This is a genomic window from Methylobacterium sp. Leaf469 (assembly GCF_001424745.1).
Lineage (GTDB): Bacteria > Pseudomonadota > Alphaproteobacteria > Rhizobiales > Beijerinckiaceae > Methylobacterium.
Genome location: NZ_LMRE01000012.1, coordinates 333,329 through 390,317, shown reverse-complemented (window position 1 = coordinate 390,317; position 56,989 = coordinate 333,329). Strand labels below are relative to the sequence as shown.

The 56,989-nt window shown below is 70.2% G+C and carries 49 protein-coding genes and 2 pseudogenes (2 of these 51 cut by a window edge); 25 read left to right on the top strand and 26 right to left on the bottom strand.

Annotated elements, in window-relative coordinates; genetic code table 11:
* Together ASG60_RS23435 and ASG60_RS09630 are read right to left on the bottom strand one after the other, a co-directional pair.
* Positions 1-557 carry the beginning of a WecB/TagA/CpsF family glycosyltransferase gene (locus ASG60_RS23435; protein WP_056385217.1) on the bottom strand. It extends 1,456 nt beyond the left edge of the window, so 557 of the gene's 2,013 nt are visible here — the first part of the coding sequence; the start codon lies at positions 555-557; its stop codon lies off the left edge, out of view.
* 753 nt (positions 558-1,310) lie between these two features.
* Positions 1,311-2,627: a GGDEF domain-containing protein gene (locus ASG60_RS09630; protein WP_056385215.1), complete on the bottom strand. Its 1,317-nt coding sequence runs from the start codon at positions 2,625-2,627 to the stop codon at positions 1,311-1,313.
* 353 nt (positions 2,628-2,980) lie between these two features.
* Here ASG60_RS09630 and ASG60_RS09625 point away from each other — a divergent pair, with 353 nt between their 5' ends.
* From ASG60_RS09625 to ASG60_RS09610, 4 genes are all read left to right on the top strand, one after another.
* Positions 2,981-3,706, top strand: coding sequence for an OmpW family outer membrane protein (locus ASG60_RS09625; RefSeq protein WP_056170492.1), 726 nt, complete (start codon positions 2,981-2,983; stop codon positions 3,704-3,706).
* 96 nt (positions 3,707-3,802) lie between these two features.
* Positions 3,803-5,134, top strand: coding sequence for an aspartate aminotransferase family protein (locus ASG60_RS09620; protein ID WP_056260817.1), 1,332 nt, complete (start codon positions 3,803-3,805; stop codon positions 5,132-5,134).
* A 155-nt stretch (positions 5,135-5,289) separates the two neighbouring features.
* Complete coding sequence (locus ASG60_RS09615) at positions 5,290-5,613, top strand: hypothetical protein (protein WP_156398846.1); 324 nt, start codon at positions 5,290-5,292, stop codon at positions 5,611-5,613.
* 139 nt (positions 5,614-5,752) lie between these two features.
* On the top strand, positions 5,753-6,127 hold the full coding sequence (locus tag ASG60_RS09610) for a YciI family protein (protein ID WP_056170483.1): 375 nt from the start codon (positions 5,753-5,755) through the stop codon (positions 6,125-6,127).
* 42 nt (positions 6,128-6,169) lie between these two features.
* On the opposite strand, the gene ASG60_RS09605 is transcribed toward ASG60_RS09610, so the two are convergent.
* From ASG60_RS09605 to ASG60_RS23430, 3 genes are all read right to left on the bottom strand, one after another.
* Positions 6,170-6,520 carry a 4-fold beta flower protein gene (locus ASG60_RS09605; protein ID WP_056170479.1) on the bottom strand — a complete coding sequence of 117 codons (351 nt, stop codon included), beginning with the start codon at positions 6,518-6,520 and terminating at the stop codon, positions 6,170-6,172.
* A gap of 117 nt (positions 6,521-6,637) precedes the next feature.
* Complete coding sequence (locus tag ASG60_RS09600) at positions 6,638-7,165, bottom strand: prepilin peptidase (RefSeq protein ID WP_056359655.1); 528 nt, start codon at positions 7,163-7,165, stop codon at positions 6,638-6,640.
* Positions 7,166-7,171: 6 nt separating this feature from the next.
* The gene (locus ASG60_RS23430) at positions 7,172-8,173 is read right to left on the bottom strand and encodes a hypothetical protein (protein WP_244476623.1); all 1,002 of its coding nucleotides are present in this window, start codon (positions 8,171-8,173) and stop codon (positions 7,172-7,174) included.
* A gap of 176 nt (positions 8,174-8,349) precedes the next feature.
* On the opposite strand from ASG60_RS23430, the gene gspG reads away from it, so the two are divergent.
* Positions 8,350-8,784: a type II secretion system major pseudopilin GspG gene (gspG, locus tag ASG60_RS09590; RefSeq protein ID WP_156368931.1), complete on the top strand. Its 435-nt coding sequence runs from the start codon at positions 8,350-8,352 to the stop codon at positions 8,782-8,784.
* Positions 8,785-8,861: 77 nt separating this feature from the next.
* Here the strand turns inward: gspG and ASG60_RS09585 are convergent, their stop codons facing one another.
* Complete coding sequence (locus ASG60_RS09585; protein ID WP_056260809.1) at positions 8,862-9,149, bottom strand: hypothetical protein; 288 nt, start codon at positions 9,147-9,149, stop codon at positions 8,862-8,864.
* A 130-nt stretch (positions 9,150-9,279) separates the two neighbouring features.
* Here ASG60_RS09585 and ASG60_RS09580 point away from each other — a divergent pair, with 130 nt between their 5' ends.
* On the top strand, positions 9,280-9,582 hold the full coding sequence (locus ASG60_RS09580) for a hypothetical protein (RefSeq protein ID WP_056385214.1): 303 nt from the start codon (positions 9,280-9,282) through the stop codon (positions 9,580-9,582).
* 101 nt (positions 9,583-9,683) lie between these two features.
* Here ASG60_RS09580 and ASG60_RS09575 read toward each other — a convergent pair whose 3' ends face one another.
* From ASG60_RS09575 to ASG60_RS09560, 4 genes are all read right to left on the bottom strand, one after another.
* Entirely contained in the window at positions 9,684-10,757 is a 1,074-nt protein-coding gene (locus ASG60_RS09575) for a tartrate dehydrogenase (protein WP_056385211.1), read from the bottom strand.
* 76 nt (positions 10,758-10,833) lie between these two features.
* A complete protein-coding gene (locus ASG60_RS09570; protein WP_056385209.1) occupies positions 10,834-11,232 on the bottom strand; it encodes a VOC family protein in 399 nt (132 codons plus the stop codon).
* Between the two features lie 388 nt (positions 11,233-11,620).
* Positions 11,621-12,601: a hypothetical protein gene (locus ASG60_RS09565; protein ID WP_210168489.1), complete on the bottom strand. Its 981-nt coding sequence runs from the start codon at positions 12,599-12,601 to the stop codon at positions 11,621-11,623.
* A gap of 194 nt (positions 12,602-12,795) precedes the next feature.
* On the bottom strand, positions 12,796-14,955 hold the full coding sequence (locus ASG60_RS09560) for a S9 family peptidase (RefSeq protein ID WP_056385204.1): 2,160 nt from the start codon (positions 14,953-14,955) through the stop codon (positions 12,796-12,798).
* A 562-nt stretch (positions 14,956-15,517) separates the two neighbouring features.
* Here ASG60_RS09560 and ASG60_RS09555 point away from each other — a divergent pair.
* Entirely contained in the window at positions 15,518-15,952 is a 435-nt protein-coding gene (locus ASG60_RS09555) for a MucR family transcriptional regulator (RefSeq protein WP_056170448.1), read from the top strand.
* 195 nt (positions 15,953-16,147) lie between these two features.
* On the top strand, positions 16,148-17,038 hold the full coding sequence (locus tag ASG60_RS09550) for a DUF6456 domain-containing protein (RefSeq protein WP_244476622.1): 891 nt from the start codon (positions 16,148-16,150) through the stop codon (positions 17,036-17,038).
* Positions 17,039-17,078: 40 nt separating this feature from the next.
* Here the strand turns inward: ASG60_RS09550 and ASG60_RS09545 are convergent, their stop codons facing one another.
* The 5 genes from ASG60_RS09545 to ASG60_RS09525 all read right to left on the bottom strand — a co-directional run bounded on the left by ASG60_RS09545 (position 17,079) and on the right by ASG60_RS09525 (position 20,313).
* Positions 17,079-17,504 carry a SufE family protein gene (locus ASG60_RS09545; RefSeq protein ID WP_056260797.1) on the bottom strand — a complete coding sequence of 142 codons (426 nt, stop codon included), beginning with the start codon at positions 17,502-17,504 and terminating at the stop codon, positions 17,079-17,081.
* Between the two features lie 114 nt (positions 17,505-17,618).
* On the bottom strand, positions 17,619-17,972 hold the full coding sequence (locus ASG60_RS09540) for a hypothetical protein (RefSeq protein ID WP_056385200.1): 354 nt from the start codon (positions 17,970-17,972) through the stop codon (positions 17,619-17,621).
* Positions 17,973-18,140: 168 nt separating this feature from the next.
* On the bottom strand, positions 18,141-19,274 hold the full coding sequence (gene modC / locus ASG60_RS09535) for a molybdenum ABC transporter ATP-binding protein (protein ID WP_056385198.1): 1,134 nt from the start codon (positions 19,272-19,274) through the stop codon (positions 18,141-18,143).
* Positions 19,271-19,981, bottom strand: a complete 711-nt coding sequence (gene modB, locus ASG60_RS09530; RefSeq protein WP_244473745.1) for a molybdate ABC transporter permease subunit — start codon at positions 19,979-19,981, stop codon at positions 19,271-19,273. Before modB ends, modC begins: the two co-directional genes overlap by 4 nt.
* Before the next feature lie 167 nt (positions 19,982-20,148).
* Entirely contained in the window at positions 20,149-20,313 is a 165-nt protein-coding gene (locus ASG60_RS09525) for a hypothetical protein (protein ID WP_244476621.1), read from the bottom strand.
* A 169-nt stretch (positions 20,314-20,482) separates the two neighbouring features.
* Here ASG60_RS09525 and ASG60_RS09520 point away from each other — a divergent pair, with 169 nt between their 5' ends.
* The 4 genes from ASG60_RS09520 (at position 20,483) to ASG60_RS09505 (ending at position 26,199) form a co-directional block, all read left to right on the top strand.
* On the top strand, positions 20,483-21,418 hold the full coding sequence (locus tag ASG60_RS09520; RefSeq protein ID WP_056304538.1) for a 50S ribosomal protein L11 methyltransferase: 936 nt from the start codon (positions 20,483-20,485) through the stop codon (positions 21,416-21,418).
* A 24-nt stretch (positions 21,419-21,442) separates the two neighbouring features.
* Positions 21,443-23,254: an aminopeptidase P family protein gene (locus ASG60_RS09515; protein ID WP_056385196.1), complete on the top strand. Its 1,812-nt coding sequence runs from the start codon at positions 21,443-21,445 to the stop codon at positions 23,252-23,254.
* 108 nt (positions 23,255-23,362) lie between these two features.
* The gene (locus ASG60_RS09510; RefSeq protein WP_200947663.1) at positions 23,363-24,316 is read left to right on the top strand and encodes an acetyl-CoA carboxylase carboxyltransferase subunit alpha; all 954 of its coding nucleotides are present in this window, start codon (positions 23,363-23,365) and stop codon (positions 24,314-24,316) included.
* A 353-nt stretch (positions 24,317-24,669) separates the two neighbouring features.
* On the top strand, positions 24,670-26,199 hold the full coding sequence (locus tag ASG60_RS09505) for a murein L,D-transpeptidase family protein (RefSeq protein WP_056385192.1): 1,530 nt from the start codon (positions 24,670-24,672) through the stop codon (positions 26,197-26,199).
* A gap of 234 nt (positions 26,200-26,433) precedes the next feature.
* Here the strand turns inward: ASG60_RS09505 and ASG60_RS09500 are convergent, their stop codons facing one another.
* The 3 genes from ASG60_RS09500 to ASG60_RS09490 form a co-directional block, all read right to left on the bottom strand.
* Entirely contained in the window at positions 26,434-26,682 is a 249-nt protein-coding gene (locus tag ASG60_RS09500) for a hypothetical protein (RefSeq protein WP_056170416.1), read from the bottom strand.
* A gap of 133 nt (positions 26,683-26,815) precedes the next feature.
* Positions 26,816-27,532 (bottom strand): PhoH family protein, encoded by a 717-nt coding sequence (locus tag ASG60_RS09495; RefSeq protein ID WP_056170413.1) that lies wholly within the window; start codon positions 27,530-27,532, stop codon positions 26,816-26,818.
* Positions 27,533-28,136: 604 nt separating this feature from the next.
* A complete protein-coding gene (locus ASG60_RS09490) occupies positions 28,137-30,509 on the bottom strand; it encodes a UvrD-helicase domain-containing protein (protein WP_056385190.1) in 2,373 nt (790 codons plus the stop codon).
* Between the two features lie 126 nt (positions 30,510-30,635).
* Between ASG60_RS09490 and ASG60_RS09485 the strand changes: the two genes are divergently transcribed.
* The 5 genes and pseudogenes from ASG60_RS09485 (at position 30,636) to ASG60_RS09465 (ending at position 33,574) form a co-directional block, all read left to right on the top strand.
* A complete protein-coding gene (locus tag ASG60_RS09485) occupies positions 30,636-30,905 on the top strand; it encodes a hypothetical protein (protein WP_056170408.1) in 270 nt (89 codons plus the stop codon).
* A 59-nt stretch (positions 30,906-30,964) separates the two neighbouring features.
* A complete protein-coding gene (locus ASG60_RS09480; protein WP_056385188.1) occupies positions 30,965-31,378 on the top strand; it encodes an HIT domain-containing protein in 414 nt (137 codons plus the stop codon).
* A gap of 2 nt (positions 31,379-31,380) precedes the next feature.
* Complete coding sequence (gene nudC, locus ASG60_RS09475; RefSeq protein WP_056385186.1) at positions 31,381-32,277, top strand: NAD(+) diphosphatase; 897 nt, start codon at positions 31,381-31,383, stop codon at positions 32,275-32,277.
* Between the two features lie 100 nt (positions 32,278-32,377).
* A complete protein-coding gene (locus ASG60_RS09470; protein WP_056170398.1) occupies positions 32,378-32,776 on the top strand; it encodes a DUF3775 domain-containing protein in 399 nt (132 codons plus the stop codon).
* 208 nt (positions 32,777-32,984) lie between these two features.
* Positions 32,985-33,574 (top strand): annotated as a pseudogene (locus tag ASG60_RS09465) (transglutaminase-like cysteine peptidase).
* Positions 33,575-33,590: 16 nt separating this feature from the next.
* On the opposite strand, the gene ASG60_RS09460 reads toward ASG60_RS09465, so the two are convergent.
* Positions 33,591-33,911, bottom strand: a complete 321-nt coding sequence (locus tag ASG60_RS09460; RefSeq protein WP_056170392.1) for a multidrug efflux SMR transporter — start codon at positions 33,909-33,911, stop codon at positions 33,591-33,593.
* Positions 33,912-34,072: 161 nt separating this feature from the next.
* On the opposite strand from ASG60_RS09460, the gene ASG60_RS09455 reads away from it, so the two are divergent.
* Positions 34,073-34,399: a hypothetical protein gene (locus ASG60_RS09455; protein ID WP_056260781.1), complete on the top strand. Its 327-nt coding sequence runs from the start codon at positions 34,073-34,075 to the stop codon at positions 34,397-34,399.
* 45 nt (positions 34,400-34,444) lie between these two features.
* On the opposite strand, the gene ASG60_RS09450 is transcribed toward ASG60_RS09455, so the two are convergent.
* From ASG60_RS09450 to ASG60_RS09435, 4 genes are all read right to left on the bottom strand, one after another.
* The gene (locus ASG60_RS09450; protein ID WP_082531681.1) at positions 34,445-36,526 is read right to left on the bottom strand and encodes an EAL domain-containing protein; all 2,082 of its coding nucleotides are present in this window, start codon (positions 36,524-36,526) and stop codon (positions 34,445-34,447) included.
* A gap of 241 nt (positions 36,527-36,767) precedes the next feature.
* Positions 36,768-37,898, bottom strand: a complete 1,131-nt coding sequence (locus ASG60_RS09445) for an ABC transporter permease (protein WP_056385184.1) — start codon at positions 37,896-37,898, stop codon at positions 36,768-36,770.
* Positions 37,899-37,923: 25 nt separating this feature from the next.
* Positions 37,924-38,397, bottom strand: coding sequence for a DUF4112 domain-containing protein (locus ASG60_RS09440; protein WP_056170740.1), 474 nt, complete (start codon positions 38,395-38,397; stop codon positions 37,924-37,926).
* Positions 38,398-38,445: 48 nt separating this feature from the next.
* Positions 38,446-39,600 (bottom strand): aminotransferase, encoded by a 1,155-nt coding sequence (locus ASG60_RS09435; RefSeq protein WP_056170384.1) that lies wholly within the window; start codon positions 39,598-39,600, stop codon positions 38,446-38,448.
* A 459-nt stretch (positions 39,601-40,059) separates the two neighbouring features.
* Here ASG60_RS09435 and ASG60_RS23130 point away from each other — a divergent pair, with 459 nt between their 5' ends.
* The 5 genes and pseudogenes from ASG60_RS23130 to ASG60_RS09415 form a co-directional block, all read left to right on the top strand.
* The gene (locus tag ASG60_RS23130; RefSeq protein ID WP_200918734.1) at positions 40,060-40,200 is read left to right on the top strand and encodes a hypothetical protein; all 141 of its coding nucleotides are present in this window, start codon (positions 40,060-40,062) and stop codon (positions 40,198-40,200) included.
* A 238-nt stretch (positions 40,201-40,438) separates the two neighbouring features.
* Positions 40,439-41,824 carry an MdtA/MuxA family multidrug efflux RND transporter periplasmic adaptor subunit gene (locus tag ASG60_RS09430; protein ID WP_056385182.1) on the top strand — a complete coding sequence of 462 codons (1,386 nt, stop codon included), beginning with the start codon at positions 40,439-40,441 and terminating at the stop codon, positions 41,822-41,824.
* 211 nt (positions 41,825-42,035) lie between these two features.
* Positions 42,036-45,161, top strand: a complete 3,126-nt coding sequence (locus ASG60_RS09425) for an MdtB/MuxB family multidrug efflux RND transporter permease subunit (RefSeq protein WP_056260774.1) — start codon at positions 42,036-42,038, stop codon at positions 45,159-45,161.
* On the top strand, positions 45,158-48,484 hold the full coding sequence (locus tag ASG60_RS09420; RefSeq protein WP_056385180.1) for an efflux RND transporter permease subunit: 3,327 nt from the start codon (positions 45,158-45,160) through the stop codon (positions 48,482-48,484). The genes ASG60_RS09425 and ASG60_RS09420 overlap by 4 nt, the downstream gene beginning before the upstream one ends.
* Before the next feature lie 224 nt (positions 48,485-48,708).
* Positions 48,709-50,157: pseudogene (locus ASG60_RS09415) on the top strand (efflux transporter outer membrane subunit); the annotation flags it as partial.
* A gap of 107 nt (positions 50,158-50,264) precedes the next feature.
* Here ASG60_RS09415 and ASG60_RS09410 read toward each other — a convergent pair.
* Positions 50,265-51,512, bottom strand: a complete 1,248-nt coding sequence (locus tag ASG60_RS09410) for a nucleotide disphospho-sugar-binding domain-containing protein (protein WP_056385175.1) — start codon at positions 51,510-51,512, stop codon at positions 50,265-50,267.
* 574 nt (positions 51,513-52,086) lie between these two features.
* On the opposite strand from ASG60_RS09410, the gene dnaE reads away from it, so the two are divergent.
* Positions 52,087-55,596, top strand: a complete 3,510-nt coding sequence (gene dnaE / locus ASG60_RS09405; protein ID WP_056385172.1) for a DNA polymerase III subunit alpha — start codon at positions 52,087-52,089, stop codon at positions 55,594-55,596.
* Here the strand turns inward: dnaE and ASG60_RS09400 are convergent.
* Both ASG60_RS09400 and ASG60_RS09395 read right to left on the bottom strand, forming a co-directional pair.
* A complete protein-coding gene (locus ASG60_RS09400) occupies positions 55,578-56,330 on the bottom strand; it encodes a gamma-glutamylcyclotransferase (protein WP_082531679.1) in 753 nt (250 codons plus the stop codon). The genes dnaE and ASG60_RS09400 overlap by 19 nt on opposite strands.
* 55 nt (positions 56,331-56,385) lie before the next feature.
* A complete protein-coding gene (locus ASG60_RS09395; protein WP_244476620.1) occupies positions 56,386-56,775 on the bottom strand; it encodes a hypothetical protein in 390 nt (129 codons plus the stop codon).
* Positions 56,776-56,904: 129 nt separating this feature from the next.
* Between ASG60_RS09395 and recO the strand changes: the two genes are divergently transcribed.
* Positions 56,905-56,989, top strand: the start of a protein-coding gene (recO, locus tag ASG60_RS09390) for a DNA repair protein RecO (protein ID WP_056385317.1). 656 nt of this gene lie beyond the right edge of the window; only the first 85 of its 741 coding nucleotides appear in the window; it begins with the start codon at positions 56,905-56,907; the stop codon falls past the right edge of the window.

Here is a 56,989-nt window from a genome sequence, read left to right as displayed (position 1 = left end):
CGCATCGCGGCGCGCGCCGCGAACAGCTCCTGCTTCGGCGCACCGAGGGCCACGAAGACGAGGCGCGCGCCCGACGCCGCGATCCGGTCGGCATCCGCGTCGGCCGCCGGCGACAGGGGATCGAAGCCGAAGGGCGGGGCGTGCCAGCCGCGGATGTCGAGGTTCGGGCTCGCCATTCGCAGGACGGCGGCGGCCTCGACCAGGCTCTCCTCGGTGGCGCCGAACAGGTACACGGGCACGCCGTCGGCGGCCGCCGTGGCGCACAGGGGGACGACGAGGTCGGCGCCGGTGGTCACCCGCACGGGGGGCGGGTCCCGGCGGGACGCGCCGCGCCCGGCCAGGAGGGCCACGGGCCAGCCGTCCGCGCTGACGAACGTGGCGGCGCGGTAGGCGTCACGGAAGCCCGCATGGTCGCGCAGCTTGACGAGGTGATCGAGGTTGAGGGTGAAGAACGTGAAGCCGTGCCCCGTGGCGGCGCGCGCCCGCACGGTGGCCACGGCCCCGGCGAGGCTCGCGACGTTGATGAACTGACCGTCCACGGACAGGGGGGCGCTCACACCTCCCGGAGGGGCACTTGCCCCCCCCAGGGGGGCGCCTGTCCCCCCCGGAGGGGAACCTGGTGGTGGCGCGATCGGGGGCATCGTCAGGCTTTCATCGCGGCGGGCGGCCTCGACAGGTTGCGTGGGCGTGGCCTCCGGTTCTGCGTCGAAACCCCGCGAAACGCCAACGATGGGCGTGAAACGATCCATCGGCCCGCCGCCGCGCGCCCGACCGGCGCCGCGGACGATCCCGTTTCGGATCACCGCTCCGGGGCCGCGTACCGCCATGACCCCGCGGGAGGCGCCGGCCTCCGCTGCGCCACGGGGCGCCCCTGCCCCCGGCGAAGCCTCGCCTAGGGCATTGGCGCCGGCGCTGCGGCCGTCCGGTGAGGGAGAAGGGGCACCAGTCGCCCGGATGGTCCGGGGCACCGGTCTGTCGAGGCTCACGTCTCGTGCTCCGTGCGGGGGGCACCCCGTCCCGCTCCGGGGCAAGGGGCGGGTGGGGGCGAGCGGGAACTGCAAGTGCCGCGCCGGCTACCCATGTCCTCCCGACGCCACATGCGGCGTCGGCAACCCATGCCCTCCCGACGCCACATGCAGCGCCGGCCGCGACGGGCGGGCCCCGCCCGGTGTCGTGTGGGCGGTCTGCGGTCTTGCGTTTCGGAACCCGCTTCACGTCGAGGACCTCGGCGAGGGGAAGCGCCGGCCGGCCGACGCGGACCCGCTCTGCGCCCGCAACGGTTTCCGAACCCCTTCCCGGCGGGGAAAGGCTCACGCCGGGTGGGGTTCGGCGAGGACGCTATCCGCGCGCCGCCTGAGGGCGCCCGGCGGGGGTGCGTCCTGGGCGGCGGCCCCGTGCTGCGTGGTGTCCGGTGTTGTGGCGTCTCGGGATATGGCGTCTCGGGATAGGGCGTCCTGGGACGAGGCATCCGGCGGGGACGAGCCGGCGCAGATCCGGTTGCGGCCCTGGGTCTTGGCCTCGTACAGGGCGGCGTCGGCCGTCTTTGTGGCGCGCTCGAAGCTGTCGTCGCCGAGATTCAGGGTGGCGGTGCCGATGCTCACCGTGACCGGGAGGGGGCCGCTGCGGAGGGGGAACGGCTGATCGGCGATGCTCGCCCGCAGGCGCTCGGCGATGGCGGCGAGTTCCTGTGGGGTGACCCCGGGCAGCACGGCCAGGAATTCCTCGCCGCCCCAGCGGGTCACGATGTCGGTCGCCCGCAAGGTGCTTCGCACCCGCTTCGCGAAGGCGGTGAGGACGAGGTCGCCGCTCTCGTGGCCGTAACGATCGTTGATGGCCTTGAAGTGGTCGATGTCGGCGATGAGGAGGCCGGCCGGCGACCGCCCGTCGAGGGACGCGACGCGGCGCTGCAGGGCCTGCTGCAGGCCGCGACGATTGTAGAGGCCCGTGAGCGGGTCGGTCTCGGCGAGGCGGAGGAGATTGCGGTTGGCCCGCTCCGCCGCCATGGCGACGAAGCCGAAATAGACGAAGACCCCGGTGATCTGATCGAGGATGAGGGAGCCGCGGGCGCTCTCCGCCGAGGCCATCGGCATGTCGGTGCCGAGCAGCATCGCGATGGAGAGCAGGAAGGCCAGGGTGTAGCAGGCGAAGGCCAGAGTCTCGATGTACTGCGACCACAGCCGGGCCATTCCGGCCGTCCGGCGCACGGTTTCGTGGAGCGACAGGAGCGCCACGACGAGGCAGGAGGCGAAGACGCCGGTCAGCGCCAGCCGGCCGGAGAGGCCGGCGGCGAGGATGGTCGGATAGACCAGGCCCGGCAGGGCGCAGAGGAGGACGCCGAGGCCGATGTTCACCGGCCGGCCGAAGAAGCTGCGAAACCCCGTCCAGGCGAGGACGAGGCTTCCGCCGTAGAGCCAGTACACCACCATCGTGACGGGAACCGACGGCAGGGTCTCGGGTGGAACGCCCATCATGACGAACGACCCGGCCATCGACGCGCCCATGGCCCCCATCCACTGCCACAGATAGGTCTGCCCACGTTGGCTGAGCGCCATGACGAGGAAGACGATCACGTAGGCGCATCGACTTGCGGCGCTGGCGAAATGCAGTGTGGCAAGGTCGAGCAACATGACGCACGGTTCTCTTGAGCGACCTGCTCCGACGGATACCTGGTGAACCCGGCGCCCGTCGCCTTGCCCCCAAGAAAGATCTCGAACTCGATCGGCCGCTACGCTGGAGAAAGCGAAAACTGGATTTCTCTCTGTTCGACTGAGTTTGCACGCGAAACTCTAATGAATTCCTAGTCGGACGACTCAGAGATCAACTCTGAATCTAGTCATGCAAGTCAGGGTTTCGAAAGTTTCCCGTCATAGGACTTTTGCTGGGCGCGCATCGCGAGACTGCGCCCCCGGAACGGCCGGGTCCCGCCCGTTCCGGTGACCGCCGGACTCCCCCTGCGGAATGGACCCCCGAAAGCACGCCCATGTCGACGTTCGAGACCTCGTCCATCGCTCCCCTCGTCGGAGGCGGTCTCGTCGAGCGCGGTCTCTCGCGGGCCCGCGTCCTGTCCCTCGCGGCCGCCCTGTGCCTCGCAGGCACGGCGGCGCACGGCGCCGAGCCGGCGGTGGAGCCCCTCCCGGCGGCGGTCGGCCTGCGGGCGGGGGACTGGCTCGTGCACGGCCGGATCATCGGCATGGTGCCGACCGAGCGGACTTCGCGCATCGAGGCCATCGGCGGCCGGATCGACACGCCCGCCGCCCTCCTGCCCGATGTCGACCTGTCCTATTTCCTGACCGATCACATCGCCGTCTCGGGGCAGGCCGGGGCGATCCGGACCAGGCCGATGATTCGGGATTCGCTCGTCGGCGACATCGCGATCGGATCGATCTGGAATGCGGCCGTCTCCGGCGTGGTGCGGTACCATTTCCTGCCGGGCGCGCGCTTCAATCCGTATCTCGGCGTCGGCGTCAGCGCGACGACGCCCGTCGCCGTCCGTCCGGCGGCGGGGATCCCGGCTTTCACGGTGCCGTCGCAGACGAGCCCGCTGCTCCAGGCCGGATTCGACCATCACCTCACCGGCAACTGGTTCGCGAACGTCATGGTCAAGTACGTCTTCGTGCCGCCCGTCGCGTACGAGATCGCCGGGGTCAAGGTGAAGACCGACCTGAACATGCTCGTCCTCGGTGCCGGGCTCGGCTACCGTTTCTGACGGGTGCCACGGCGCCGTCCTGGGGGAGGGCGGTGCAAAAGATCTTGTTCGCGGATGCGAACCCGGGTCATCTCTCTCCGACACGAGAGGACCAGCATGCCCGCCAGCGCGAACGCCCCCGGACTCGACGCCTACTGGATGCCGTTCACGGCCAACCGGCAGTTCAAGGCTGCGCCCCGCATGCTCGCGGCGGCGCAAGGCATGCACTACACGGCGACGGACGGACGCAGCGTCCTCGACGGGACGGCGGGCCTGTGGTGCGTCAACGCCGGTCACGGACGGCGCGAGATCGCCTCGGCCGTGGAGCGCCAGCTCACCACCCTCGACTTCGCGCCCTCGTTCCAGATGGGCCATCCCATCGCGTTCGACTTCGCGGAACGCCTCGCCGCCATCGCGCCGGGCGGGCCCGATGCGGGTCTCGACCGGGTGTTCTTCACGGGCTCGGGGTCGGAATCCGTCGACACCGCCCTGAAGATCGCCCTCGCCTACCAGCGCGCCATCGGCCAGGGCACCCGCACCCGGCTCATTGGACGCGAGCGCGGCTACCACGGCGTCGGCTTCGGCGGCATCTCGGTGGGCGGCCTCGTCAACAACCGCCGCGTCTTCCCCCTGCTGCCGGCCGTCGACCATCTGCGCCACACCCACGACCTCGACCGCAACGCCTTCACCCGGGGCCAGCCCGCGCACGGGGCGGAGCTCGCCGACGACCTCGAGCGCCTCGTGGCGCTGCACGGGGCCGAGACCATCGCGGCCTGCATCGTCGAGCCCCTGGCCGGCTCCACCGGCGTGCTGGTCCCGCCGCAGGGCTACCTCGAACGTCTGCGCGCGATCTGCACCCGCCACGGCATCCTGCTGATCTTCGACGAGGTCATCACCGGCTTCGGCCGCCTCGGCACGCCCTTCGCCACGGACTATTTCGGCGTGGTGCCGGACCTCGTCACCACCGCCAAGGGCCTCACGAACGGGGCGCTGCCCATGGGGGCGGTGTTCGCGGCGCGCGCCGTCCACGACGCCCTGATGCACGGGCCGGAGGGCGCCATCGAGCTCTTCCACGGCTACACCTATTCGGGCCATCCGGCGGCGTGCGCGGCCGGAATCGCCACCCTCGACATCTACGCCCGCGAGGGTCTCCTCACCCGCGCCGCCAGCTTGAGCGAGACCTGGGCGGAGGCGGTGCACGGCTTGGCCAACGCGCGCCACGTCATCGACGTCCGCACCCTCGGCCTCGTCGCCGGCATCGAACTCGCGCCCCGCGACGGCGCGCCAGGGGCCAGGGCCTACGACGTCTTCGTCGATTGCTTCGCGCGCGGCCTGCTGGTGCGGGTCACCGGCGACATCGTCGCCCTGTCGCCGCCCCTCATCGTCGAGCCAGGGCAGATCGACACCATGGTGTCGATCCTCGGCGACGCCATCGCGCGGGTGGCGTGAGGGTCCAGCCGGTCTCCGAGGGCCCCCGGGCCTCCCCCGTCTGGGGGCCCCCGAAAGCGGTAGGCCGCGCGTTTACCCTTCGGTAACCCCGTGGCGGGTGAATGGTGGCCGGGACCTGCCGCCTCGGGCAGTCTTCCCGACTGCCGGAGGCGCCGATGTTCCCCTTGATGTTCGTAGCCATCGCGGCGGGGCTCGGCACGGCCGCCGCCGTGGCGCCCACCAGCATAGCGCTCGCCGTGGTGTCCGCCCCCTTCGGCGGCAGCTTCGCCGCCCTCGCGGCCGCCCTCTATCTCGCCCGCCGCAACGCTGCCGCGGCGGCGCGCGCGGCCGCGCCGCCGGATCTCCACGACCGCACCGACGCCATGGTGGCGGCCCTGCGCAGCCTGGAGGTGCACGACCGCGCCCGGGAGGCCGCCGGCCGGTCCGCTTCGGGAACGCCCCGCGTCGGCAGGCCCGCCGCCGGCCGCAACGTCGCCTGAGCCCGCGGGCGCGATTCGCCGGGCCCGCCGACGCACCTCGGCCCGGCCGCCCCGTCTCCGCCCAAAGGCGGCTTTCGCTTTTCGCACCCGCGGCCTAACCTCGCGGGAGACGGACCGGCCCGTCTACGGGGAGCGATCGATGCGCGTGATGATCCTGGTCAAGGCGACGGCCGACAGCGAGGCGGGCACCATGCCGTCCCTGGAGCTGCTCGAAGCCATGGGCCGGTTCAACGTGGAGCTCATGCAGGCCGGCATCCTGCTCTCGGGCGAGGGCCTGCACCCGTCCGCGCGCGGGCGGCGGGTGGTTTTCGACGGGCCCGACCGTACGGTCACCGAGGGGCCGTTCGCCGACACCGAGAGTCTCGTCGCCGGGTTCTGGATCTGGAACGTCGCCAGCCTCGACGAGGCCGTGGCCTGGGTCCGGCGCTGCCCCAATCCGATGCCCGGCCCGAGCACCATCGAGATCCGGCCGCTGTTCGAGGAGGCGGATTTCGCCGCCGCCGCAACGGCGTGATGGTTTAGACCCCGTGACGGTTCGGGGCGTGGGCCGGGCGGGTCAGATCAGGTCGGCGAAGGCGTGGCGGGACCACGCCGCCGAGGGGGCCGGCCGCGTCGGCATCCGCACGGGGATGCCGCGCGCCGGGTTCGCGCGGCGCGGTCCGGCGGCCGTCTTGGTCCGGCGCTTGGGTTTGGCCGGGCCACCCACGGCGTCGAACTCGAACAGCAGCCGCTCGCCGTGTTCGTCCCAGATCCATCCGTCTCGGGCCAGACCGATGGAGCGGCCGGAATAGGCGAACACCTCGTCCGCATCGATGAACGCCGCCGGCGTGCCGTTCCAGAGATAGATCGACTGACCGTCGCGACAGAACGCGGTCTCGCGACCCTCACGGTCGAACAACTCGATCATTCGGCAATCCTCATCCTGGCTCCGTCATGCGCCTCCGGGCGCCGGGACTGGATGACCGTGCGTGTCAGCCTGACGGCTCGGGCGGCCTTTGACAACCGGCGCCCCGGCCGGTCCCCGTCAGGGCAGGGCCTCGAACGCCTGCATCAGCAGGGCCGCATGGAGGCCGACGGCGAGGAACGGGCCGAAGGGCAACCGGGTCGCCCCGTCGATGGACCGGCCGCGCAGGGCCGCGACGGCCAGGACGGCGAGGGCCAGGACGCTCGCCGCGAGGATCATCGCGGGCAGGCCGGCAAGGCCGGTCCAGGCAGCGCCCGCGGCGATGAACTTCACGTCGCCGAGGCCGAGGCCGACGCGGCCGCGGAGACGCGCATGCGCGGCGCGCACGGCCCACAGGACGGCGAAGGCGAGGCCCGCCGTCGCGAGGCCCTGCGCCAGGGCCGAGACGACCGCCGAGGAAACCGCCCAGGAAACCGCCGACGAGTTGCCATCCAGCGCCCGCCCCGCCGTCACGGCGAGGCCGAGGCCCAGCAGGGCGAGGTTGAGACGGTTCGGGATGATGCGCCGGCGCCCGTCGATCACCGCCACCGCCACGGTGATCGGCAGCGGCAGCAGGGCCACGATCAGCGGCGTGTCGAAGGGGACCACGCGGCGTCAGGCCGCCGTGGCCGGGGACCGGCCGACGGTGACGAACTGGCCGGGGGGAATGCGCGGTGCCGCCGCCCGCTCGGGAATTCGACGCTTGGGAGCGCCGCCTTGTGAAAGGGACGGGCCTTGCGAAAGAGACGGGCCTTGCGAAAGGGACGGGCCTTGCGAAAGAGACGGGCCTTGCGAGACGGATGGGGCTTGCGAGAAGCGCGAGGCTTGCGGAGGAACGGCGTCCTGCACCGTGGCGAGGGGATCGGCCTCGGGTTCGAGGATCTCCAGGAAGGCGGCGCGGCGGCCCGGCCGGCACAGCTTCTTCCACAGGAGGCCCGCGCCGAGGGAGGCGGCGACGGCGGCGGCGAGCCAGAGCGCGATGAGGAGGCCGAAGGCGACCCCGCCGTTCAGTTCCCGCATGAGGCCGAGGACGAAGGCGGTGTACCACGACACCCCCGAGACCGCCCCCGAGACCAGGAACACGGCGGTGCGGCCCCGGGAGACGCCGTGCAGCATCGGCCGGCGCACGTCGCGCAGGACGCCCGGCAGCACGAGGGCGTGGATCATCAGGCCGTTGACGGTCAGCACGCTCACCACCACCACCTTGGCCCAGAGCTTGGGGTTCTCGAGCTTCTCCGGCGCCTCCAGGGCGTAGAGGGCGAGGAAGCCGAGCCCCGACAGCCACAGCAGGCCGATCCCGACCGCCACCACCTTGCTGATGAAGTGGAAGGTGCGCTCGATCTCGGCCGGCATTCCACCCCAGCGCATCCAGCGCAGGATCCAGAAATCCAGCATGGTCGCGCCGCCGAGGCCGAAGCAGAGCCCCATGAGGTGCAGGCCGACGAGGAGGGTGAGGAGCCGCACGTGCGGAAGCGGCTCGGGCAGGGGAATCCTGAGCGGTAGCGGGATGACGAGGGCGTCCGCCAGGGCCGGCCCGCAGACCGTGAGGCAGACCGCTCCGGTGCAGGCCCCCACGAGGGCACGGATCGCCACGGGGCGCCCCTGATCCGTCCGCATCCGCACTGGAAGTCCTCCCGGCCCGCCGGAGACGACTCGTCCGCCGCCCATCTCTCATCGGGGACGATAACGGGAAAACTTAAGCAATCGGTATCCGTGTCGATCAGCAGAGTCTTCATGAAGTTCCGGCAGATTGAGCCTATAGCTTCAAGGGTGCTGGGACGATGGAAGTACAGATGCAATCGATCCGCGACGACGGGGAGCCCAACCCCGGGGAAGCCGGCTTCTCCCTCGTCGAGCTCCTGGTCGTCCTGGCGATCATCGGAATGATCGCCACGATGGTGACCCCACAGGTGTTGGGCTACCTCGGCCGCGCCAAGGGTGAAACCGCGCGGATCCAGATCAAGAACATCGGCCAGGCCCTGGAACTCTACTTCCTCGACCTCGGCACCTATCCGACGACGAACGAAGGCCTGTCCGCCCTCGTGGCGCCACCCGCCGGCAGCGTCGCCTGGCGCGGGCCCTACGTGCGGGACGCCAAGGGCCTGACCGACCCGTGGGGCCAGCCCTACCTCTACCGCTCCCCCGGCCTCGGCAACGCCCCCTTCGAGGTCACGGCGCGCAGCCTCGCCGGCCTGTCGGGCGAAGCCAACGCCGTCGCGGCCCGCTGAGCGGGGCTTCGCGGTGCGCCGGGCGGGGCGCCGCGGCCCATTGGGCGGCGCGTCGCGGCCCGCTGGGCGGGGCCCCCCTACCGGCGGGGCTTCTGCATCTTCACCACGGTGTTCTTCGGCTTGCCGAACGGCTTCAGGGGCGCCTTGGCCTCCAAGGCGGCCCGGGCCAGGGCCTGGGGCTGGGGCGCACCGGCGGCGATGCGCCGGAGCGCGTCGGCCATCTCCTCGAGGGTCTGGGCCGCCTCGCCCTCCAGGGTCTCCTCGGGCCGGATGCCGTTGAGCTCGGGGGCGATCTCCTCGGCCGCCTCGCGCAGCTCCTCGATGAGTTCGGCGGCGGAATAGCGCGGGGGTGGGGACGTGGCCATGGCGCGACCATGCCAGCCCCGCGCCGGCCCGACAACCGCGATGCGGCGCTAGAGGGGGGACGTCGGCGCCGTGAACTCTCGACGATCTCGACTGTTGCGTGACCACCCGCCACCGAACGAACGGCCTTCCATGACCCGCATCGCCCTCACCGCCGCCCTCGCGGCGTTTCTCGCGGCCGGCCCCGCCTTGGCCCAGTCCGTCGCGCCCACGGGGGGCGCCGGCAACACCGGCGTGATGACCCCGGCCCTGGAGCCCGACGAGGGGCTGCAAGCCAAGGACCGCCCCCTGCGCCCCGCCCCGAACGTCGTCGGCAATCCGAGCCCGGCCTCGGTTCCGGGCAGCACCCCCGGCGTCAACGTCGGCGGCACCCCGACGAGCGGCCCGCCCGGCACCGGCGGCGCGTCCGGCGGCCCCTCCCTCGGCAACCGCTAGGACCTCGCCTCGGATCGCGCATCCGGGACGGCGGTTCAGGGGCCCGCCGATGCCTCGCCTTCGACCGAGGCCCGGCATCCCCCGTTCGGGGCCTCGGCGCCTCAGCCGAGGGCGTCGGCGACGGCCTTGCCGCAGGCCTCCGTGGTCGCCCGGCCGCCGAGGTCGCGCGTCCTGAGCGCCGGTTCGACGAGGACCCGCTCGATGGCCGAGACGATCTCGGCCGCGGCCGCCGTCTCGCCGAGGTGCTCGAGCATCATCGCGCCCGACCAGATCTGCCCGATGGGGTTGGCGACGCCCTGGCCGAAGATGTCGGGCGCCGAACCATGCACCGGCTCGAACAGGGACGGCTGGCTCCGGTCGGGGTTGATGTTACCCGACGGCGCGATGCCGATGGTGCCGGTGCAGGCGGGCCCGAGGTCCGACAGGATGTCGCCGAACAGGTTCGAGGCCACCACCACGTCGAAGCGGTCCGGGTTCAGCACGAAATGCGCCGCCAGGATGTCGATGTGGTACTGGTCCCAGCGCACGTCCGGATAGTGTCCGGCCATGGCCCGGACGCGCTCGTCCCAGTACGGCATGGTGATGGAGATGCCGTTCGACTTCGTCGCCGAGGTGAGATGCTTCTTCGGCCGCGTCTGGGCGAGATCGAAGGCGTAGCGCAGGATGCGGTCGACCCCGTGGCGGGTCATGATCGTTTCCTGGATGGCGAATTCCCGGTCGGTGTCGGCGAACATGCGCCCGCCTGCATTGGAATACTCGCCCTCGGTGTTCTCGCGCACGACGTAGAAGTCGATGTCGCCGGGCTTGCGGCCGACGAGGGGGCACGGCACCCCCGGCATCAGGCGGGCCGGGCGCAGGCTGACATACTGGTCGAAGGTCCGCCGGAACTGGATCAGCGAGCCCCAGAGCGAGATGTGGTCGGGCACCCGCGCGGGCATTCCGACGGCGCCGAAGAAGATCGCCCGGTGACCGGAGATCCGGTCCTTCCAATCCTCGGGCATCATCCGCCCGTGCTTATCGTAGTAATCGCACGAGGCGAAATCGAACCAGTCGAGGTCGAGGGTGAAGCCGTGGCGCCGGGCCGCCGCCTCGAGGACGCGCACGCCCTCGGGAACGACCTCGTTGCCGATGCCGTCCCCGGGCACGACGGCGATGCGATAGCGGCGGTTGGTCATGGGTGCGGGTCTCCCTGGCAGGCGGGCCGCACGATAGGACGGTGGGGCGGTGCCTTGCCAGGGCGCGGCGGCCCGGTCAGTTCGGGTCCGAACGCTGCAGGAACTCGATGCGGACCGCGTCCGGCCCTTCGATGAAAACGACCCGCAGGCCCGGGCGCACGTCGGTGATGCCGGACACGATGGTGACGCCCCGGCGGCGGAGCTCGGCGTAGGTCGCGTCGATGTCGAGGACGCCGAGGCCGATGTGCTCGATGCCGAGATGCGGCGCCGGCGCGGCGGGGGGCAGTCCCTCCGGCGCCTGTTCGATGAACAGGGTCAGGCCGCCGAGGTCGAGGATCACCCGGCTCACCGGGCTACCCTCGCGCCCGACTTCGCGGGCTCCGAGCTTGTCGACGTAGAATGCGCCGGCCGCGAGGGCATCGCGGCTGCGCAGGTGGAGGTGGTCGCAGTGGAGGCGGGTCGTCAGGGCCGTCATTCTCATCTCCGGGGATCGGGCGTCACCGCGATGGGCGGGGGCCGCGGGCGTCAAATCCAGGCGCTAAGTCAGAGCCTGGGGATGGGGCGGCACCGCTCCTAAACGCAACCGGCGCGACGCCCCAAAGACCAACGGCAAGACCGAGCGCGTCGTCCAGACGTTCCTGCGCGAAACCGGCCTATGCCCATGCCCACGACACGTCCGATTAACGCGGAGACGAACGCTCGGCCTTCTACTTCAGGTACAACTGGCCGCGGCCTCACGGGGGCATCGACCGCCAAGCCCCCATCGGCCGACTCGGATTATCCGAGGGCGACCTGCCGATGCTCCATACCAAGCCGCGCCGCGCGCGGCCGAAGCCCAATCGGGAGGCGTAGCCTCAGGCCGCTCAGGCCGCCTTCGGCCGTTCGCCTGCGGGCGCGTCCTTGAAGGCGACTCCGATGAACTCGTTGTCGATAGTCAGGCGACGCCCGACCCGGCCGCCTGGTGTACGGATTTTGTGATCGTGAATGTGGACGCCGAAGATGTGATCGATCCACTTGGCGTTCTTGCAGAGGCGGCGTGCGCGCAGCATCGTCCAGGGCGCGATTTTGCGCAGCTCGTTCTCCGTGTTGAATTCGTTGACCGCGAGGGCCTCCCCCACCCAGGGGTTGACCGTGATGTCGCCGACGTCGTCGAGGTAGATCGGCAAAAGGGGGAGGTATTTATCGGGTGAGCCGCGGAAGATTTCCAGGGCTTGCTTGGCAGAAGAATAGTAATCCACGTCGATGGACGCGAACCCGATCGGCGCATCCGCCGTCACGGTCTGGAGGAAGCGGGGCAGGGTCTCGGCGATGTCGCCGATGATCAGCTCGCAATTGACCGGGAGGTTGTTCCGCAGGCGCTCGACGTCCATGGGGAAGTCGCCGGCCTGATAGATCTCCGGCAGGTCGCGGTAGTCGATAGGCGGCGGCATTCCGGTGCCGGTGTCGAAGCCGACGACGCGGAACGTGATGCCGGTGGCCTTCGTCACGTTCTCGGCGATCCGGCAGATGTTGAGAAGCCCCGCCCCGGATGCCACGCCGAATTCGAGGATGGTCAGGCGTGTATAGCCCCATTCGCGCGCGAGGTCGGCGGCGCGCAGGATCGGGAAGGCGTATTGCGGCCGGATCACCAGATCGAAGTCGACCTTCCGACGAAAGCTTCCAAACAACGCCACGAACGCCGCAGCGATGTTTACGTGAAGGGGTTCGGTGAGCCGTTCCGCAAGGACGCGCTCGAACTTTCCGGGACTGAAGATACGCCGGACCAACGGATTCAACATGTGAAACCCTACGCCAAAAGATCTTTTCCAGCATCGGACATAAGTGACCTCTCCATGTTCCCGCAAGATTAACGCTGTGCGAAAGCTTGATTATCAACAAAAACAAAGCTGCTTGACTGTTTACCAATGTTTTCATGGTAAAGAGCGTCGAAGAGGCCGTGGAATTGAGATTCCGCGGCTGTATCTGTCGCGCGGGGGCTCCTGTCCGACGTACCGAGGACACGCCGCCGGGACAGGCGCCCGCCACGGCGGAGCGTGTCCTACGCCTGCGCCCGGCCCACCGCCATCAGGGCGAAGGCGTAGATCAGGCCGACCTCCTCCAGGCGGTCGAAGCGGCCGGCCGCACCGCCGTGGCCCGCCTCCATGTTGATGCGCAGGAGCACCGGGCCGCCGCCCGTCATGGTGGCCCGCAGGCGCGCGACCCATTTGGCCGGCTCCCAATAGGTCACGCGCGGGTCGGTGAGGCCGCCGAGCGCCAGGATCGCCGGATAGGCTTTCGCCGCCACGTTGTCGTAGGGCGAGTAGGAGAGGATGGTCTCGAAGGCGGCGAGGCTGTCGGCCGGGTTGCCCCATTCGGGCCATTCCGGCGGGGTCAGGGGCAGGTCGCCGTCCAGCATGGTGTTGAGCACGTCGACGAAGGGCACGTCGGCGACGATCCCGGCGAACAGCTCCGGCGCCAGGTTGGCCACCGCCCCCATGAGCATGCCGCCGGCCGATCCGCCATGGGCGACGATGTTGCCGGAGCGGGTGTAGCCCGCCTCGATCAGGGCCCGTCCGCACGCGACGAAGTCCGAGAAGGTGTTGGGCTTCTTGTCGCGCTTGCCGTCGAGGTACCAGTTCCAGCCCTTCTCGGTGCCGCCGCGCACGTGCGCGATGGCGTAGACGAAGCCGCGATTGACGAGGGACAGCAGGTTGGTGCGGAACGCCGCCGGCATCAGGGTGCCGTAGGAGCCGTAGCCGTAGAGCAGCAGGGGCGCCGATCCGTCGAGGACGAGGTCGCGCCGGTGCAGGAGCGAGACAGGCACGGTCTCGCCGTCCGGCGCCGTGGCGAACAGCCGGCGGGTGACGTAGTCCTCGGGCTTGTGGCCGCTCGGGATCGTCTGGCGCTTGCGCAGCTGCCGCGAGCGGGTGACGCAATCGTAGTCGTAGGTCTCGGCCGGCGTGGTCATCGACGAGTAGGTGAAGCGGATCACCGCCGTCTCGAACTCGTGACCGGGCTGCAGCCCGAGGGAATAGGCCTCCTCGGCGAAGGCCACCACGTGCTCGGAGCCCGCCATGTCGCGCACGACGATGCGGGGCCGGGCGTTCTCGATCTCCAACCGCACGATGTGCTCGGCGATGATGTGCTGGTGGCGGATCATCACGCCGGTCCGGTGCGGCACCACGTCGGTCCAGTTCTCGCGGCCGGGCGCCTCGATCCGGGCGGTGGCGATCTTGAAGTCCACCGCCCCGTCGGCGTTGGTGAGAATGAAGAGGTGAGGGCCCCAGTTCTCGACGGAATAGATGAGCAGGGGCGTGCGCGGCTGCACCAGCACGGGCGCCGCATCGGGGGCGCCCCGGTCGAGGAGGCGGACCTCCGAGGTCTCGTGGTCGCTCGCCGTGATGGCGAGGTGGTCGCCCGACTGGGTCTCCTCGATGTGGACGAAGAAGCCCGAATCCGGCTCCTCGTAGAGCAGCACGTCCTCGGCCTGCGGGGTGCCGAGGCGGTGGCGCAGGACCCGGGCCGGGCGGTGGTTGCTGTCGAGGGCGACGTAATGGAACGCGCTGCCGTCCTTGGTCCACACCACTTCGCCCGTGGTCGCCTCGATGCGGTCGGGGCCGTCGAGGCCGGTGTCGAGGTCGCGCACCCGGATGGTGTGCAACTCCGAGCCGTTGGTGTCGGCGCTCCAGGCCAGCCGCGCGTGGTCGTCGGAATGGACAGCCGCCGCGATCTCGAAGAAGGCCAGACCCGCCCCCTCCCGGTCGCCGTCGAGGAGAATGACCTCGCCCTCCTCGGGGCCGCCCTCGGCGGCGGTCTCGGCGCCTTGCCCCGGGATCACCACCACGGTGCGGGGCCGCCGGCACACCAGGGGATGCTGGCCGCCGTCGCGGTGCCGGGTGTAGTAGGCGAACGGCCCGTCGGGCTCGGGCACGCCGCTGTCGTCCTCGCGGATGCGCCCGCGCATCTCGGCCACCAGGGTCTTTCGCAGGGCGGCGACGGGTTCCAGGGCGGCGTCCGCGTAGGCGTTCTCGGCTTTCAGGTAGGCGCCGATCTCGTCCGGCAGGGCAGCCGGGTCCTTGAGGACGGCGCGCCAGTTCTCCGCCTTGAGCCAGGCGTAATCGTCGGTAATCGTGCGGCCGTGGACCGTGAAGGCATGGGGCCGCGCTTCGGCCACCGGTGCCGCTGACGGAACTGTGATGGGAATACGGTCGGTTACCATGGCCAAAATCCTCGGATCGGGCTGGCGCGGCGCGGGGCGGGCATGCTTCGCATGATCGAACCGGCGTGCCCGCCACTCGTCACAGCCATGTGCAGCGCCGGGAGGGGGCCGGCAAGGGGCCTCCGACCGGGACGGAGCCCTGGACCGGGGACGATCGGAGCGGACGCGGGCTGGCGGGGACAAGACGATTCATCGTTACGGCAAGCCGTTTCGTCGCCGCGATGAGCCCTCGCGGCTCCCGAGAATGAGCTGAAAAGTACATGATTGTACAGCTCAGGACATTGCGCGCCGTGTGCAGATGTGTCCGTGCAATTGTGTTCGATGAATTATTATTCAGTGCAACGGCGCGACGCAAGATGGTTTCGACTGCCTTGTCCTGCGCTGGAGGAATGATTAATTGCTTCCCGTCCCATGGCAGGGTGCGTCGCTATAGATTACACTCCTTCGGGAGAGCGGACGTTGATGCTGCAAACCATCATCAACCCATCGAGGCATTGGGCGCCAGACCGATCGGGCTTTTTCGTCCCGGGGGGATCTGTGCATTTAAGGAAACGCTAAGACTATGACTGAATTTGAAAATTCGGCGGATTACGTGGAACTGACGGTCGACATCGTTTCGGCCTACGTGAGCAACAACCCGGTTCCCCCGGCGGAGCTAGCCCAGCTCATCGGCCGGGTCCACGCCTCGCTGATCCAGATCGGCAGCGGCCAGGAGGAGCCGAAGGCTCCGTCCGCTCCGCAGCAGCCGGCGGTCTCCGTCAAGAAATCCGTGACGGCGGACCACATCATCTGCCTGGAAGACGGACGCGTGTTCAAGTCGCTCAAGCGTCACTTGCGCGCGAAGTACGACATGAGCCCCGAGCAGTATCGTGCGAAGTGGGGCCTGCCGCCGGACTATCCGATGGTCGCCCCGAACTACGCCAAGGCCCGGTCCGACCTCGCCAAGGCCATCGGCCTCGGCCAGACCCGCAACGGAAACTACGACGAAGCCGCCTGAGGGCGGTCCGGCATCGCACGAAGGTCTGCCGTCGAGGCGGCGACTTCGAGGCGATGCCTCGCACCGGGCGGAGCCACAGCATCCGCCCGGAGAATCATGTCCGGGCAATGGGAAATCGGGCTTGATTTAGGACTTATATCCTTTACCATGGGTTGCAGGGCGATGAGCTGGCCCGCGTTATTCGTGGAACAAATCATGAACAAAATTCGATCCGTTGCGTCGACTCCCCGCACTACGGTCCGTCCGGCCGGCTTGGCGCCGGTTCTCGGGCGCGACGCCAGGCGCCTCCTCGCGGCCCTGGCCGAAGAGGGCGCCTACGCGCTGCCCGAACCAATGGCGGACGGCGCCGGCACGGAGGGCGGGTTCATCGTGCGGGTGGGCGGAGCCGGCGTGTCCCTCGGGGCCGGGCGCTTTCCCGCCGCAGCCGGGGCGGCGCTCCTGTCCGCCGACCTCGCGGAACGGGCGGCCGGCCGCAACGCGCGCCTCACCCTCAGCCCGGCCGGGCTCGCCCGCCTGCGGCGCGAGCGGGCGGGCACCCATCCGCCCTACCTCGCCCAGCACCTCGACCTCGTCGGCGAGGGTGGCGCCCGGCAAGGCGCCCGCGAAGGGCGTCCCTTACGCGACGCCGCCGAGAGCCCGCTGGCATGGATGGCCCGGCGCCGGGACCGGGACGGCGTGCCGCTCATCGACGCCGCCTGCTACGAGGCCGGCGAACGCCTGCGCCGCGACCTGACCCGGGCGGTGATGATGCCGCGCATGGGGGCGGATTGGAGCGGGCCGAAGGTCGACGGCTCGGGGCCGCGCGATCCGTCGAGCGCCTCCGACGCCATGCTGGCGGCGCGCCAGCGCGTACGCACGGCCCTGGCCGCCGTGGGCAGCGACCTCTCGGGCCTGCTCATCGACCTCTGCGGCTTCCTGAAAGGGCTGGAGCGCATCGAGGCCGAGCGGCGCTGGCCGGCGCGCTCGGCCAAGGTGGTGGCCCGCATCGCGCTGGCGCGTCTCGCCGAACATTATGGCTTCGAGCGCGAGGCCGTGGGGCCGGACCGGGGCCGGATGCGCCTGTGGCGGGACGCTGCGGCGCTCTGATTTTCCGCATCCGTCCGAACGGGCCCGGCCGATGCGACGCTTACGCCGCCAGGAGCCGGGCCGCGTCGTGATGGATGCGCTCGGCCATGGCGCGCACGCCGTTGGACCGCTTCGAGGTGAGGTGGGCGCCGAGCCCGATCTCCTTGAACACCCCGAACACGTCGACGGCGCCGATCTCCTGCGCCGTCTTGCCGTCGTGAAGGGCCATCACCAGGGCGATCAGCCCCTTGGTCACCGTGGAATCGCTGGTGCCGCGCAGGCTCAGCCGCGGTGGCTCCTGTGCCTCGTCCATGCGGGACGCCACCCAGACCTGGCTCTCGCAGCCGTGGACCCGGTTGTGCTCGGTGAGGAGATCCTCCGGAAACGGCGGCAGGGCGCGGCCGAGTTCGATGAGGTACTCGATCTGGTCCGGTCCCTCGTCCAGGATTCCGAAATTCTCGATGATGGTCTCGATGGGCGGCAGCATGGATGGGGGCGGTCTCGCGATCGGGCGGGGCTTCCTCCGATATAGGCCTCCCGCCGGCGGATGCGACCCCGAAGCGCCGCCCGCGTCGGGGATGCGCAGGGCTCGGGAGCCCCGTCAGGCCGTCCGGTCGAGGGGGCGCTCGGTGGTCGCGCGGGCGGCGGCCGCCTGCTCGGCGTAGGCGCGGGCCTTGAGGATCACCGGATCGGGCAGCTGGATCACCACGTCGCCCGATGCCGGATCGACCTCCTGATAGACCACCGTGCGGGTGTCCCGGTCGATGCGGACGCGGGCCTCGTTCGGCGTCACCGCCGCGTCCGGCTCCGGCCGGGGCGCGTCACGCTCCGGATTGCGGATGTCGACGCGCACGGCGGGCGCGAGGGGCTCCGGCGGGGCGACGGGGGCGACGGGGGCCGGACCCGCGCCCGGTCCCCGGAACGCCGGGGTCGCGGTGATGGTCGAGATCTGCATCGTTCGCCCCGCGCCTCCTTGGATGACAGGATACCAGTCCGAGAGACCAGTGAACGCGTGGGGCCTGAATCGAGTCTTAAGGAATCGTCCCCGCCCACCGGTCCGTGCGTGTGTCGTCAAGGGAGCGTTGCGGCCATCCATCGAATCTTAGGAGTCGGGGCGGGCGTTTCAGATCTCCACCGGCGCGGTGCTCCCGCCTGTACTCCCGCCGGTGCCGATGCCCTGGGGATCGAAGGCGACGCTCTTCACCACGGCGAAGACCGGGCGGCCCGGCGTGAGCGCGAGGTCGCGCACGGAGGCCCGCGTGAGGCGGGCGGCCAGCGCCACGCCGCCGCACGCGAGGGTGACGCGCACGGCCCCGTCCCCGAGGGGCGCGAGATCCCGCACGGTCCCGGCGAGCACGTTGCGGGCGCTGAGGCCCACGGGGATCTCGATCGCCACCAGCACGTCGCGGGCCGGCACGAGGAGGCGCACCGCCGTGCCGACGGCGCGGTCGAGGCGGGGGACGCTCAAGGTTCCGACGGCACCGGAGAGCCGGGTGAGGCCCGAGGCGGAATCGTGCCCGGCCACCACCATGTCGAGGCGGCTGCCGCCCTGCGCGGCGTGCTCGGGGCCGAGTTCGCCGCTGCGCAGCAGGGTCTCGGCCGGGCCGGCGGCGGCGACGCGCCCGGCCTCCAGCACCACGAGGGTGTCGGCGAGGCGCGCCACCTCCGACACGGCGTGGCTGACATACACGATGGGCAGGCCGGCGGCGTCGCGCAGGCGCTCGATGAGGGGCAGTATCTCGGCCCTGCGGGCCGCGTCGAGGGCGGCGAGCGGCTCGTCCATGAGGAGCAGGCGCGGGCGCGACAGCAGCGCCCGGCCGATGGCGATGCGCTGGCCCTCGCCCCCCGACAGGCCGGCGGGGCGCCGGGCCAGGAGATGGCCGATGCCCAGCAGCCCGACCACGTCGTCGAAGCCGAGGCCGGGGCTCTCCGCGTCGCCGCGGGCGAAGAACCGCCGGCCGTAATCGAGGTTCTGGCGCACGCTGAGATGCGGCAGCAGCCGGGCTTCCTGGAACACCACGCCGATGCGGCGGCGATGGACGGGGAGGGCGATGCCGCCTTGCGTATCGAGGAGGGTCCGCCCGTCGACGACGATGCGGCCCCGGTCGGGCCGCGCGAGGCCCGCGAGGCAATCGATCACCGTGGTCTTGCCCGAGCCCGAGGGCCCGAACAGGGCGGTGAGGCCGGAGGGCGCCGTGAAGGCGACGTCGAGCCGGAAGGCGCCGCGCGCGAGGGCGGCCTCGAACCGGAGGCTCATCCGGCCCCCAGCCGGCGGGCGAGGCGCCGGGCCAGGAGTTCGGAGGCGAGGAGCGCCGCCATGGAGAGGGCCACGGAGACGAGCGTGAGGCGTAAGGCCCCGGCCTCGCCGCCCGGCACCTGGGTCAGGCTGTAGATGGCCGAGGGCAGGGTCTGGGTCTCGCCGGGGATGTTCGACACGAAGGTGATGGTGGCGCCGAACTCGCCCATGGCCTTGGCGAAGGCCAGCACCGCCCCGGCGAGCACGCCCGGGAGCGCGAGCGGCAGGGTCACGGTGCGGAACACCGCCCAGGGCGAGGCCCCCAGGGTCGCCGCCGCCTGCTCGACCCGCCGGTCCACGGCCTCGATGGACAGGCGCATGGCCCGCACCATGAGGGGGAACCCCATCACCGCGCAGGCGAGCGCCGCCCCGGTCCAACGGAACGACAGCACGATGCCGATCTCGGCCAGCGCCGCCCCGAAGGTGCCGCGCCGGCCGAAGGCGAGGAGCAGGAGATAGCCCGTCACCACCGGCGGCAGGATCAGGGGCAGGTGCACGAGCCCGTCGAGGAGACTGCGCCCGGGAAAGCGTTTTCGCGCCAGCAGCCAGGCGACCGCCAGGCCGGGACCGAGGCTCGCCACCGTCGCCACCGCCGCCACCCGCAGGCTGAGGGCGATGGCGGTCCACTCGTCGGGCGTGAGGCCGAGGGCGAGGCCGGGAATGTCCAAGGCGCAGTCCGGGGTAAGGGCGCGGCGGATCGCGGATCGGTCGCCAAGCTACGCGGTTTAACGGGCGCTGCCCACGATGCCACCCATGGGCCCGCGCCGCCGGCGACGGCGCGCGCAACTTCAGGCGTCGGAGCTGGCGAACCCGGGCCAACCCTTCGAAGGCCGCCTCAGGACTGACGCTCGTCCTCGTCGCGCAACGAGGTCTCGGAGCGATGCAGGCGGCTGAGGAGCACGAGCATGGGCCCCGGCACCGGCGCGGTCAGCGCCTCGGCGTCGAGAATCCCCGCGCGTCCGCGGGCGAGGCGCCTGCGGGACTTGGACATTTCCGCCATGACCACCGGCGTTCGCGCACCGGTTCTCTTGATTTTCATACGCACACGGGCACCCGCGATGATCGAAGCGACTCCGGGAAGCGAGGACAAACGCGGAACTTCCGCCCCCGTTCCGTAAGATTTTCGCGACAGTGGCGACGCATCGCCCGGGATGTTAGAGCCCTCGTCCATGCTCGAAGGCCTTCCCCCCCACCGCCCGACCCACGTGCTCCGGCTCCTCACGGACGAGGGGGCGGCCAAGGCGATGACCGACCTGCTGGGCGAGATGTTCGACCCGACGCAGACGGCGGTGGCCGCCTTCGAGGCGGAGGACGGCCGGACCTGGCGCCTGGAGGCGTATTTCGCCGACGCGCCCGACGAGGCGTGGGTCCGCGACCTCATCCGGCCCGTGGTCGGCGACCAGGCCGATGCGGCGACCTTCGAGACCATCGACCAGCAGGACTGGGTCCGTGCCTCCCTCGAGGGGCTCAACCCCGTGCGGGCCGGGCGCTTCCTCGTCCACGGCAGCCACGACCGCGACACCGTGCGGGTCAACGATCTCGCCATCGAGATCGAGGCGGCGCTGGCCTTCGGCACCGGCCACCACGGCACGACGCTGGGCTGCCTGCGGGCGCTGGCCGACGTGCTGAAGCGCGGCCGCCCGGCCCACGTCCTCGATGTCGGCACCGGCACCGGCATCCTGGCCTTCGCGGCGGCCAAAGCCCTGCACACCCCGGTCATCGCCGGCGACCTCGACCCCGAGGCGGTGACGACGGCCATTGGCAACGCCCGTCTCAACGGCCTCGGGCCGACGCTCCGGCTCTACCAGGGCCCGGGCGTGCGCCATGCGCTCGCCCGCCGGCCGCGCCGGTTCGACGTGGTGTTCGCCAACATCCTGGCGCGCCCGCTGAAGGGCCTCGCGCCCTCGCTCACGGCGGTGGTGGCGGATCGCGGCGTGCTCATCCTCTCGGGCCTCATCGAGCGCGATGTGCCGGGCGTGCTCTCGACCTACCGCCACCGCGGTTTTCATCTCGCCCGCCACGGCCTCATCGAGGGCTGGGCCACCCTGGTGCTCAAGCGCGGCGGCGCCGCACCCCGGCCCCTGCGCGGATGGTTGCCGCACTGAACCGCCCGGCGTAACCCTGACCGCATGACGCGCGTCCGCTTCCAGACCTTCGACGATCCGAGTCACCGCGCGGGCGCCGCACGCATCGCGGCCCTGCGAACAATCCTGGCGGCGGAGGGGCTCGACGGGTTCGTGGTGCCCCGTGCCGACGAGCACCAGTCGGAATACGTGCCGCCCGGGGCCGAGCGCCTCGCCTGGCTCACGGGCTTCACCGGCTCGGCGGGCACGGCGGTGATCCTGACGGACACCGCCGCCCTGGTGGTGGACGGGCGCTACACCCTCCAGGCTCCGGCCCAGGTCGACACCGCCGTCATCACCCCGGTCCAACTCGCCGAGACGAATGTCGAGGCGTGGATCGGCGCTCATCTCACGCGCGGCCAGGTGCTGGGCTACGATCCATGGCTGCACACGCCGGACGGCGTCGCCCGCCTGGCGCGGGTCGCCGAAAAGGTCGGGGCGACCCTGCGCGCCGTCGCCGCCAACCCCGTCGATGCCGTATGGGCCGACCGGCCCGGCGCGCCCGCCGGCCCCGTGGTGCCTCATCCCCTCGCGCTCGCCGGCGAGGCGATCCCCCAGAAACTCGTCCGCATCCGCGCGGCCCTCGCCAAGGCCGCGTGCGCCGCCCTGGTAATCTCCGATCCGCACAACCTCGCCTGGGCGTTCAACCTGCGGGGATCGGACGTGGCGCACACGCCCCTGGCGCTCGGCTACGCGATCCTGCCCCTGGAGGGCCGCCCGACCTTGTTCCTCGCTTCGCCCGACATCGCCCCCGCCCTGCGGGCGGCGCTGGCGCCGGTCGCCGACCTCCGGCCCCGCTCGGCGTTCGAGACCGCCCTCGACGGGCTCGCGAAGGACCGGACGATCCGCCTCGACGCCGCCACGGCGGCCATCGCCCTGAAAGTTCGGATCGAGGCTGCCGGCGGCGTGGCCGAGACCGGCCCGGACCCGATCACCGACCTGAAGGCGGTGAAGAACGAAGCCGAGATCGCCGGCACCCGCGCCGCCCATCTTCGCGATGGCGTCGCGGTGGTCCGCTTCCTCGCCTGGCTCGATGGGGCGGAGGACCTGACCGAGATCGCCGCCGTGGAGGCCCTGGAGGATTTTCGCAGCGAGGGCGGCCTGCTGCGGGACGTCTCGTTCCCGACCATCTCGGGCAGCGGCCCCAACGGCGCCATCGTGCATTACCGGGTGAGCCGCGAGACCGACCGAAGGGTCCGGCCCGGCGAACTCTTTCTCATCGATTCCGGCGCGCAATATGCCGACGGCACCACGGACATCACCCGCACGGTGGCCGTCGGCCCGCCCACGGACTTCATGCGCGACCGCTTCACCCGGGTGCTCAAGGGTCACATCGCCATCGCGCGGGCGGTGTTCCCAAAGGGGACCACGGGGGCGCAGATCGACGGCTTCGCCCGTGCCGCCCTGTGGGAGGCCGGCCTCGACTTCGACCACGGCACCGGCCACGGGGTCGGCGCCTTCCTCTCCGTGCACGAGGGCCCGCAGCGCATCGCCAAGACCGGCACCGTGGCGCTGGAGGCCGGCATGATCCTCTCCAACGAGCCGGGCTATTACCGCGCCGGGGCGTACGGCATCCGCCTGGAGAACCTCGTCCTCGTCGAGCCGCGCGCCATCCCCGGGGGCGAGCGCCCGATGCTCGGCTTCGAGACCCTGACCCTGGCGCCGTTCGACCGCCGCCTCGTCGCCGTGGACCTCCTCGGCCCGGCCGAGCGCGCCTGGATCGACGCCTATCACGCCCGGGTCCGCGACGCCCTCGGCCCCCACCTCGACGCCCCGACGCGGGCCTGGCTCGACGCGGCCACCCGCCCCCTCGCCTGACCCCGCGCGGTTGACACCCGCCCGGCCTTCGCCAACACCCCGCACCGCACCGGGTCCCCAAAACCCCGGCGCCCGCGATTGGGATGGACCTTGAGACCGATGACGGTGATGCGCTCCTACCTGGACTTCGAGAAGCCCGTCGCCGAACTCGAGGCGAAGGTCGAGGAACTGAAGGCGGTGGGCGCCCGCGACGGCGCCGTGTCCATCACCGAGGAGGTCGGGCGTCTCGAAGCCAAGGCCGCCTCCGCCCTGTCGGACATCTACGCCTCGCTCACCCCGTGGCAGAAGACCCAGGTGGCCCGCCATCCGCAGCGGCCGCATTTCGTCGATTACTGCGCCGATCTCATCACCGAGTTCACGCCGCTCGCCGGGGACCGTGCCTTCGGCGAGGACGCCGCCATCGTGGCCGGGTTCGGCCGGTTCCGGGGCCGGTCGGTGTGCGTCATCGGCCAGGAGAAGGGCCACTCGACCGAGACGCGCCTGCACCACAATTTCGGAATGGCGAAGCCCGAGGGCTACCGCAAGGCCGTGCGCCTGATGGAGATGGCCGACCGGTTCGGCCTGCCGGTGCTCGCCTTCATCGACACGGCGGGCGCGTTCCCCGGCATCGAGGCGGAGGAGCGCGGCCAGGCCGAAGCCATCGCCCGCTCCACGGAAGCCTGCCTCGGGCTCGGCGTCCCCAACGTCGCCCTCGTCATCGGCGAGGGCGGCTCCGGCGGCGCCATCGCCCTCGCCACCGCCAACCGCGTGCTGATGATGGAGCATGCGATCTACGGCGTGATCTCGCCCGAGGGGGCCGCCTCGATCCTGTGGCGCGACCAGGGCCGGGCGGCGGACGCCGCCACCGCCATGAAGATCACCGCGCAGGACCTGCTGCGGCTCGGCATCATCGACACCATCGTGCCCGAGGCCACGGGCGGCGCCCATCGCGGCCGCGCCGCCGCCACCGCCGCCGCCGGACAGGCGATAGCCAGCGCGCTCACCGAATTCGACGGCCTGTCGCCGGACGAGATCCTCGACCGCCGCTCGGTCAAGTTCCTGGAGATCGGCCGGAAGCTGTAGCCGACCGGGGAACGATACGGGTGCTGGACGTTTTGTCGCAGGTTCGTGGCAGGAACCTTTTAACGTTTATTCGGACGGGCCGTGCGGGAGCGCACATGCGTCGGATGGTGGACGACGCCGCGACCACGATGAAAAGTCGTTCCGCACCAATGGCTTCGCGTACGGTTTGTTGGGCCCCGGAGCGGGGTTCCGCGGGTCCGTCGAACCATGCCCGGGATTCACAGGCTCCCTCGGCCGCCGCTGCCATCGCCTTGCGGTAACAAGAGGGTAAGTTTAACGGAGCTATTGTGTTGGGGAGTGGCGTCCGACGGGAGAATCCCGCGGACGCGTGACTTTTGAGAACGGGGTTCCCCATGGCTGTGCGCCCGTCGGCGTTGCGCCCGTCCGTGATCGCTGCCCTCACCGCGCTCACGATCTCGCTTGGCGCCTGCCAGGACGGTTCGACGGGCGGCGGCGTTCCCCTGCGCGCCCTCGCGCCCGTGCCGCCCAAGACCCTCGCGCTCATGACCCAGAAGGGCATGGCCCAGAACGACCCCATCCTCATCCGCGCCTACAAGAAGGAGGCGGAGATGGAGGTGTGGAAGCGCGGCACCAACGGCCAGTACGCGCTCCTGAAGACGTTCCCGATCTGCCGCTGGTCGGGCCAGCTCGGCCCCAAGACCAAGCAGGGCGACCGCCAGGCGCCGGAGGGCTTCTACACGGTGACGCCGGGGCAGATGAACCCGAACTCGTCGTATTACCTCTCGTTCGACACCGGGTACCCCAACGCCTACGATCGGGCCAACGGCCGCACGGGCAACTATATCATGGTCCACGGCACCTGCTCGTCGGCGGGCTGCTTTGCCATGACCGACGAATCCATGGGCGAGATCTATGCGCTGGCGCGCGATTCCTTCGCCGGGGGCCAGCGGGCGTTTCAGTTCCAGTCCTATCCGTTCCGGATGACGGCGGCGAACGTCGCGAAGTTCCGCAACGACCCCAACGCACCGTTCTGGAAGAACCTCAAGGAGGGCTCCGATTACTTCGAGGCCCTGCGCGAGGAGCCGAAGGTCGGCCTGTGCGGCGCCCGCTACGTGTTCGGCGGCTCGGACGCGGCCGCCGGCTCGTGCACCCCGCGGGTCGACCCGCAGGTCGCCGAGAAGCGCGACCGCGACAACCGCGAGATCGCCGAACTCGTCGCCAAGGGCACGCCCGCCACCCGCGTGGTCTATGAGGACGGCAGCCAGAACCCGGTGTTCCGGCCGCAGCCGCCGGCCAGCACCCTGGCCTTCGCCAACCTGGTGAAGCCCGAGGAGCCGGAGCAGCCCTACGATCCGAAGGACTACGCCCGCCACCACCTCGGCGAAGTCAGCCGGCCCGAGACCATCGCGGGCGCCCGCGAGATCGAGGTCGACGCCAAGGGCCGTCCGGTGATGCTCGCCAGCGCCGAGGCGCCGATTCCCACCAAGGCCGCGGCCGCGCAGGCTGCCGCCAAGGCCGGCAAGACCAAGCCGGGTGTGTCGAGCCCCACCCTGATGGCGAAGGCCGAACCCGCCGCCGAGCCGGCCCCGGCAAAACCCGCCCGCGTGATGGTGGCCGACGCCGACGGCGATCCGGCCGCCTACAAGAAGCTGCTCGGCAACCTGTTCAGCAACGGTCCCGCTCCGGCGACCCCGGCCGCCGACGCGGCGACGATCCCGCCCGCCGTCGCGGCCGATCCGGCGCCGGCCAAGCTCACTCCGAAGGCCCCGGCGAAGGTTGCCCATGCCGGGCAGATCCATGCGGCGGCGAACCCGCCGGCGAAACCTAAGCCCGCCACGATCGTCACCGCCGAGGAGAAGGCGGCGAAGTCGCCCACGAAGACCACCGGCTCCATCACCAGGAACGCCGCCGCGAAGGATTGAGCGGACGCGCTCCGGAAGAGAGACGCTCCCGGATCGATACCGGTGTCATGCCGCTGCACGGCCCCGGGATGACACGGCATCGGTCGGGCCCTGACGGCGCGATGCGGCAGAGGCCGTCGCCTCGTCTCCCCTGGAAGCACGAAATCGGGCCTCGCCAAACACACACATCCTATCCCGAATGAAAAAAGGGCCCCGCGAGGGGCCCTTTCCGATTCGATCGCGCGCGGCGATCGATTACATGCGGCGCATCATCCGGCGGTGCATCATCTTGCGATGCATGTGGCGGCGCTCCATACGGCGCTCCATCCGGTTGCGCATCATGCGGCGTTCCATACGACGCTCCATGCGGGTCATCTGCACGGTGGACACGGTCTCGGGGGCGGTGACGCCCATCGGCGCGCCGGGCGCGGCCGAAGCGGAGGTGGCGAGGCTGGCACCGCCGAGCGAGGCGAGCACGGCGATGGCGAAGGTCAGTTTCCTCACGTGGAACTCCCGTTGTGTTCTTGTCCGAGTGCGGCACCCGGTCTGCACGTCCGGCCCTTGCGGGTGAAGGACACGTGGCGCGCACCGGAGTGAGCGGCGGGCTCCGCGATGCCCGCCGCTGATAACCCACGAGTCAGAGATTCGTTTCCTCGAAAGCCCGCACCCAATCAGCACAAATTCCCGAGCGCACGATATCGTCGAGGGTGAATTCCACCACGGGGATCGGCATCATCCGGCTTTTGATGAGGTGGATCACCGTGCGCAGGCCCGAAGTCTCGCGCAGATCCGTCTGCGACACGTCGCCGTTGATGATCACCTGGCAATCGTCTCCGATGCGGGTGAGGAACATCTTGATCTCAGCCGTGGTGGTGTTCTGCGCCTCGTCGAGGATCACGAGGCAGTTCTTGAAGGTGCGCCCGCGCATCACCTCGAACGGCACCACCTCGATGTCGCCGGTCTTCACCGCGATATCGAAGGCGGCCGCGCCCATGCGTTCCTTCATGGTCTCGGTCAGCGGCGCGACCCAGGGGGCGATCTTCTCCTCCAGGGTTCCGGGGAAGTAGCCCAGGGAGCGGCCCGACGGCACGTTGGGGCGGGTGATGATCACCTTGCCGATCCGGCGCTGGCGGAGCTGGTCCGCCGCCCGGGTGCCGGCGATGAAGGTCTTGCCGGTGCCGGCGGGGCCGAGCACGATCACCTGCTTGTGAAGGGCCAGGGCGTCGAGATACTGGGCTTGGCGGTCGGTCAGGGGCTGGATCGGGCTGAGGTTGCGTTCCTCGTCGAAGCGGGTCCGGTGCAACCGGACGGGGCGATCTTCCACAAGTTCAAGTCGTGTGCGCCGTCTCTTCATCGATCAATACTCCACCTGGACTTGGCCAACCGGACTCAATCTGAACTGCACCTGTTGAACGTGACGCGCCGAACCCTCTTGCCGTAATCCTCGTCCTCTCCCTCGACCGGGCACCAGTGTCCGTCACCAGCCAATCCGGCCGCAAGTGGGCGGTTCCCGGCCGGGCGGCCTTGCCTGTGGATGGCGAAGGCGCCCGGTCTTCGTGTCTCTCGCAAAACTCCCGCTGCACCGGTGCGTCCACGGTTTAGAACCAGCGGCGATCGGGAGTTGTGTGAGGCACGCTTCGTCCGCCCATCGATCGTTGCATGCACCATGCCGCACCGGAAGCGACGGCGGCATGACGGTCGAATATTCTCGACCATTGATGTAGAAAGTCCGCATGATTTTGGACTTGGGCGCGCGGAGAGAAGTTTTCTCGCGGGCTGGCGAATCTCGTCCCCGCCTCACCCACGACCTCATCCTGAGGTGCCGGAGCGAAGCGGAGGCCTCGAAGGAGGGCTCCAGGACCCAGTGTGCTCTTTGGAGCCCTCCTTCGAGGCCGCTGACGCAGCACCTCAGGATGAGGTCGTGGATGGGAAAGCGGGCCTTCCAGCCACAAGCCCGCTCACGCCGCTTGAATAAAGCTGTCCAGCACCATCTTCTGCCCGGCCTTGTCGAAATCGACGGTGAGCTTGTTCCCGTCGACCGCGGCGACGTCGCCGGGGCCGAACTTGGTGTGGAACACCCGCATGCCCACGGAGAAGGCCGAGGGGGCGCCGGTGGATTTCGCGATGAGTTCGCCCTCGATCTGGCGTGGGCCGGACCCGCGGTTGGCCGGATTGCGCGCGGGCGTGCTTCCGAAATTGCCGGTGTTGGCGGTCGCGGCCTGCGCCCGCTGCCAGCCGGGGGTGCCGTAGGACGAGCCGAACGGCGTCGGGTTGCGGTCGAAGCGCGAGGCGCCGGCAGAGAAATGCGCGGGGGCGTCGATGACGTCGACGCTGCCGGGCGGCAATTCGTCGATGAACCGGCTCGGCACCGTGGAGGACCACAGGCCGTGGATGCGCCGATTGACGGCGAAGGACAGCTTGGCGCGCTTGCGGGCCCGGGTCAGGCCCACATGGGCCAGCCGACGCTCCTCCTCCAATCCGGCCCGGCCGCTCTCGTCCAGCGCCCGCTGGTTCGGGAACAGGCCGTCCTCCCAGCCGGGGAGGAACACCGTGTCGAACTCGAGGCCCTTGGCGGCGTGGAGCGTCATGAGGGACACCCGGTCGGCGCCCTCCTGCTCGCTCGCCTCCATCACCAGGGAGACGTGTTCGAGGAAGGCGGCCATGTCGGGAAATTCCTCCATGGAGCGCACGAACTCCTTGAGGTTCTCCAGACGCCCGGCCGCGTCGGCGGATTTGTCCTTCTGCCACATCTCGGTGTAGCCGGATTCCTCCAGGATGGTCTGGGCCACCTCCGAATGCGGCTTGGTGCCGACCATCCGGGCCCATCGCGAAAAACTCTCGACGAGGGCGCGCACCCCGGAGCGGGCGCGCGGCTTCAGCTCGTCGGTCTCCGTGAGGAGCCGCGCAGCCTGCAGCAGGGGCACGACCTGGGACCGCGAATACCCGTGCAGGATCTGCAGGGTCGCGTCGCCCAAGCCCCGCTTCGGGGTGTTGAAGATCCGCTCGAAGGCGAGGTCGTCGGACGGATTCTGGGTCACGCGGAGATACGCGAGCGCATCGCGGATCTCGGCGCGCTCGTAGAAGCGCGGGCCGCCGACGACCCGGTAGGGGAGCCCCAACTGGACGAAGCGGTCCTCGATCTCGCGCATCTGCGCCGAGATCCGCACCAGCACGGCGATCTCGGAGAGGGGGTGCTGCTTGGCCTGGAGCGATTCGATGGCCTCGGAGAGCTGGCGGGCCTCCTCTTCCGAATCCCAGGCGCCCGCCACCGTCACCTTCTCGCCCGGCACGTCCTCCGTGCGCAGGGTCTTGCCGAGGCGCCCCTCGTTCTTGGCGATGAGCCCGGACGCGGCGGCGAGGATGTGGCCGGTGGAGCGGTAGTTGCGCTCCAGGCGTACCACGGTGGCACCCGGAAAGTCGTGCTCGAACCGCAGGATGTTGTCGACCTCGGCGCCGCGCCAGCCGTAGATCGACTGGTCGTCGTCGCCGACGCACGCGACGTTGCGGTGGCCCTGCGCCAGCAGGCGCAGCCACAGGTACTGGGCGACGTTGGTGTCCTGGTACTCGTCCACCAGTATGTAGCGGAAGCGTTGCTGGTAGTTCTCCAGCACGTCCGGGTTCTCGCGCCACAGCTTGAGGCAGAGCAGCAGGAGGTCGCCGAAATCGGCGGCGTTGAGGGTCAGCAGGCGGGCCTGGTAGGCGGTGTAGAGCGCGCCGCCCTTGCCGAAGGCGAACGCGCCCGCCTCGCCCGGCGGCACCTGCTCGGGCAGGAGGCCGCGGTTCTTCCAGCCGTCGATGGCCGAGGCGAGGGCGCGGGCGGGCCAGCGCTTCTCGTCGATGTTCTGGTCGACGATCACCTGTTTCATCAGCCGCAGCTGGTCGTCCATGCCCAGGATCGTGAAGTCCGAGCGCAGGCCGACGAGTTCGGCGTGGCGTCGTAAAATCTTGGTGCCGATGGAGTGGAAGGTGCCGAGCCACGGCATGCCCTCGCCCGCCGGGCCGATGAGCGCGCCGATGCGGTGCTTCATCTCCCGCGCCGCCTTGTTGGTGAAGGTCACCGACAGGATGTCGAAGGGGCGCGCCTTGGCCGTCGCGATGAGGTGGGCGATGCGGGTGGTGAGCACCCGGGTCTTGCCCGTGCCGGCGCCGGCGAGCACGAGGACGGGGCCGTCCGTCGCCTCGACGGCGCGGCGCTGCTCGTCGTTCAGGCCCTCCAGGTAGGGCGAGCCCTGCGGCCTGAGGGAGGCCATGGCGCGGGCGGCGATGGAGGTGGGCGCGTCGGAAGCGGGCACCGGCCGCGAGGCCCCCGCCGTGTCGGGGTGTTGATTCATGCCGCATCCCTGGACCAAAACGCGAACGGCGTCGAGGGCGGGCGGCAAAGCGCCCGTGGGGGAACCCGGCTTTCGCCCCGCGCGTCGTCTCGGCAGAACCCCATCGCCCCACAGGGAGGCTTCGCCATGACCGCGTCACCCCGAATCACGACCACCCGCACCCTGGCGGCCCTCGCCCTCCTGGCGGCGGGCGCCGGACCGGCCCTGGCCCAATCCTCGGGCAATCCCAACACCCTCAACAACATGAACGAGCGGCTCTCGACCCAGAGCCAGATCCGCGGGATCCAGAACCAGCAGCAATTCGACAACAGCCAGAACCGGATGCAGATTCAGCGCAACGAGCTGTTCCGCCCGGAGCCGAGCGCGGGACCGGCCATCATCGCGCCCCGGCGGTAGGAGCGGGGGGGGGGCGGGCGCCTCGCTTCCGGGCGCGCTTCGCCCTACATCGCTCCCCCATGACCGATTTCACCCTCGACCCGCGTCTCGCCGCCGACACGGTCCATGCCGGCGACCTCGCCCTGTGCCGCGTGCTGCTGATGGACGATGCCCGTTTCCCGTGGCTGATCCTCGTGCCGCGCCGCCCCGACGCAAGCGAGATCACCGATCTCGGCGTGGACGACGCGCACGCCCTCATGGACGAGATGCGTCTGGCGACGGGCGTGATGCTGGCGCTCGCCAAGCCCGACAAGGTCAACGTCGCCGCACTCGGCAACGTCGTGCCCCAGCTCCACGTCCACGTCATCGGGCGCTTCCTGTCCGACCCGGCCTGGCCGCGCCCGGTCTGGGGGGTGGGCGAGGCCCGGCCCTATCCGCACCATGCCCGCGCCCAGATGATCGAGCGCATCGGCGCCCTGTTCGCGGCGGCCTGAGGGTGACGGACCCCCTCGCCGGTCTCGGCTACGTCCACAACCGCCTCGTGCGCCATTCGGCCGAGAGCGCCGCCGCCGTGCCGCTCCTGACCGCGCCCGGCGCCCGCCTCGTCGCCATGGCGGGCGAGCGGATCGTGCTCGCGAACGGCTCCGCCCTGCTCGATCCGGAGCGCATCGCCGCGCCCGGCCCGACCCTGTTCCTCGGCCGCCTCGACGGGGCGCCGGTCTTCGCCGCCGCCCTGGCGCCGGAGCGCGCGGAGGCGTTCGACGCCGAACCCGATCTCGCCACGAACGATCTGCGCAGCCTCGCCGCCGAGGGATCCGTCGCGCCTCATGAACTCGGGCTCGTCGCCACGGCGAAATCGCTTCTGGCCTGGCACGCGCGGAACCGATTCTGCGCCAATTGCGGTGCCCGGACCGAGCTCGCCGCCGGCGGCTACCGGCGCGATTGCGGGTCTTGCGACACCCACCACTTCCCGCGCACGGACCCGGTGGTGATCATGCTGATCACGCGGGGGGATCGCTGCCTGCTCGGCCGCTCGCCCCGGTTCAAGGAGGCGATGTATTCCTGCCTCGCGGGCTTTCTGGAGCCCGGCGAGACCATCGAGGCGGCCGTGCGGCGCGAGACCTTCGAGGAAGTCGGGATTCGCGTCGGCGCGGTGACGTACCACGCGTCCCAGCCGTGGCCGTTCCCCGCCTCCCTGATGATCGGCTGCGTCGCCGAGGCCCTCGACGAGGCGATCACCCTCGATCCCGTCGAGCTCACCGACGCCCGCTGGCTCACCCGGGACGACATGTCGGCGATGATCGCGGGGACGCACCCGGAAGGCCTCACCGTGCCGCCGCCCATGGCCATCGCGCACCTGCTCATGCGCGCCTTCGTGGATGGGACCGCCTGAAGGCGGGCCCCGACGCCCGCCCGCGAACCCTTGCGGACCTCGTGGGTTGTGCCTGCTTGAGGCCGCCGCCCCCGGCGGCCCACGAGTCTGGAACACGCCCATGGACATCGCCGTCGACACCGTCACCGAGATCATCTTGCGCCTGCGCGCCGTCGAGGTGAAGGAGGGCCCGACGGACCCGGATTCCGGCTCCAACGCCATCGACGACGGCGCCACCGACATCCTCACCTCGGGCACCGACGACGCCACCGAGGAGGAGGTCCGGTCGATGATCGGGGCGCTCAACGACGACGAGCGCGCCGACCTCCTCGCGCTGGTCTATGTCGGGCGCGGCGACATGGAGGCCGAGGAGTGGGGCGACGCCGTGCGCTTCGCCCGCGAGCGCGAATCCGTCGGCGAGGGCGCCGCCCGCGAACTCCTCGGCACCCCCAACGCCGCCGATCTCCTCGCGGAGGGCATGGCCAACCTCGGCATCACCCCGGACCTGCCGCAGGCCTGACCCGCCCCTCACAACCACCGCTCCCAAGCGCCCCGCCGGTCACCCCGTCGGGGCGTTTTTTCGTTCGGACGGAGGCCGGTACGGTCAGGCTTCTTTCGCCTGCGGTGCAACTATCCACACCGTTAACCCTTTATTAACCCGGCGATTGCCGCGCTCGGGCCGCCGTGAGACCTTTCGTTAACAGAAGATTAACGGGAACGGGCCGGCCATGCGGATCGCGATTTCGAAGTGCCTGGAAGCGGTTACGGGCAGAAGCCTCGGCCGTGCCGCGCTTCTGGCCGGTCTTCTCGGTGGTCTTCTCGCCGCCCCCGTGGCCGCCCCGGCCCAGACCTTCGCCTCCCTGCCCGCCACCCCGAGCGTCATCGCCAGCGGCCCCGCCGCCAAGCCCATCGCCGCCTGGGTCGCCTTCTGCGAGAGCTACGCCGCCGAGTGCGCCGTCGACCGCACGGAGCCCGCCACCATCGCGCTCGACGCGGCGACCTGGAACACCATCGTGTCCGTCAACCGCCGGGTGAACAAGGCCATTCGGGCCGTCACCGACATGGACCACCTCCACGTCGCACCGGCCTGCCGCGCCGGGCCATGCGGATGACCGTGGTCATCGACGAGAAGGGCGAGGGCCACGCGGTGCTCACCCTGATCACCGACCGGGGCGACTTCATCCTCGACAACAAGACCAACGCGGTCCAGTCCTGGCGCCAGACCGGCTACACCTTCATCAAGCGTGAGAGCCAGGACACGCAGGCCTGGGTGTCCCTCGGCCGCGCCACCTCGCCGGTCACCACCGCCAACCGTTGAGCCGTCCTGCGCGACGTCACTGCGGGCTGGCGAGCTTCATGGTCACGAGGCCCGAGACGATGAGCAGGGCCGCGACGATGCGGGCCGGGCTCGCCTCCTCGCCCAGCACCGCGATGCCGAGCACGAAGGCCCCGACGGCGCCGATGCCGGTCCAGATCGTGTAGGCGGTGCCGAGGGGCAGGGTCCGCATCGACACGGCGAGGAGGGCGACGCTGCCCACCATGGTGACCGCCATGATGGCCGTCGGCCACGGCCGGGTGAACCCGTGCGACAGCTTCATCGCGTAGGCCCAGGTCACTTCGAGGAGGCCGGCGGCAACGAGGGTGATCCAGGCCATGGGGGGTCCTTTGCGCGGGGTGGCCGATCCGGCGCCGCGGGGCGCCGTCCCGGAACGACACGGTTCGCGCGCGGCGATCGTCAGGGCCCGTTAAACACCTTGCGCGACGCTGTCTCCATCCGGAGACCTTTCCATGACGACCCGCCGATGACGATCTGCCCATGACGACCCGGGCCGGCGCGGTGTGCGCGCTCCTCCTTGCGGTGTCGATCGGCGTTCCCGGCGGGGCCCGGGCCGGCGACGCGGCCGACCGGCATGCCACTTGGCGCGGCTGCCTCCACCGCACCTTCGCCATCGAGACGGCCCGCACCGCCCGCATCCGCGCGGCGGACGCCTCCCTGCGCGCGTGCGAAGCCGACGAGGCGGCCTACCTTACCGCCCTGTCGACCTCACCGCTCCTCGACGGCGACGACGTCGCCCGCGTTCGCCCCGCCCTGATCCAGCGCGCACGGGGCTGGCTGCTCGCCGGCGGCACCCGGCCCCTGTGATCCGGCCGGCCCGGCCGGTTATCCGCCATCGTCGAGCGGGCCGTCTCACGCCACCTCGGTTTCGTCCGTCATGCCCTCGCGGGACCGGATCATCGCCGCGAGGGCGGTGGGGCTCATGGCCTTGCCGTAGAGGTAGCCCTGGCCCTCGTGGCAGCCCATGCCGCGCAGGACCGCTTCCTGGTCGGCGCCCTCGATGCCTTCGGCGATGACCTCCAGGCCGAAGTTCTCGGCCATGCCGAGGACGACGCGGATGATCTCGGCGTCGTGCCGGTCGGTGAGCACGTCGCGCACGAAGCTGCGGTCGATCTTCAGGCGGGTGAGGGGGAAGCGCTTGAGGGAGGAGAGCGAGGCGTAGCCCGTGCCGAAATCGTCGAACGCCACCGCGACCCCGTGGGCGTGCAGCGCCCGGATCGGCTCCAGGATCGCGTCGTCGGCCTGGAGGGCGATGCGCTCGGTGACCTCGAGTTCGAGGGCGGCGGGCGGCAACCGGTAGCGGGTGAGCGACCGCATCACGTCCTCCGCCAGGGTTCCGGCCCGCAGTTGGGCGGTGAACAGGTTGACGGCGACCCGCAGCGGCGGGAGCCCCGCCGCCCGCCACTGCGCCGCCTGCCGGCAGGCCTCCTCGACGATCCAGCGTCCGATGGCGGCCGCCATCGGGTGGGCTTCGAGGGCGGGCAGGAACACGCCCGGCAGCAGCAGCCCGCGGGACGGATGGCGCCAGCGCAGCAGGGCCTCGGCGCCCACCACCCGCCCCATGTCGAAGGCGACCTGGGGCTGGTAGTGCAGCACGAGTTCACCGGCCTCCAGGGCGTGGCTCAGCTCGTCGTGCAGGGTCCGGCGGGCGATCACCGCGCTGCGCATGGCCGGCTCGAACAGGCGGTAGCAGCGCCGCCCGTCGCGCTTGGCCTGGTAGAGGGCGAGGTCCGCATCGGCGATGAGGGCCGCGGCGTCCGTGCCCCGGCCGCCGACGGCGATGCCGAGGCTGAGGCCGACGTGGAAGGTGTGGCCGGAGAGCTGAAACGTCGCCTGGAAGGTGTCGAGGATCCGCGTGGCGGTGGCGGCCGCCGGGATCGGGTCGCCGCACGGCGCCAGCAGGATCGCGAATTCGTCGCCGCCCAGCCGCGCCACGGTCACGTCCGGCGCGACGCAGAGCGGAAGCCGCACGGCCACGGCCTTCAGCAGGGTGTCGCCGGTGGCGTGGCCGAGGCTGTCGTTCACCTCCTTGAACCCGTCGAGGTCGAGCAGCAGCACCGTCGCCGGCCCCTGCTCGAGGGCGGCCCTAAGGCGTTCGTCGAACTGCGCCCGGTTGGCGAGCCCCGTCAGGCTGTCGTGGTGGGCCATGTGGACGAGTTGGTCGTCGCGGGCGCGCCACGCGCTGATGTCGCGCATCATCGCGCCGATCCCGATCCGCCCGTCCGTGGTCCAGGCGGACATGGAGAACTCGATGGGAAAGGTGGTGCCGTCCCGGTGCTGGGCAACGAGTTCGATGGTCCGGCCGACGAGCTTCGAGGTCGCACCGACCACGAACCCGGCGAAGCGCTCGCCGTGCCGTGCCCGGAACGACGGCGGGATGATGATCTCGACGTCCTGCCCCGTCATCGTGCCGGGCGCGTAGCCGAACAGGGTCTCGGCGGCGCGGTTGACGAAGGTGATGGTGCCGCCGACGTCCACCGCCAGGAAGGCGAAGGCCGCCGCCTCGGCGAAGCCCCGTGCGATACCGTCCGCGCACGCCCCGCCCTCGCGTTCGAGGTGGTCGGCGGCGAGGGCGGCGAAATCCGCGAGCCGGCCCATCTCCGCCGCGTCGAAGGCTGCGCGGGCGCCCGGGGCCCCGACGCGAAGTTCGCCGAACCGACGCCCCCCGGCGCCGAGCAGGGGCGTCGCGGCCTGGAAGCCCGTCGCGTCCGGTGCGTCCGATCCGGCGAATCCGAAGCCGCCCCGGATCGATGCCGCCGGGCCCGTCCCGAGGGTGATCCAGGCGAGCGGCGTGCCGAGGCAGCCGGCCGCGAGGGCTGTGATCCGCGTGAGGCCGGCTTCGGCCGGAAGACCGGCGGACGCCTGGGCGGCGGGCATCCGATCGACGTCCCGATCTTGCGCGGACCAGACGTCCGATGGGGTGCTCAGGAACATGCGATCGAGACCGGCACTCGCGTGTAGGACAGTCAGGATGACGCAAAAAACTTATAAAATGATTGTCCGGCCCAAGATGAGCTCCTGCCGGTCCGGGTCGATCCGTTCCGGATGCCGAATTGAACTTAGGACCCCGAACCCCGGCGGGCGCGTGGGGACCGCCCTCGGTGTCCCCGATGGCGCGGCGGCCGGATCAGGCGAAGGACTTGTCAGGCGAGGGATTTGTCAGACGAAGGATTTGTCAGGCGAAGGACTTGCGGGGATCGAAGGCGTCGCGCACGGCCTCGCCGGCGAAGACGAGAAGACTCAGCATCACCGCCACCACGAGGAAGCCCGTGAGCCCGAGCCACGGCGCCTGGATGTTGTCCTTGCCCTGCGCCAGCAGCTCGCCGAGCGACGCCGAGCCCGGGGGCAGGCCGAAGCCGAGGAAGTCCAGGGAGGTCAGGGTGCCGATGGAGCCGTTGAGGATGAACGGCAGGAAGGTCAGGGTCGCCACCATGGCGTTGGGCAGCAGGTGCCGGCTCATGATGCGGATGTTCGACAGCCCGAGGGCGCGGGCGGCGCGCACGTACTCGAAGTTGCGCGCCCGCAGGAACTCGGCCCGCACCACGCCCACCAGGGACACCCACGAGAACAGCAGCAGAATGCCGAGCAGCACGAAGAAGCCGGGCTCGATGAAGGCCGAGATGATGATGATGAGGTAGAGGGTCGGGATGCCGCTCCACACCTCGATGAAGCGCTGCAGGGCGAGATCGACCCAGCCGCCGAAATAGCCCTGCACGGCGCCGGCGATCACGCCGATCACCGACGAGATCAGCGCCAGGATGAGCCCGAACAGCACCGAGATGCGAAAGCCGTAGATGATCCGGGCCAGCACGTCGCGAGTGGTGTTGTCGGTGCCGAGCCAGTGCTTTTCGAGCGCCGCGCACGGCTTGCCGACGGACTGGCACTGCTGCTCCGTCAGCATCCAGGTCGGCGGCGAGGGCGAGGGGGTCGGCAGCCCGTCGATGATGGTGTCGTAGGCATACGGGATCGGCGGCCAGATCGCCCAGCCGTTGTCGGCGATCTCCTTCCGGGTCTCGGCCGAGCGGTAGTTCGGCCGGGCATAGAACCCGCCGAACTTCTCGTCCGGGTATTCGATGATGACGGGAAACAGGATCTCGCCCTTGTAGGACACGACGAGGGGCCGGTCGTTGGCGATGAACTCCGCGAACAGGCTGGTGCCGAACAGGGCCGCGAAGATCACGAACGACCAGAAACCGAGGCGGTTGCGGCGGAAATTGGCGAGCCGCCGCCGCGACAGGGGTGAGAGCCAGCCCGTGCGGGGGAGGGCGGCGGGCACGGCCATCCGGGGAACGGCGACCTGATTCATCGGTGATCCCCGGTGTGCAAAGCGCTCAGCCGTCGATTCGCACCGCCGTCCCCTCGATCTCGTTGGGGCGCAGGCCGCCGGTCTTCTCGAGGTGGCGGCGCAGCAGGGCGACGTTGCGGCGGTTTGCCTTGAAGGCCGCATCGAACAGGTCGCCGGCCAGCGGGACGATGCCGAGCGCCCCGTCGAACACCACGTTCGCCATCATCCGGGCGACAAGCCAGCGCGGCGCCCCGAGCCGGCGCGCCTCGTTGACCACGTAGGAGGCGATGACCATGCCGGCGACATCGCCGATGATCGGCACGAGGCCCACGATGGCGTCGAGGCCGACCCGGCGGTTGATTCCCGGAATCAGGAAGGCCGAATCCATGAGGTGCGCCAGCGCCTCGAGGCGCAGGAGCGTCGCCTCGCGGTCGTCGGCCTGCGGCCGGAAGGGTGTCGCCGCACCGGCCTCTCGGGAAAAGTCCGTGGTCGGGCGGCCGGGAATGCGCGGTGTGCTCATGACCCGGGATGTGGCCCCGGCCGCGCGCCCCCGCAAGCACCGGCCCCATCAGGCGGCCCTCCGGGACACCTGCCCGAGGCGGTCGAGGGCGGCGTCGAGGGTCGCGTCGGACTTGGCGAAGCACAGGCGCACGATGTGGCGCACCGGGTCGGCATCGTAGAACGCGCTCACGGGAATCGCCGCGACGCCGTGGGTGCGCACCAGATCCTCGCAGAACGCCACGTCGTCGGTGAAGCCGAGCGGCGCGATGTCGACGTTGAGGAAGTAGGTGCCGGCCGAGGGCAGCACGGTGAAGCCGCGCTCCGTCAGCCCGGCGCCGAGGCGGTCCCGCGAGCGGGCGAAGCGTTCGCGCATCCGGGTGAAATAGTCGTCGGATTTGCCCAAGCCGTAGGCCACCGCCACCTGCAGGCAGGGCGGGGTGGTGAAGGTGAGGAACTGGTGCGCCCCCGCCACCACCCGCAGGAGCGGCGGTGCGGCCATGACGAAGCCGACCTTCCAGCCCGTGAGCCCGAAGATCTTGCCGGCCGAGCCGATCTTCACCGTGCGGTCGCGCATGCCGGGCTGCGCCATGAGCGGGGCGTGCGCCGCGCCGTCGAACACGATGTGCTCCCACACCTCGTCGCAGACCGCGATCACGTCGTGGCGCGTGCAGAACCCCGCCAGGAGCGCGAGGTTTTCGCGGGAGAACACCGTGGCGCTGGGGTTGAGGGGGTTGTTCAGCACCACGAGCTTCGTCCGGTCGGAGAAGACCGCCGCCAGAGCCTCTTCCTCCAGCCGGAAATGCGGAGGCTTGAGGTTGACGATGCGCGGCACGCCGCCGGCCTGGCGCACCATGGGCAGGTAGGCGTCGTACAGGGGGGCGAACAGCACCACCTCGTCGCCGGGTGCGATGAGAGAGAGCAGGGCGGCGGCCAGGGCCTCGGTGGCGCCGGAGGTCACCATTACCTCCGTCTGCGGGTCGAGGTCGAGGTCCTGATGGTGCCGGTAATGCGTCGCGATGGCGGCGCGCAGCTCCGGGAGGCCCATCATCGGCGGATACTGGTTGTCGCCCGCGATCACCGCCTCGGCCGCCTTGCGGCGCACGTCCTCGGGGCCGGGATCGTCGGGAAAGCCCTGGCCGAGGTTGATCGCCCCACATTCGCGGGCGAGGCCGGACATCACGGTGAAGACGGTCGTGGGCAGGTTCGCGAAGACGGGATTCATACGGTTCGGCAGGCGAGGGTGCGACGACGCCCGGGCGTCGGGAGGCCGGATGCGTAGCACGGCGCCCACGCGGGATGAAATGTGCGGTTCCGCACGTCCGGGGGCGCTGGAGGGGCGCTCACGGCTGACGATTGTTGACATTCATCACCCGTGACGTAGGTTCCGGTCATGGCCGGAGCGACGGCGGCTCTCACGGGACTTCGCCCCCTCGTTTCGGGAAGGCGGCGGTCGCTCCGGTCCACGAAGCTTTCTTTAGAGACGCGGATCCGCCCGGGCTTTTCTGCCCGAGCGGATCGTTCTTCCCGATCAGGTCGAACGTCCTGAACTTGAACTTCCCAAGCTCGGACTTCCCGAGTTTGTACTTCCCGAGAAAGGCCGGCGCCCCCAGCGACGGCCTTTTTTCGTGTCCTGCGGTTTTTCCGTGTCCGGTCCCCGCGCCTGTGGCAGGAACGGGAGGCCATGCGCGTCCGGACCTGTCTTCTCCTCGCCCTCGCCACCGCCCTCCTGGGCGCGGGCCTTCGCCACCTCGTCCCGGTGACGCCGGTGGACGAGGAGTACCGTGCGGTGGTGCGGGCCTACGACCCCGCGAACCGGCCGTGATCCACAGGAGCGACGGACAGCAACACGGGGGAAACGCGGACGCCGTACTGGCGTCGTATTGGGCGGCCAGAAGGGGCACCATGCTGCGCCGCCGTGGAACCGAAGCCTCCGGAGCCGAGGTCGATCGCCTCCCCCGCCCGGGTGCGACGTTGCCCCGTTCTGTCGGACCGGGCGACGCGTGCTTAGATCCACTCCAGTCTGTCCGCGAGGGCGCCTCGCCCGCCGATGCCGTGACGCCATGAACGAGAATTCGCCGATCCGCACCGAGACCGCGCGGGACTACGCGCCCCCGTCCGAGACCCGGGCCGCGCCGACGCGGGGCGGGCGCGGCTGGCTGTGGTTCGTCCTGCTGCTGATCCTCGCGGGCGGCGGGTATTACGGCTACCGGCACTACCTCGCGCCAAAGCCCGAGGGCCCGACGGAGACCGCCGGACCGCGCCGCAAGGGCGGCCGGGGCGCCGGGCGCCATGGCGAGCCGGCCCAGGCGGTCGGCATCGCCACCATCGCGGCCGGCGACGTGCCCATCGTGCTCGGCGGCCTCGGCACGGTGACGCCCCTCGCCAACGTCACCGTGCGCTCGCAGATCAGCGGCTACCTCATGGAGGTCGGCTTCCGCGAGGGCCAGATGGTGAAGAAGGGCGATTTCCTCGCCCAGATCGATTCGCGGATCTACGAAGCCCAGCTCGCCCAGTACCAGGGCCAGCTCATGCGCGATCAGGCCCTGCTGCAGAACTCGAAGCTCGACCTCGCCCGCTTCCAGCGCCTCGCCCAGCAGGATTCGATCTCGAAGCAGAACGTCGACACGCAAGGCGCCCTGGTCAAGCAGAACGAGGGCACGGTGGCGGCCGACCAGGCGCTGGTGGACCAGCAGAAGCTCAACATCACCTACACGCGCATCGTCTCGCCCGTGGCGGGCCGCGTCGGCCTGCGCCAGGTCGATCAGGGCAACTACATCACCGCCGCCTCGACCAGTCTCGTGGTGGTGACCCAGCTCAACCCGATCTCGGTGGTGTTCACCCTGCCCGAGGACGACGTCGCCCAGGTGATGCGCCGGGTGCGCACGGGCGACAGGCTCACGGTCTCGGCCTACGATCGCGGCGACACCACCGTGCTCGCCACCGGCACCCTCGACACCGTGGACAACCAGATCGACACCACCACCGGCACGGTGCGGCTGCGCGCCCTGTTCGACAACACCGACGACGCCCTGTTCCCGAACCAGTTCGTCAACGCCAAGCTGACCGTCGACACCGTGCGGAACGCCCCCATCGTCCCCACCGCCGCGATCTTGCGCGGCACGCCCGGCACCTACGTCTACCTCCTGCAGGGCGACGACAAGGTCGTGGTCCGCCCCATCACCCTGGGCGAGGCCGACGGCGCCCGCACGGTGGTGAAGGCCGGCCTCGGCGTCGGCGACCGGGTCGTGGTCGACGGCACCGACCGGCTTCGCGATGGCGCGAGCGTGCGGATCACCGACGACGGCACCCGTCCGCCCGGTGCCGCCGGTCCGAAGCCCGAGGACGCCAAGCCCGAGGACGCCAAGGCGGAGGCCGCGAAGGCCGATGCCGTCGCCCCCGAGGGCCAGACGCGCGAACGCCGCCGCCAGCGCCCGGCCGCGCAATGAGGTTGCCCGGCCGCTCGCCACCTCTCGGCCGGTGCGGACCTTCGCCGTTAACTCCGGCGTTCGCCGCCAGCACGGGTCCCCTCTCCTGGAAGGAGAGGGACAGAGTGCGATGTGCGAACGCTCCGGATAAGTCACACACCTCACCCCAGCCCTCTCCTTCTAGGAGAGGGAGTTCCGTCGGCGGCTCCCTCGACGGCGTGGGGCTCGCCCCATGAACCCGTCCCGCCTGTTCATACTGCGGCCCGTCGCCACCACGCTGTTCATGCTGGCGATCCTGATGGTCGGGATGGTGTCGTACCTGAACCTGCCGGTCTCGGCCCTGCCGTCGGTGGATTACCCGACGATCCAGATCCAGACGTTCTATCCCGGCGCCAGCCCCGAGGTGATGACCTCGGCGGTCACCGCGCCGCTGGAGCGGCAGTTCGGCCAGCTCGCCAACCTCAACCAGATGACGTCGCAGAGTTCGGCGGGCGCTTCCGTCGTCACCCTGCAGTTCAGCCTGGACCTGCCCCTCGACATCGCCGAGCAGCAGGTCCAGGCCGCCATCAACGCCGCCGGCAACCTGCTGCCGGCGGATCTCCCGGCCCCGCCGATCTACGCCAAGGTGAACCCCGCCGACGCGCCGATCCTGACGCTCGCGCTGACCTCGAAGACCATGCCGCTCACGGAGGTGCGCGATCTGGCCGAGACGCGCCTCGCCCAGAAGATCTCCCAGGTGGCGGGCGTCGGCCTCGTGAGCACCGGCGGCGGCCAGCGCCCGGCGATCCGGGTGCGGTTCAACGCACGCGCCTTGGCGGCATACGGCCTCAACATCGACGACCTGCGCACCACCATCACCAACCTCAACGTCAACACACCGAAGGGCACCATCGACGGGCCGACGCAGTCCTACGCCATCAACGCCAACGACCAGATCCGCGACCCGAAGGCCTACGACAGCGCCATCATCGCCTACAAGAACGGCGCCCCGGTGCGGCTCTCGGACGTGGCCGACGTGGTCTCGGGCCCCGAGAACACCAAGCTCGGCGCCTGGGCCGACGAGACCCCGGCCGTCATCCTCAACATCCAGCGCCAGCCCGGCGCCAACGTCATCAGCACCGTCGACAAGATCCAGAAGCTCCTGCCCCAGCTCCGGGCGACCCTGCCGGCGGCGATCTCCGTCGGCGTGCTCACCGACCGCACGGTGACGATCCGCGCTTCCGTCCACGACGTGCAGGTGGAACTGGCGCTCGCCATCGGCCTCGTGGTGCTGGTGATCTTCCTGTTCCTGCGCAGCGTCTCCGCCACCCTGATCCCGAGCCTGTCGGTGCCGCTGTCGCTGATCGGGTCGCTCGCCATCATGGACCTGTACGGGTTCTCCCTCGACAACCTGTCGCTGATGGCGCTCACCATCGCGACGGGCTTCGTGGTCGACGACGCCATCGTGGTCATCGAGAACATCGCCCGCCACGTCGAGGAGGGGGATTCGCCCCTGGAGGCGGCGCTGAAGGGCAGCCGCGAGATCGGCTTCACCATCATCTCGCTCACCGTCTCACTCATCGCGGTCCTCATCCCACTGCTGTTCATGGGCGACGTCGTCGGGCGCCTGTTCCACGAATTCGCCATCACGCTCGCGGCCACCATCGTGATCTCGGCCGTGGTCTCGCTCACCCTCGTGCCGATGCTGTGCGCGCGCCTCCTGAAGCCCGTGCCGGCCGGGCACGCCGAGCGCCGCGAGGGGTTCGTCGCCCGCGCGGCCCGCCGGTCCATGGACGGCATCATCGCCGGCTACGGCCGGATGCTGCGCGTGGTCCTGCGCCATCAGGGCCTGACCCTGGTGGTGACCCTCGCGACGGTGGCGCTCACCGCCTACCTGTTCGTGGTGATCCCCAAGGGGTTCTTCCCCGTGCAGGACACGGGCGTCGTCCAGGGCATCACCCAGGCCGACCAGACCGTCTCGTACGCCGCCATGGCCGAGCGCCAGCAGAAGCTGGCCGCCCTCATCCTGCAGGACCCGGACGTGGCCAGCCTGTCGTCGTTCATCGGCGTCGACGGTCAGAACGTCACCCTGAATTCGGGCCGGTTCCTCATCAACCTCAAGGCCCACGCCGCGCGGACATCCACGGCGAGCCAGGTCATCGAACGGATCAAGGCCGCGACCACGGGGGTCGCCGGCATCCGGCTCTACCTGCAATCGGTGCAGGACCTCACCATCGACACGGCGGTGAGCGCGACGCAGTATCAGGTGATCCTCGAGAACCCGAACCTCACGGAGTTCGAGACCTGGGTGCCGCGCTTCGTGCGCCAGCTCCAGACGTCGCCCCTGCTCATGGATGTCGCGAGCGACCTCCAGGCCAGCGGTCTCGCCGCCTACATCACCATCGACCGGGCGACGGCGGGGCGCTACGGCATCACCCCGGCCACCGTCGACAACGCCCTCTACGACGCCTTCGGCCAGCGCATCATCTCGACGATCTTCACCCAGTCGAACCAGTACCGGGTGATCCTCGAAGCCGACCCGGCCCTGCACAGGACCATCGAGAGCCTGGACCACATCTTCCTGCCGTCCTCCACGGTGGCCTCGGGGCAGGTCCCGCTCTCGGCGGTCGCCCGGGTGAGCGAGCGGCGGGCGCCGCTGCTCATCTCCCATCTCGGCCAGTTCCCGGCCACCACCGTGTCGTTCAATCTCGCGCCCGGCGCGGCTTTGGGCGACGCCGTGGCGGCGGTGGAGGCGGCGGGCAAGGCCATCGACCTGCCGCCGAGTTTTCGCGTGGTGCCGCAGGGCTCGGTCTTCGCGTTCCAGTCGGCCCTGTCGAACCAGCTGTTCCTGGTGATCGCCGCCATCGTCACCGTCTACATCGTGCTCGGCGTGCTCTACGAGAGCTTCATCCACCCGATCACGATTCTGTCGACGCTGCCCTCCGCCGGCATCGGGGCGCTCCTGGGGTTGATGCTGTTCGGGCTGTCGCTCGACATCATCGCGGTCATCGGCATCGTGCTCCTCATCGGCATCGTGAAGAAGAACGCCATCATGATGATCGACTTCGCGCTCCAGGCCGAGCGCGAGGACGGGATGAGCCCCCGCGACGCCATCTACGAGGCCTGCCTCCTGCGCTTCCGGCCGATCCTGATGACGACCCTGGCTGCCCTGTTCGCGGCGGTACCGCTCATCGTCGGCACGGGGGTGGGCGCCGAACTGCGCCAGCCCCTCGGCATCGTCATCGCGGGCGGCCTCATCGTCTCCCAGGTCCTGACCCTGTTCACCACGCCGGTGATCTACCTCGCGTTCGACCGCCTGGAACGCCGCCTCACCGGCCGCCGCGAAGGCGGCGCCGGCCCCGTCGAGGCGCTGCCGTGAACGTCTCCGCCCCGTTCATCCGCCGGCCCGTCGCCACGATCCTGCTCACCCTCGGCGTGCTGCTCGCCGGGATGTTCGCGTTCCTGAAGCTGCCGGTGGCGCCCCTGCCGCAGGTGGATTTCCCCGTGATCCTCGTCCAGGCGTCGATGCCGGGGGCCAGCCCCGAGACCATGGCGACCACCGTGGCCGCGCCCCTCGAACGGCGCCTCGGCGCCATCGCGGACGTCAACGAGATGACGTCCACGAGTTCCGTCGGCTCGGTCAGGATCATCCTGCTGTTCGGCCTCAACCGGAACATCGACGGGGCCGCCCGCGACGTCCAGGCGGCCATCAACGCGGCCCGGGCCGACCTGCCGACGGCGCTGCGCCAGAACCCGACCTACCGCAAATTCAATCCGGCCGATTCGCCGATCCTGATCCTGGCGCTGACCTCGAACACCCTGTCGCCGGGCCAGCTCTACGATTCCGCCGCCACGGTGGTGCAGCAGAAGATGTCCCAGCTGCCCGGGGTCGGCAACGTCGACATCGGAGGCGCGTCGCTGCCGGCGGTGCGGGTCGAGCTCGATCCCACCGCCCTGTTCAACTACGGCATCGGCCTCGAGGGCATCCGCGCGGCGCTGGCCTCGGCCAACGCCAATTCGCCCAAGGGCGCCATCGAGACCGACACCCGGCGCTACCAGCTCTACGCCAACGACCAGGGCCGGGTGGCGGCCGATTACCGCGACATCGTCGTGGCCTACCGCAACGGCGCCGCCGTGCGCCTGACCGATGTCGGCAAGGTCGTGGATTCCGTGGAGGACAAGCGCAACCTCGGCCTCGTCAACGGCAAGCCGGGCGTGATCCTGTTCATCTACAAGCAGCCCGGCTCCAACGTCGTCGACACCATCAACGGCCTGAAGAAGGCGATTCCCCAGGTCCAGGCGGCGCTGCCCGGCGACATCGACCTCATGGTGACGGGCGACCGCAGCGCCACCATCCGGGCGTCGCTCGCCGAGACCGAGGAGACCCTGCTCATCGCCGTGGTGCTGGTGATCTTCGTGGTCTTCGTCTTCCTGCGCTCGGGTCGCGCGACGTTGATACCGGCGGTCGCCGTGCCGATCTCCATCGTCGGCACCTTCTCGGCCATGTACCTGCTGGATTACAGCCTCAACATCCTCTCGCTCATGGCGCTCATCATCGCCACGGGCTTCGTCGTCGACGACGCCATCGTGGTGCTGGAGAACATCCAGCGCCACATCGAGCAGGGCAAGGCGCGGGTGGAGGCTTCACTCTTGGGCGCCCGCGAGGTCGGCTTCACCGTCATCTCCATGAGCCTGTCCCTGGTGGCGGTGTTCCTGCCGATCCTGCTCATGGGCGGCATCGTCGGGCGCCTGTTCCAGGAATTCGCCGTCACCCTGTCCCTGGCGATCCTCATCTCCCTGGTGCTGTCGCTGACCACCACGCCGATGATGTGCGCGCTGCTCCTCAAGCCCGAGGCGCACGACCCGGCGCGCCGGCCGAATGTCTTCCTGCGCGGCCTGGAGGCCGGGTTCGACGGCATGCTCGCCGCCTACGAGCGCACCTTGCGCATCGCCCTGCGCCACCGCCGCCTCGTGGTGCTCAGCCTCGTCGCCACCGTGGGCCTCAACGTCTACCTCTACGTCATCGTGCCGAAGGGCTTCTTTCCCGAGCAGGACACGGGTCAGATGATGGGCGGCATCCAGGCCGACCAGCGCATCTCGTTCCAGGCGATGAAGCAGAAGCTCGAACATGCGACCGCCATCGTGCAGGCCGACCCGGCGGTGGACAGCGTCGTCGGCTTCACCGGCGGGCGAGCCACCAACTCGGCCAACGTCTTCGTCGGCCTGAAGCCCAAGGCCGAGCGCGACCCCATCGAGAAGGTGATGACCCGCCTGCGGCCCAAGCTCTCGCAGGTGGCGGGGGCGCGGCTCTACCTGTTCCCACGCCAGGACCTGCGCATGGGCGGGCGCCAGAGCTTCGCCACCTACCAGTACACCCTCCAGGGCGACACGGCGGAAGAGCTCTACGCCGCCGCCCCGAAGCTGCTCCAGGCCCTGCAGAAGGACCCGACCTTCGTCGACGTGTCCTCGGACCAGCAGGAGGGCGGCCTCGAGACCCGCCTCGTCATCGACCGGGCCACCGCGTTCCGCTACGGCCTGACGCCGGACAAGATCGACAACACCCTCTACGACGCCTTCGGCCAGCGCCAGGTCTCGACGATCTACAACCCGCTGAACCAGTACCACGTCGTCATGGAGATCGCCCCGCGCTACCTCCAGAGTCCCGACACCCTGAAGACGCTGTTCGTCTCGACGTCCGGCGGCAAGGCGCGCGGCTCGGCCACCACCAACGCGGTGGCCGGCACCGTGGCGACGGGCGGAACGGTGAACACCAATCCGGCCGGCAATGCCGGCCCGAGCGGCACCGCCGCCGTGACGGACCCGGCCGCCGCCCTCGCGGGGGATTCGGCCCGCAACGCCGCCGCCAACGCCATCGCGGGCGGCAAGGGCGGCGCCTCGTCGAGCGCCCCGGTCTCCTCCGCCAAGGAGACGATGATCCCGCTCTCGGCCTTCGCCCATATCGAGACCGGCAACGCCCCCGTGCAGGTGAGCCACCAGGGCCTGTTCGTCGCCACCACGATCTCGTTCAACCTGGCCCCCGGAAAAAGCCTGTCGGACGCGACCCGGATCATCGAGCAGACCATGACGGACCTGCGCCTGCCCGCCACCATCCACGGCGAGTTCGCCGGCGGCGCCAAGAGCTTCCAGGAATCCTCGTCGCGCCAGCCCCTGCTGATCCTCGCCGCCCTGGTCGCCGTCTACACCATCCTGGGAATCCTCTACGAGAGCTTCATCCACCCGCTCACCATCCTGTCGACCCTGCCGTCGGCCGGCATCGGCGCCCTGCTGGCGCTCTTGGTCTCGGGCACCGAATTCACGGTCATCGCCCTCATTGCGGTGTTCCTGCTCATCGGCATCGTGAAGAAGAACGCCATCATGATGATCGACTTCGCCCTCGACGCGGAGCGGACGCGCGGCCTGAAACCCCGGGACGCGATCTTCGAGGCCTGCCTCTTGCGCTTCCGCCCGATCATGATGACAACCCTGGCCGCCATGCTCGGCGCGCTCCCCCTCATCCTCGCGGGCGGGGAGGGCTCGGAGCTGCGCCGCCCCCTCGGCATCGCCATCGTCGGCGGCCTCATCGTGAGCCAGATCCTGACCCTCTACACCACCCCCGTCGTCTACCTCTACCTCGACCGCCTGCGCCGGCGCGGGCCTGCGCTCGACGCGGTTCCTGGCGCGGTTCCTGGCGCCGCCGAATGAGCGTGGGTAGCTTGGTGGATCGTCGCGCGCGCAGTGACGTCACGTTCCGATGCGACAGCGGGCCGATGCATTCCGAAGGTGGCGCGGGTCCCCTTTCCTGTAAGGAGAGGGACAGGGTGAGGTGTGTGGACTCTCCGAATAGGTCCCACACCTCACCCCAACCCTCTCCTTCCAGGAGAGGGAGCCCGTCGCATCTCGTCGCCCTCGTCGCCCTCACGGCGTCGGTCTCCGGCTGCATGGTCGGCCCCGACTATTCCCGTCCCTCCGTCGAGACGCCGCTTGCCTTCAAGGAGGGCGGGGCCCGCGAGGACAGTGCGGCCTATGTCGCGAGCCGCAAGGGGTGGCGCCCGGCCGCCCCCAACGACGGGGCCGAGCGCGGCGACTGGTGGCGGATTTTTCGGGATCCGGCCCTCGACCGGCTGATCCGCCTCGTCGACGTCGACAACCAATCCCTGCGCGCCCAGGTCGCCGCCTACGAGCAGGCGCGCGGTTTCGTCGCCCAGGCCCGCGCCGCCCTGTTTCCCACGGTGATCGGCGCGCCGAACATCACCCGCTCGCGGGTCGGGGGCTCGGAGCGCACCACCGTCTCGCTCCAGGGGCAGGCGAGCTGGGAGCTCGACCTGTTCGGCCGCATCCGGCGCAACCTCGAGAGCGAGGTCGCCACCGCCCAGGCGAGCGCGGCGGATCTGGCCCTGGTGCGCCTCACCATCCAGTCCGAGGTCGCGAACAACTACTTGAGCCTCAGATATCAGGACTCGCTCCAGCGGGTGTTCGACGAGAACATCGCGGGCTTCAAGAAGAGTCTGGCCATCACCGAGAACCAGTACGCGGCGGGTGTGGCCGCGCGGTCCGACGTGATCACCGCCCAGACCCTGTTGCAGACGACGCAGGCCCAGGCCATCGCCATCGGTCTACAGCGGGCGATCTTCGAGCACGCCCTGGCGACCCTCGTCGGGCGCCCGCCCGCCGAACTGTCCCTGCCCGTCGCGCCGCTTGCCGTGCGCCCGCCCGCCGTGCCGGTGGGCATTCCGTCGGCCCTGCTGGAGCGCCGCCCCGATGTCGCCCAGGCCGAGCGGACCGTGCAGGCCCAGAGCGAGCTCATCGGCGTCGCCGTGGCGGCGTTCTACCCCACGCTCACCCTCTCGGCCTCGGGCGGGGTCTCGGGCCTGACGTCGAACGGCGTGTTCTCGGCCGCCAACCAGGTCTGGTCGGTCGCCGCCGCCGGCACGGAGGTGTTCTACGATGGCGGCGCCCGCGCGGCGGCGCTCCGCATCACCCGCGCGGCCTACGACGCGGCGGTGGCGAATTACCGCCAGACCGTGCTCACCGCCTTCGGGGAGGTCGAGAACGGGCTCTCGGGCGTGCGCATCCTCGCCCGCCAGCAGGCGGCGCAGGACGAGGCGGTCGCCTCGGCCAAGCGCGGCGTCGAGATCACCCTGAACGAGTACCGGGCGGGCACGCAGAACTACACCACGGTGGTGACGGCCCAGTCCATCGCCCTGAACAACGAGATCAACGCCCTGCAGATCCGCCTCAACCGCTTCACCACCGCCGTCGCCCTCATCCGGGCACTCGGCGGCGGCTGGGACGTGCGCAGCCTGCCCACCGGCGACGAACTCAAGGGCACCCGCCTGCCCATCGATTCCGGACAGGCCTTGCGAACGGACGAGTGAGGCTGTTTTCCGGATGAACCATACGGAGACAGTCTCAGGCAGCCCGCGCGGCGCCTGAGCGAAGCCCAGATCCGCATCGCGAAGCGATCGACCGGAACTGGTATGACTCAGCGGGCGATCAGGCGCTCGATCTCGTCGCAGGCGGCCGATACGCCGTCCTCCCGGGTCATGCGCATGCGCGTCTCGGCGCAGGCCTGCGCCACGGTCTCGGAGGCCAGAAGACGGTTGAGGGCCTGGGCGGCCCGGCCTGGGGTGAACCGACGCCGGCCGAGCATGGCGCCGACGCCGAGGCGCTGGAGGCGCTGGCCTTCGTCGAAATGGTCGAACGCCACCGGGACCACGAGCTGCGGGATGCCGGCGGCCAGGGCCTGGGCGACGGTGCCGATGCCGCCGTGGTGGATCAGGGCGGCGGCGCGCGGAAGCAGCACGCTCAAGGGCGCGTAGGGGACATGGATGACGCCCTCCGGCAGATCCGTGGGCATCTGACCGGACTCCGGCGCCAGCATCACGCCACGGCGGCCCATGGTCCGACACAGGGCGCAGGCCGTCCGGAAGAAGGCTTGGCCGTGACGCATCGCCGACCCGTAGGTGAACACCAGGGGTGGTGGCCCTGCCGCGAGGAACTCGCTCAGCTCCGGGCTCAGGGAAGGGGTATCGCCGAGACGATCGACCAGGGGAAAGCCGACCTGCGCGGCCTGGGCCGGCCAATCCGCCTGGGGGGCGGTGAACCACTCCGGAAACATCAGGAGGATCCGCGTCGGGCTGTTCCACCAGTGCCGCAGGCGGCGCACGGGCGCGAGATCGAGGCGCTCGCGCAGGGCGTTGAGTTGGGGCAGGGCGGCCGGGCCGATCACGTAGCGGTCGGCGCCCCGGCCGAGCCAGTGCCGTAGGCGGGACGGCAGCAGGTGGGCGAGGGGGATGCCCGGCAGAACCGGCGCGGCGTGCCGGCTCTCCACCAGCAGGGGCATGACATGCACGGTCACGACGGGCAGGCCGAGCTTGTCCTGCGCCACGCGGGCGCCCAGGCCGAGGGTCGAGGCGACCACGAGGGTCTCGCCTGGTGCGCTGGTACGGGCCAGCCAGTCGTAGGTCTGCTCCGTCGTCGGGGCGAGCTGGTCGAACAGGACGAAGGCCCCCCGCCTCGGATGCCACAAGTCCGGCACCGCGACGGTCCGCTCGTAATCGGCGCGCGTGCCGAGAGCGTGGAACGGCAGGTGAGCGCGGGCCGCCAGCTGCGCGAAGGGGGCGGGCGCCGCCAGAACCGCGGCGTGCCCGCGTCGCACCAGTTCGGCCCCGAGGCCGATGAAGGGAAGGACGTCGCCGTGTGAGCCGACGGCCACCAACTTGATTTGCATGTTCGGTCTGTGATGCGGAGTCCGGGTGTCCCGCTCACATAGGTACAGGGTTCGTGTTCGCCATCCTGCGGTTGTGATTCGGGCCTTGGCGGTGACTGGCCGTCCTGCAACGATGTGCGGAATCTTACGGAGTCGAAGCGTTGTCGCAGCAGGGACGATGCGATGGATCTTCAGTAGAACATGCGGCTTTGCCTGCTGTCCGCGTCATGTTGGCAGGATCGTCCATGCAGCGGCATGCGAATCCGTCGTGAAATCATGCAGCCGGCCCGGGCTTCACATTTCGTTGACTCTGCCGACCGCGAGACGGCCTTTTCGCTTTACATAGAACAAAACAGGAACAAAATGGGAGAGCTCAACGAAAGGCGCTTCCCATGCTCAAGCGGATGATCCTCACCGGCGCGGTCGAATTCATGGCCTTCGGTCTCCTTGCGGTTTCGGTCGCCGCTTGGGCTGTCGCATTGGCGCCGTTGCGATAGCGTTGCCGACGCATCACGGATGGCGGCCTTCCACAGCCAAACGATCCGCTCCGCGCATTCTTGATGGATCGTTCACCACGAGTCGGGCTGTTGGGAGCATGACGCGCATCCTCAAAGATCCCGGCTTCGTCCACCTCCACGTCCACTCGTCGTTCTCGCTCCTCGAAGGGGCGCTGAAGGTCGGGGACATCGTCAAGGCGGCGGCGGCCGACCGGCAGCCGGCCCTGGCGCTCACCGACACCAACAACCTGTTCGGGGCCCTGGAATTCTCCGAGAAGGCCTCCGGATCGGGGATTCAGCCCATCGCCGGCCTGCAGGTGACGGTGGCCTTCGAGACGCCCGATCCCATGGCGCGGGTGGTTCAGGGGCAGGCCGGCTGCGCCAACGTGGTGGTCCTGGCCCAGGACGAGGCCGGTTACGCGAACCTCCTGCGGCTGGCGAGCCGCGCCTACTTCGACGGCGCCCTCGGCGATGCCCCCCGGGTGAGCGCCGCCGGGCTGGCCGAATGCGCCGGCGGGCTCATCGCCCTCACGGGCGGGACCACCGGACCCCTCGACGGGGCGTTGCGCCAGGGCCGGGCCGAGCTCGCCGCCGCGCGTCTCGCCCAGCTCAAGGCGGCCTTCGGCGAGAGCAACCTCTACGTCGAGATCCTGCGCCACGGCCTGTCCGACGAACGGGCCATCGAGCGCGAGCTGCTCCGGCTCGCCGATGCCAACGGCCTGTCCATCGTGGCCACCAACGAACCGTTCTTCGCGCGTACCGGCGATTACGACGCCCACGACGCGCTGCTCGCCATCGCGGACGGACGCCTCGTCTCCGACGAGCGCCGGCGCAAGCTCACCCCGCGGCACGCTTTCACCACGCGCGCGCAGATGGCCGAGCTGTTTGTCGATCTGCCGGACGCCCTGAACGCCACGGTCGAGATCGCCATGCGCTGCGCCTACCGCGTGCGCACGCGCAAGCCCATCCTGCCGAACTTCGCCCGTGTCACCGCCGACGCCGTCGCCGGCGAGGCCCCCGGCGCAGCCGGGGCGGAGGTGGTGAGATCCGAGCCGGAGGAGCTGCGCGCCCAGGCCATCGCCGGCCTCGACCTGCGCCTCGCACAGCACGGCACGGCGCCGGGCATGAGCGAGCAGGTCTATCGCGACCGCCTCGCCTTCGAGCTCGACGTCATCGTCGGCATGAAGTTTCCCGGCTACTTCCTCATCGTGTCGGACTTCATCAAGTGGGCCAAGGACCACGACATTCCGGTCGGCCCAGGCCGTGGCTCGGGTGCCGGATCCCTGGTGGCGTGGTCGCTCCTCATCACCGACCTCGACCCGCTTCGCTTCGGCCTGCTGTTCGAGCGCTTCCTCAACCCCGAGCGCGTCTCGATGCCGGATTTCGACATCGACTTCTGCGTCGACGGCCGCGAGCGGGTGATCCAGTACGTGCAGGATCGCTACGGCCACGAGCAGGTCGCGCAGATCATCACCTTCGGTACCCTGCAGGCGCGCGGCGTGTTGCGCGACGTCGGCCGCGTCCTGGAGATGCCCTACGGGCAGGTGGACAAGCTCACGAAGCTGGTGCCGCAGAACCCGGCCAACCCCGTGACCCTGACCCAGGCCATCGAGGGCGAGCCCAAGCTCCAGGCGGCCATGGAGGAGGAGCCCATCGTGGCCCGCCTCATGGAGATCGCCAAGAAGCTGGAGGGCCTGCACCGCCACGCCTCGACCCACGCCGCCGGCGTGGTCATCGGCGACCGGCCCCTCGAACAGCTCGTCCCCCTCTACCGCGATCCGAAGACCGGCATGCGGGTGACCCAGTTCAACATGAAGTGGGTCGAGGCCGCCGGCCTGGTGAAGTTCGACTTCTTGGGTCTGAAGACCCTGACCCTGCTGCGCTACTGCACCGACCTGCTGGCCAAGCGCGGCATCATCGTCGATCTCGCCTCGCTGCCCCTAGACAACGAGGCGACCTACCTGCCGATGAAGCGCGGCGAGACGGTGGGCGTGTTCCAAGTGGAATCCGCCGGCATGCGCAAGGCGCTCGTCGAGATGCAGGCCGACCGGTTCGAGGACATCATCGCCCTCGTGGCCCTCTACCGCCCCGGCCCCATGGCCAACATCCCGGTCTATTGCGAGCGCAAGCTCGGGCGCGACGCCGGCAACGAGGCGAGCTGGTATCCGCACGCAAAGCTGGAGCCGATCCTGCGCGAGACCTTCGGCATCATCGTCTACCAGGAACAGGTGATGGAGGTGGCCAAGGTGCTGGCCGGGTACTCGCTCGGCGAGGCCGACATGCTGCGCCGCGCCATGGGCAAGAAGATCAAGGCCGAGATGGACGCCCAGCGCGACCGCTTCGTGAAGGGCTGCATCGAGCGCGAGCTCACCAAGGCCAAGGCCGACGAGATCTTCGACCTGCTGGCGAAGTTCGCCGATTACGGATTCAACAAATCACACGCCGCCGCCTACGCCCTGCTGACCTATCAGACCGCCTACCTGAAGGCGAACCACCCCGTCGAGTTCCTGGCCGCCGCCATGCAGCTCGACATCGACGTGACCGACAAGCTCGCCGAATTCCGCCAGGACGCCCAGCGCCTCAAGATCGTCGTCGAGCCGCCCTCCATCAACACGTCGGGGGTCAACTTCGAGGTCAAGGACGGCCGCATCGTCTACGCCCTGTCGGCCATCAAGGGCGTGGGCCGCGGCGCCGTCGAATCCATCGTGGAGACCCGGGGGGAGACGCCCTTCCGGGACCTCGCGTGCCTGGCGCGCCGCCTCAACCCGCGCATGATCAACAAGCGCACCCTGGAGAACCTCGTGGCGGCCGGGGCCATGGACACCATCGAGCCGGACCGGGCGCGGGCCTGCGCGGCCATCGAGCCGATGATGAAGCTCGCCCAAGGGGCCGCCGAGGCCGAGAGCACCGGCATCGCCGACATGTTCGGCGGCGTCACCGCGGCCGACGTGACCCTGCGCATCCCGGCCTACGAGGGCTGGCCGATGGCCGACAAGCTCAAGAAGGAATACGACGCCATCGGCTTCTTCCTCTCGGGCCACCCCCTCGACGAGTACGGCGATCTGCTGGGCAAGCTCCGGGTGCAGACCTGGGCCGAGTTCTGCAAGGCGGTGCGGGCCGGCACCACCAGCGTCGGCCGGGTCGCCGCCTCCGTCCTCGACCGGTCCGAGCGCCGGACCAAGACCGGCAACAAGCTCGGCATCGTCATCCTGTCCGACCAGACCGGGCATTTCGAGGCGATCATCTTCTCCGAAGGCCTCGGCCAGTATCGCGAGATCCTGGAGCCCGGGCGTCCCCTGGTGCTCCAGATCCAGGCCAACCTGGAGGGCGAGGACGTGCGCGCCCGCATCGTCACCGCCGAACCCCTCGATGTGGCGGTGGCTCGCCACCAGAAGGGCATGCGCATCTATCTCCGCGACGAGCGCTCCATCGCGCCCGTCCAGCAGCGCCTGCAGGTGCGGGGCGAGGGCGAGGTCTCGCTGATTCTCCTCCTCGACAACGGCGACCGCGAGGTCGAGGTGAAGCTGCAGGGCAAGTATCAGGCGACGCCTCAGATCGCGGGCGCGCTCCGGGCCGTGCCGGGGGTGGTTCAGGTGGAGGTGAACTGAGGCGACGGGCTTGCCGCCGGCCTGCTCGGCGCTTGGGGCGCCCCGTCGGCCCGCGCCATGGCATCCAACCGTTCGGCCACCAACGCCTGCAGGGTCCACAGGTGCTCGTCCAGGATCCCCTCCCGCGCGCAGGCCTCGGCGGTGCGGAACAGGTACTCGGCACTCGGCCCGAGATGCCCGGCCCCCGTGGCGATGCGGTCGGCGATCTCGGCGTCCGTGAGGCGGCCGGTGTAGCGGTCGCTGGCGCGGTTGACCACGAAGGTCAGGGCGGTGACCGGGCCGGCGTCGGTCTCCACCCCCACCCAGCGGGAGGCGTAGCCGTTGCCGCGCATCTCCCGGCGCCAGACCGGCAGCAGGGTGACGTGCGGATCGTCCCCCGCGAGCCGGAACGCGACGCCGCGGCACAGGCCGCCGCGATCGAGGGCCAGGACGAGGCCCGGCCGCTCCGTGCTCCCGCGGAACCGCCGCTGCAGCAGGCAGAACCGACGGTGATAGCCCCGCACCGTTCCGGTGCGCCGCTCGGTGAAGGTGAATTCCGGCTGCCAGATCAGGGAGCCGTAACCGAACACCCACAGGCCCTTCGCGCCGGACGGTCGCCGGGTGAGCGCCTGGGCGAGGCCGGGTTCGAGTTCGTCGTCGGTGAGGAGGGTGAGGGCGCCCGGGTCGTCGCGGACGGGATCGGGATGGGCGCGGGCGATGAGGTCGAGGCTGAGGCTCAACGGGCGTTTTGGCATGCCCCAGGGTCTCATCCCCTCACCGCGGGAGCAAGCCCGGGCCTATCCCGATGGATCAGGCGGGATTGCCGAGGGTCTCGAGTTCCGGAAACGGCTCCGTGCGGTGCCCGTTGCAGATCTCCTCATCGTCGGACACCACGCCGAGCACGCCGCCCGTGTCCCGGATCACGGCCTTCGCCCGCTCGCCCTTGCCGAACGTCCGGCCCTTCATCCGCGTGGAGACGCAGTAGAGGGTGCGCCCGCCATCCTCGAACGGACCTGAGATGCGGCTGTGCTCGAACCGTATGGGGATCACCGAGACGGAGCCGAAATCCACCTGAGCCAGGGCGAGGGCGGCGATGCGGGTGCGGAGCGTCGCGCCAGCCGCCGCTGCGGGAGGACGGGCGATGCAGGCCGAGAGGCCGCAGGCGCAGCCGAGGACCAAGAACCGCGCGAGAATTCCCATCACCATCCTGTCCGTCCGTGCTTAGGCGGAAGCGTAGGACGGTTCTCGCAAAACGGGAAGTTTTTGGGCGATACAATCGAATGTCCCACCATGCTTTTCCTTCCCGCCGGCATCGGCCTATGGAGAGGCATGCAATGGACCGACGACGGCCTCGTGCTCGGCCTGCGCCGGCAGGGCGAGACGAGCGTGGTGCTCGAACTCATGACCGCCGCGC

Bases quoted from the DNA above. Each gene is read 5' to 3' on its own strand.
- ASG60_RS09570 (WP_056385209.1), bottom strand. From the start codon at position 11,232: ATGACGGCCCTGACGACCCGCCTCCACTGCGACCACCTCCACCTGCGC.
- ASG60_RS09510 (WP_200947663.1), top strand. From the start codon at position 23,363: ATGCGCTCCTACCTGGACTTCGAGAAGCCCGTCGCCGAACTCGAGGCG.
- ASG60_RS09540 (WP_056385200.1), bottom strand. From the start codon at position 17,972: ATGCAGATCTCGACCATCACCGCGACCCCGGCGTTCCGGGGACCGGGC.
- ASG60_RS09395 (WP_244476620.1), bottom strand. From the start codon at position 56,775: ATGGGAATTCTCGCGCGGTTCTTGGTCCTCGGCTGCGCCTGCGGCCTC.
- ASG60_RS09545 (WP_056260797.1), bottom strand. From the start codon at position 17,504: ATGCTGCCGCCCATCGAGACCATCATCGAGAATTTCGGAATCCTGGAC.
- gspG (WP_156368931.1), top strand. From the start codon at position 8,350: ATGCAATCGATCCGCGACGACGGGGAGCCCAACCCCGGGGAAGCCGGC.
- ASG60_RS09605 (WP_056170479.1), bottom strand. From the start codon at position 6,520: ATGATCGAGTTGTTCGACCGTGAGGGTCGCGAGACCGCGTTCTGTCGC.
- ASG60_RS09445 (WP_056385184.1), bottom strand. From the start codon at position 37,898: ATGAATCAGGTCGCCGTTCCCCGGATGGCCGTGCCCGCCGCCCTCCCC.
- ASG60_RS09460 (WP_056170392.1), bottom strand. From the start codon at position 33,911: ATGGCCTGGATCACCCTCGTTGCCGCCGGCCTCCTCGAAGTGACCTGG.
- ASG60_RS09585 (WP_056260809.1), bottom strand. From the start codon at position 9,149: ATGGCCACGTCCCCACCCCCGCGCTATTCCGCCGCCGAACTCATCGAG.
- ASG60_RS09455 (WP_056260781.1), top strand. From the start codon at position 34,073: ATGACGACCCGGGCCGGCGCGGTGTGCGCGCTCCTCCTTGCGGTGTCG.
- dnaE (WP_056385172.1), top strand. From the start codon at position 52,087: ATGACGCGCATCCTCAAAGATCCCGGCTTCGTCCACCTCCACGTCCAC.
- ASG60_RS09575 (WP_056385211.1), bottom strand. From the start codon at position 10,757: ATGACCAACCGCCGCTATCGCATCGCCGTCGTGCCCGGGGACGGCATC.
- ASG60_RS09470 (WP_056170398.1), top strand. From the start codon at position 32,378: ATGGACATCGCCGTCGACACCGTCACCGAGATCATCTTGCGCCTGCGC.
- ASG60_RS09615 (WP_156398846.1), top strand. From the start codon at position 5,290: ATGTTCCCCTTGATGTTCGTAGCCATCGCGGCGGGGCTCGGCACGGCC.
- ASG60_RS09525 (WP_244476621.1), bottom strand. From the start codon at position 20,313: ATGGCGGAAATGTCCAAGTCCCGCAGGCGCCTCGCCCGCGGACGCGCG.
- ASG60_RS09450 (WP_082531681.1), bottom strand. From the start codon at position 36,526: ATGTTCCTGAGCACCCCATCGGACGTCTGGTCCGCGCAAGATCGGGAC.
- ASG60_RS09430 (WP_056385182.1), top strand. From the start codon at position 40,439: ATGAACGAGAATTCGCCGATCCGCACCGAGACCGCGCGGGACTACGCG.
- ASG60_RS09495 (WP_056170413.1), bottom strand. From the start codon at position 27,532: ATGAAGAGACGGCGCACACGACTTGAACTTGTGGAAGATCGCCCCGTC.
- ASG60_RS09560 (WP_056385204.1), bottom strand. From the start codon at position 14,955: ATGGTAACCGACCGTATTCCCATCACAGTTCCGTCAGCGGCACCGGTG.
- ASG60_RS09440 (WP_056170740.1), bottom strand. From the start codon at position 38,397: ATGAGCACACCGCGCATTCCCGGCCGCCCGACCACGGACTTTTCCCGA.
- ASG60_RS09410 (WP_056385175.1), bottom strand. From the start codon at position 51,512: ATGCAAATCAAGTTGGTGGCCGTCGGCTCACACGGCGACGTCCTTCCC.
- ASG60_RS23130 (WP_200918734.1), top strand. From the start codon at position 40,060: ATGCGCGTCCGGACCTGTCTTCTCCTCGCCCTCGCCACCGCCCTCCTG.
- ASG60_RS09620 (WP_056260817.1), top strand. From the start codon at position 3,803: ATGCCCGCCAGCGCGAACGCCCCCGGACTCGACGCCTACTGGATGCCG.
- ASG60_RS09480 (WP_056385188.1), top strand. From the start codon at position 30,965: ATGACCGATTTCACCCTCGACCCGCGTCTCGCCGCCGACACGGTCCAT.
- ASG60_RS09520 (WP_056304538.1), top strand. From the start codon at position 20,483: ATGCTCGAAGGCCTTCCCCCCCACCGCCCGACCCACGTGCTCCGGCTC.
- ASG60_RS09610 (WP_056170483.1), top strand. From the start codon at position 5,753: ATGCGCGTGATGATCCTGGTCAAGGCGACGGCCGACAGCGAGGCGGGC.
- ASG60_RS09630 (WP_056385215.1), bottom strand. From the start codon at position 2,627: ATGTTGCTCGACCTTGCCACACTGCATTTCGCCAGCGCCGCAAGTCGA.
- ASG60_RS09400 (WP_082531679.1), bottom strand. From the start codon at position 56,330: ATGCCAAAACGCCCGTTGAGCCTCAGCCTCGACCTCATCGCCCGCGCC.
- ASG60_RS09490 (WP_056385190.1), bottom strand. From the start codon at position 30,509: ATGAATCAACACCCCGACACGGCGGGGGCCTCGCGGCCGGTGCCCGCT.
- ASG60_RS09555 (WP_056170448.1), top strand. From the start codon at position 15,518: ATGACTGAATTTGAAAATTCGGCGGATTACGTGGAACTGACGGTCGAC.
- ASG60_RS09550 (WP_244476622.1), top strand. From the start codon at position 16,148: ATGAACAAAATTCGATCCGTTGCGTCGACTCCCCGCACTACGGTCCGT.
- ASG60_RS09485 (WP_056170408.1), top strand. From the start codon at position 30,636: ATGACCGCGTCACCCCGAATCACGACCACCCGCACCCTGGCGGCCCTC.
- ASG60_RS09425 (WP_056260774.1), top strand. From the start codon at position 42,036: ATGAACCCGTCCCGCCTGTTCATACTGCGGCCCGTCGCCACCACGCTG.
- ASG60_RS09625 (WP_056170492.1), top strand. From the start codon at position 2,981: ATGTCGACGTTCGAGACCTCGTCCATCGCTCCCCTCGTCGGAGGCGGT.
- ASG60_RS09435 (WP_056170384.1), bottom strand. From the start codon at position 39,600: ATGAATCCCGTCTTCGCGAACCTGCCCACGACCGTCTTCACCGTGATG.
- ASG60_RS23430 (WP_244476623.1), bottom strand. From the start codon at position 8,173: ATGCGGACGGATCAGGGGCGCCCCGTGGCGATCCGTGCCCTCGTGGGG.
- ASG60_RS09505 (WP_056385192.1), top strand. From the start codon at position 24,670: ATGGCTGTGCGCCCGTCGGCGTTGCGCCCGTCCGTGATCGCTGCCCTC.
- ASG60_RS09515 (WP_056385196.1), top strand. From the start codon at position 21,443: ATGACGCGCGTCCGCTTCCAGACCTTCGACGATCCGAGTCACCGCGCG.
- ASG60_RS09580 (WP_056385214.1), top strand. From the start codon at position 9,280: ATGACCCGCATCGCCCTCACCGCCGCCCTCGCGGCGTTTCTCGCGGCC.
- modC (WP_056385198.1), bottom strand. From the start codon at position 19,274: ATGAGCCTCCGGTTCGAGGCCGCCCTCGCGCGCGGCGCCTTCCGGCTC.